48 protein-coding genes and 3 pseudogenes are annotated in these 51,829 nt (G+C 72.8%); 26 read left to right on the top strand and 25 right to left on the bottom strand.

Translation table 11 applies throughout. The annotated features are described in order from the left end of the window. Positions 1-287: pseudogene (locus ACIBBA_RS10790) on the bottom strand (hypothetical protein); the annotation flags it as partial. Between the two features lie 1,172 nt (positions 288-1,459). On the opposite strand from ACIBBA_RS10790, the gene ACIBBA_RS10785 reads away from it, so the two are divergent. Next, the gene (locus ACIBBA_RS10785; protein WP_396695918.1) at positions 1,460-1,801 is read left to right on the top strand and encodes a hypothetical protein; all 342 of its coding nucleotides are present in this window, start codon (positions 1,460-1,462) and stop codon (positions 1,799-1,801) included. Then, the gene (locus tag ACIBBA_RS10780) at positions 1,798-2,457 is read left to right on the top strand and encodes a nucleotidyl transferase AbiEii/AbiGii toxin family protein (protein ID WP_396695916.1); all 660 of its coding nucleotides are present in this window, start codon (positions 1,798-1,800) and stop codon (positions 2,455-2,457) included. The genes ACIBBA_RS10785 and ACIBBA_RS10780 overlap by 4 nt, the downstream gene beginning before the upstream one ends. A gap of 97 nt (positions 2,458-2,554) precedes the next feature. Here the strand turns inward: ACIBBA_RS10780 and ACIBBA_RS10775 are convergent, their stop codons facing one another. Continuing rightward, entirely contained in the window at positions 2,555-3,457 is a 903-nt protein-coding gene (locus tag ACIBBA_RS10775) for an SDR family oxidoreductase (RefSeq protein ID WP_396695914.1), read from the bottom strand. Positions 3,458-3,663: 206 nt separating this feature from the next. On the opposite strand from ACIBBA_RS10775, the gene ACIBBA_RS10770 reads away from it, so the two are divergent. Further along, positions 3,664-5,454, top strand: a complete 1,791-nt coding sequence (locus tag ACIBBA_RS10770; protein ID WP_396695912.1) for a bifunctional metallophosphatase/5'-nucleotidase — start codon at positions 3,664-3,666, stop codon at positions 5,452-5,454. Positions 5,455-5,531: 77 nt separating this feature from the next. Here the strand turns inward: ACIBBA_RS10770 and ACIBBA_RS10765 are convergent, their stop codons facing one another. Further along, positions 5,532-5,720 carry a hypothetical protein gene (locus tag ACIBBA_RS10765; protein WP_350877208.1) on the bottom strand — a complete coding sequence of 63 codons (189 nt, stop codon included), beginning with the start codon at positions 5,718-5,720 and terminating at the stop codon, positions 5,532-5,534. Positions 5,721-6,023: 303 nt separating this feature from the next. Beyond that, positions 6,024-7,184, bottom strand: a complete 1,161-nt coding sequence (locus ACIBBA_RS10760; RefSeq protein WP_396695909.1) for a geranylgeranyl reductase family protein — start codon at positions 7,182-7,184, stop codon at positions 6,024-6,026. A gap of 155 nt (positions 7,185-7,339) precedes the next feature. Here ACIBBA_RS10760 and ACIBBA_RS10755 point away from each other — a divergent pair, with 155 nt between their 5' ends. Further along, positions 7,340-7,576, top strand: a complete 237-nt coding sequence (locus ACIBBA_RS10755; protein WP_350877212.1) for a hypothetical protein — start codon at positions 7,340-7,342, stop codon at positions 7,574-7,576. An 85-nt stretch (positions 7,577-7,661) separates the two neighbouring features. Beyond that, the gene (locus ACIBBA_RS10750; protein ID WP_396695907.1) at positions 7,662-9,107 is read left to right on the top strand and encodes an MFS transporter; all 1,446 of its coding nucleotides are present in this window, start codon (positions 7,662-7,664) and stop codon (positions 9,105-9,107) included. 630 nt (positions 9,108-9,737) lie between these two features. On the opposite strand, the gene ACIBBA_RS10745 is transcribed toward ACIBBA_RS10750, so the two are convergent. From ACIBBA_RS10745 to ACIBBA_RS10735, 3 genes are all read right to left on the bottom strand, one after another. Continuing rightward, positions 9,738-10,340 carry a hypothetical protein gene (locus tag ACIBBA_RS10745; RefSeq protein ID WP_396695906.1) on the bottom strand — a complete coding sequence of 201 codons (603 nt, stop codon included), beginning with the start codon at positions 10,338-10,340 and terminating at the stop codon, positions 9,738-9,740. 1,076 nt (positions 10,341-11,416) lie between these two features. Then, positions 11,417-12,124, bottom strand: a complete 708-nt coding sequence (locus ACIBBA_RS10740) for a hypothetical protein (protein ID WP_396695904.1) — start codon at positions 12,122-12,124, stop codon at positions 11,417-11,419. Between the two features lie 461 nt (positions 12,125-12,585). Further along, positions 12,586-13,065, bottom strand: coding sequence for a VOC family protein (locus tag ACIBBA_RS10735; protein WP_396695902.1), 480 nt, complete (start codon positions 13,063-13,065; stop codon positions 12,586-12,588). A 117-nt stretch (positions 13,066-13,182) separates the two neighbouring features. On the opposite strand from ACIBBA_RS10735, the gene ACIBBA_RS10730 reads away from it, so the two are divergent. The 5 genes and pseudogenes from ACIBBA_RS10730 (at position 13,183) to tsaA (ending at position 17,336) form a co-directional block, all read left to right on the top strand. Next, the gene (locus ACIBBA_RS10730; RefSeq protein WP_396695900.1) at positions 13,183-14,055 is read left to right on the top strand and encodes an MEDS domain-containing protein; all 873 of its coding nucleotides are present in this window, start codon (positions 13,183-13,185) and stop codon (positions 14,053-14,055) included. Then, positions 14,052-15,002: an anti-sigma factor RsbA family regulatory protein gene (locus ACIBBA_RS10725; protein WP_396695898.1), complete on the top strand. Its 951-nt coding sequence runs from the start codon at positions 14,052-14,054 to the stop codon at positions 15,000-15,002. Before ACIBBA_RS10730 ends, ACIBBA_RS10725 begins: the two co-directional genes overlap by 4 nt. Positions 15,003-15,039: 37 nt before the next feature. Then, a pseudogene (locus tag ACIBBA_RS10720) lies at positions 15,040-15,485 on the top strand (recombinase family protein). A 29-nt stretch (positions 15,486-15,514) separates the two neighbouring features. Beyond that, positions 15,515-16,903 (top strand): IS607 family element RNA-guided endonuclease TnpB, encoded by a 1,389-nt coding sequence (gene tnpB / locus ACIBBA_RS10715; protein ID WP_396695896.1) that lies wholly within the window; start codon positions 15,515-15,517, stop codon positions 16,901-16,903. 16 nt (positions 16,904-16,919) lie between these two features. Continuing rightward, on the top strand, positions 16,920-17,336 hold the full coding sequence (gene tsaA, locus ACIBBA_RS10710; RefSeq protein ID WP_396695894.1) for a tRNA (N6-threonylcarbamoyladenosine(37)-N6)-methyltransferase TrmO: 417 nt from the start codon (positions 16,920-16,922) through the stop codon (positions 17,334-17,336). Between the two features lie 112 nt (positions 17,337-17,448). Here the strand turns inward: tsaA and ACIBBA_RS10705 are convergent, their stop codons facing one another. Next, complete coding sequence (locus ACIBBA_RS10705; protein WP_396695892.1) at positions 17,449-18,078, bottom strand: MBL fold metallo-hydrolase; 630 nt, start codon at positions 18,076-18,078, stop codon at positions 17,449-17,451. After that, positions 18,075-19,163: an S-(hydroxymethyl)mycothiol dehydrogenase gene (locus ACIBBA_RS10700; protein WP_396695890.1), complete on the bottom strand. Its 1,089-nt coding sequence runs from the start codon at positions 19,161-19,163 to the stop codon at positions 18,075-18,077. Before ACIBBA_RS10700 ends, ACIBBA_RS10705 begins: the two co-directional genes overlap by 4 nt. A 198-nt stretch (positions 19,164-19,361) precedes the next feature. On the opposite strand from ACIBBA_RS10700, the gene ACIBBA_RS10695 reads away from it, so the two are divergent. Beyond that, on the top strand, positions 19,362-19,802 hold the full coding sequence (locus tag ACIBBA_RS10695) for a hypothetical protein (RefSeq protein WP_396695888.1): 441 nt from the start codon (positions 19,362-19,364) through the stop codon (positions 19,800-19,802). A gap of 360 nt (positions 19,803-20,162) precedes the next feature. Here ACIBBA_RS10695 and ACIBBA_RS10690 read toward each other — a convergent pair. Beyond that, a pseudogene (locus ACIBBA_RS10690) lies at positions 20,163-21,125 on the bottom strand (nitrate/nitrite transporter); the annotation flags it as partial. 74 nt (positions 21,126-21,199) lie between these two features. Further along, the gene (locus tag ACIBBA_RS10685; protein ID WP_396695886.1) at positions 21,200-21,871 is read right to left on the bottom strand and encodes a GntR family transcriptional regulator; all 672 of its coding nucleotides are present in this window, start codon (positions 21,869-21,871) and stop codon (positions 21,200-21,202) included. 181 nt (positions 21,872-22,052) lie between these two features. Here ACIBBA_RS10685 and ACIBBA_RS10680 point away from each other — a divergent pair, with 181 nt between their 5' ends. Both ACIBBA_RS10680 and ACIBBA_RS10675 read left to right on the top strand, forming a co-directional pair. Then, a complete protein-coding gene (locus ACIBBA_RS10680; protein WP_396695884.1) occupies positions 22,053-23,255 on the top strand; it encodes a low temperature requirement protein A in 1,203 nt (400 codons plus the stop codon). 64 nt (positions 23,256-23,319) lie between these two features. After that, entirely contained in the window at positions 23,320-24,765 is a 1,446-nt protein-coding gene (locus tag ACIBBA_RS10675; protein WP_396695882.1) for a cryptochrome/photolyase family protein, read from the top strand. Positions 24,766-24,768: 3 nt separating this feature from the next. Here the strand turns inward: ACIBBA_RS10675 and ACIBBA_RS10670 are convergent, their stop codons facing one another. Genes ACIBBA_RS10670 through ACIBBA_RS10660 form a run of 3 tightly spaced genes read right to left on the bottom strand, consistent with a single transcriptional unit; the run spans position 24,769 to position 28,270 of the window. After that, positions 24,769-25,701, bottom strand: a complete 933-nt coding sequence (locus ACIBBA_RS10670) for an alpha/beta fold hydrolase (protein WP_396695880.1) — start codon at positions 25,699-25,701, stop codon at positions 24,769-24,771. Next, a complete protein-coding gene (locus tag ACIBBA_RS10665; RefSeq protein ID WP_396695878.1) occupies positions 25,698-26,705 on the bottom strand; it encodes an SDR family NAD(P)-dependent oxidoreductase in 1,008 nt (335 codons plus the stop codon). Before ACIBBA_RS10665 ends, ACIBBA_RS10670 begins: the two co-directional genes overlap by 4 nt. 56 nt (positions 26,706-26,761) lie before the next feature. Next, entirely contained in the window at positions 26,762-28,270 is a 1,509-nt protein-coding gene (locus ACIBBA_RS10660; protein ID WP_396695876.1) for a flavin-containing monooxygenase, read from the bottom strand. Between the two features lie 112 nt (positions 28,271-28,382). Here ACIBBA_RS10660 and ACIBBA_RS10655 point away from each other — a divergent pair, with 112 nt between their 5' ends. Next, positions 28,383-29,054 (top strand): TetR/AcrR family transcriptional regulator, encoded by a 672-nt coding sequence (locus ACIBBA_RS10655; RefSeq protein WP_396695874.1) that lies wholly within the window; start codon positions 28,383-28,385, stop codon positions 29,052-29,054. On the opposite strand, the gene ACIBBA_RS10650 is transcribed toward ACIBBA_RS10655, so the two are convergent. Next, positions 29,051-29,512 (bottom strand): hypothetical protein, encoded by a 462-nt coding sequence (locus tag ACIBBA_RS10650; RefSeq protein WP_396695873.1) that lies wholly within the window; start codon positions 29,510-29,512, stop codon positions 29,051-29,053. The genes ACIBBA_RS10655 and ACIBBA_RS10650 overlap by 4 nt on opposite strands. Further along, positions 29,512-29,985, bottom strand: coding sequence for a hypothetical protein (locus ACIBBA_RS10645; RefSeq protein ID WP_396695872.1), 474 nt, complete (start codon positions 29,983-29,985; stop codon positions 29,512-29,514). The genes ACIBBA_RS10650 and ACIBBA_RS10645 overlap by 1 nt, the downstream gene beginning before the upstream one ends. Before the next feature lie 44 nt (positions 29,986-30,029). On the opposite strand from ACIBBA_RS10645, the gene ACIBBA_RS10640 reads away from it, so the two are divergent. From ACIBBA_RS10640 to ACIBBA_RS10620, 5 genes are all read left to right on the top strand, one after another. Continuing rightward, a complete protein-coding gene (locus ACIBBA_RS10640) occupies positions 30,030-31,007 on the top strand; it encodes a helix-turn-helix transcriptional regulator (protein WP_396695871.1) in 978 nt (325 codons plus the stop codon). A gap of 87 nt (positions 31,008-31,094) precedes the next feature. Beyond that, positions 31,095-31,721, top strand: coding sequence for an ATP-binding cassette domain-containing protein (locus tag ACIBBA_RS10635; RefSeq protein WP_396695869.1), 627 nt, complete (start codon positions 31,095-31,097; stop codon positions 31,719-31,721). Next, positions 31,718-32,989 carry an extracellular solute-binding protein gene (locus ACIBBA_RS10630; protein ID WP_396695867.1) on the top strand — a complete coding sequence of 424 codons (1,272 nt, stop codon included), beginning with the start codon at positions 31,718-31,720 and terminating at the stop codon, positions 32,987-32,989. Before ACIBBA_RS10635 ends, ACIBBA_RS10630 begins: the two co-directional genes overlap by 4 nt. Next, a complete protein-coding gene (locus ACIBBA_RS10625) occupies positions 32,986-34,761 on the top strand; it encodes an ABC transporter permease subunit (RefSeq protein WP_396695865.1) in 1,776 nt (591 codons plus the stop codon). The genes ACIBBA_RS10630 and ACIBBA_RS10625 overlap by 4 nt, the downstream gene beginning before the upstream one ends. Beyond that, positions 34,758-37,145 carry a hypothetical protein gene (locus tag ACIBBA_RS10620; protein ID WP_396695863.1) on the top strand — a complete coding sequence of 796 codons (2,388 nt, stop codon included), beginning with the start codon at positions 34,758-34,760 and terminating at the stop codon, positions 37,143-37,145. The genes ACIBBA_RS10625 and ACIBBA_RS10620 overlap by 4 nt, the downstream gene beginning before the upstream one ends. A gap of 44 nt (positions 37,146-37,189) precedes the next feature. Here the strand turns inward: ACIBBA_RS10620 and ACIBBA_RS10615 are convergent, their stop codons facing one another. The 3 genes from ACIBBA_RS10615 to ACIBBA_RS10605 are packed head-to-tail and all read right to left on the bottom strand — an operon-like array spanning position 37,190 to position 38,816. Further along, a complete protein-coding gene (locus ACIBBA_RS10615; RefSeq protein WP_396695861.1) occupies positions 37,190-37,987 on the bottom strand; it encodes an alpha/beta fold hydrolase in 798 nt (265 codons plus the stop codon). A gap of 11 nt (positions 37,988-37,998) precedes the next feature. After that, positions 37,999-38,460, bottom strand: a complete 462-nt coding sequence (locus ACIBBA_RS10610) for an SRPBCC domain-containing protein (RefSeq protein ID WP_396695859.1) — start codon at positions 38,458-38,460, stop codon at positions 37,999-38,001. Further along, the gene (locus ACIBBA_RS10605) at positions 38,457-38,816 is read right to left on the bottom strand and encodes an ArsR/SmtB family transcription factor (RefSeq protein ID WP_396695857.1); all 360 of its coding nucleotides are present in this window, start codon (positions 38,814-38,816) and stop codon (positions 38,457-38,459) included. Before ACIBBA_RS10605 ends, ACIBBA_RS10610 begins: the two co-directional genes overlap by 4 nt. 99 nt (positions 38,817-38,915) lie before the next feature. Here ACIBBA_RS10605 and ACIBBA_RS10600 point away from each other — a divergent pair, with 99 nt between their 5' ends. Together ACIBBA_RS10600 and ACIBBA_RS10595 are read left to right on the top strand one after the other, a co-directional pair. After that, positions 38,916-39,416: a GNAT family N-acetyltransferase gene (locus ACIBBA_RS10600; RefSeq protein WP_396695855.1), complete on the top strand. Its 501-nt coding sequence runs from the start codon at positions 38,916-38,918 to the stop codon at positions 39,414-39,416. 76 nt (positions 39,417-39,492) lie between these two features. Beyond that, positions 39,493-40,914 (top strand): hypothetical protein, encoded by a 1,422-nt coding sequence (locus ACIBBA_RS10595; RefSeq protein WP_396695853.1) that lies wholly within the window; start codon positions 39,493-39,495, stop codon positions 40,912-40,914. Between the two features lie 50 nt (positions 40,915-40,964). Here the strand turns inward: ACIBBA_RS10595 and ACIBBA_RS10590 are convergent, their stop codons facing one another. The 3 genes from ACIBBA_RS10590 to ACIBBA_RS10580 are packed head-to-tail and all read right to left on the bottom strand — an operon-like array spanning position 40,965 to position 43,806. Beyond that, on the bottom strand, positions 40,965-41,717 hold the full coding sequence (locus tag ACIBBA_RS10590; protein WP_396695851.1) for an NADPH-dependent F420 reductase: 753 nt from the start codon (positions 41,715-41,717) through the stop codon (positions 40,965-40,967). A 15-nt stretch (positions 41,718-41,732) separates the two neighbouring features. Continuing rightward, positions 41,733-42,764, bottom strand: a complete 1,032-nt coding sequence (locus tag ACIBBA_RS10585) for an LLM class flavin-dependent oxidoreductase (RefSeq protein WP_396695849.1) — start codon at positions 42,762-42,764, stop codon at positions 41,733-41,735. Further along, positions 42,757-43,806, bottom strand: a complete 1,050-nt coding sequence (locus tag ACIBBA_RS10580) for an LLM class flavin-dependent oxidoreductase (protein ID WP_396695847.1) — start codon at positions 43,804-43,806, stop codon at positions 42,757-42,759. Before ACIBBA_RS10580 ends, ACIBBA_RS10585 begins: the two co-directional genes overlap by 8 nt. A gap of 107 nt (positions 43,807-43,913) precedes the next feature. Between ACIBBA_RS10580 and ACIBBA_RS10575 the strand changes: the two genes are divergently transcribed. Then, entirely contained in the window at positions 43,914-44,405 is a 492-nt protein-coding gene (locus tag ACIBBA_RS10575) for a MarR family winged helix-turn-helix transcriptional regulator (RefSeq protein ID WP_396695845.1), read from the top strand. A gap of 529 nt (positions 44,406-44,934) precedes the next feature. Continuing rightward, entirely contained in the window at positions 44,935-46,782 is a 1,848-nt protein-coding gene (locus ACIBBA_RS10570) for a zinc ribbon domain-containing protein (RefSeq protein ID WP_396695843.1), read from the top strand. Here ACIBBA_RS10570 and ACIBBA_RS10565 read toward each other — a convergent pair. Continuing rightward, positions 46,703-46,867, bottom strand: a complete 165-nt coding sequence (locus ACIBBA_RS10565; RefSeq protein ID WP_396695841.1) for a hypothetical protein — start codon at positions 46,865-46,867, stop codon at positions 46,703-46,705. The two genes, ACIBBA_RS10570 and ACIBBA_RS10565, sit on opposite strands and share 80 nt — an antisense overlap. Before the next feature lie 183 nt (positions 46,868-47,050). Next, on the bottom strand, positions 47,051-48,046 hold the full coding sequence (locus ACIBBA_RS10560) for an aldo/keto reductase (protein ID WP_396695839.1): 996 nt from the start codon (positions 48,044-48,046) through the stop codon (positions 47,051-47,053). A gap of 124 nt (positions 48,047-48,170) precedes the next feature. On the opposite strand from ACIBBA_RS10560, the gene ACIBBA_RS10555 reads away from it, so the two are divergent. Then, on the top strand, positions 48,171-49,016 hold the full coding sequence (locus tag ACIBBA_RS10555) for a helix-turn-helix transcriptional regulator (protein WP_396695837.1): 846 nt from the start codon (positions 48,171-48,173) through the stop codon (positions 49,014-49,016). A 65-nt stretch (positions 49,017-49,081) separates the two neighbouring features. Further along, the gene (locus ACIBBA_RS10550; protein ID WP_396695835.1) at positions 49,082-49,861 is read left to right on the top strand and encodes an SDR family NAD(P)-dependent oxidoreductase; all 780 of its coding nucleotides are present in this window, start codon (positions 49,082-49,084) and stop codon (positions 49,859-49,861) included. Positions 49,862-49,918: 57 nt separating this feature from the next. Here ACIBBA_RS10550 and ACIBBA_RS10545 read toward each other — a convergent pair whose 3' ends face one another. After that, the gene (locus ACIBBA_RS10545; RefSeq protein ID WP_396695833.1) at positions 49,919-50,941 is read right to left on the bottom strand and encodes a zinc-dependent alcohol dehydrogenase family protein; all 1,023 of its coding nucleotides are present in this window, start codon (positions 50,939-50,941) and stop codon (positions 49,919-49,921) included. A gap of 353 nt (positions 50,942-51,294) precedes the next feature. Between ACIBBA_RS10545 and ACIBBA_RS10540 the strand changes: the two genes are divergently transcribed. Further along, entirely contained in the window at positions 51,295-51,618 is a 324-nt protein-coding gene (locus ACIBBA_RS10540; protein WP_396695831.1) for a carboxymuconolactone decarboxylase family protein, read from the top strand. Positions 51,619-51,829 lie beyond the last annotated feature (211 nt).

The following is a 51,829-nucleotide window of genomic DNA, read 5'->3' as shown; positions in this document are numbered from 1 at the left end:
ACCGCGGCCCGCTCGTCCAGACCCGACTTCTTCGTCCCGGCGATGATCGCCTTCACATTCTTGGTCTGCTCGTCGTTCAGGTCGATACGCGACTGGGTGCCCTGCACGCCGTGCGGGATCAGCTTGGCCTTGTCCACACCAGGCTTGTCCGCCTGCACCGCAACGGCGGTGGGCTTGGCGTCCACGGCCGGCGCGGCGGCGTGAGCGGCCACGGGGCCGGCGAAGATGCCACCGGCGAAAGCCAGACCAGCAACACTCAGAACGCTCTTACGCATGATCGTGTTCATGGGAAAGCTCCAATTCGGGGGTAGACACCCACAGCCGATAGGGGTCGGCACAGTGCGCGGGTGTGCAGCACCTCGACAAGGCGCTCAACAAAACAAGGGGGAAAGTCTTCAGGCCGGGCCACACGACAGAGGGCTCATCGACCAAGGGGTCCGACGCGCGGGGGGCTTACGGCGTCGGGTCCATGTGTAACGACCGGGGGTTGGCCGTCATTCCGGGGGCCGGCTCGTCGGCCAGGTCCAGATGTAACGACCGGCTGCCTACCATCATTCCCGGGGCGGGCCCATCGGCCGGGGTCCAGGTATAACGACCGGGGGGGTGGCCGTCATTCCGAGGGTCGGCTCGTCGGCCGGGTCCATGTGTAACGACCGGCTGGCTGCCGTCATTCCGGGGCGGGCCACCGTCGGCGACCGGGTCAACCGGCCGGCGGGCGGGGCTGCTACCTCGGCCGTCGGGGGCATTCAACGACGCCCGGCGGCCCACCATTCCGGCCCCGGGATGCCCCCGGTCACACCCCAAACCACCCAAACCGCCCAGCCGGAACCCAACGCCAAGCCTGCTCAACCGTGAACCGGACAGTCACCCCAGGCCGTCGGGCCAGCAACTCTCCCGGCCCGGGATCGAACCCGGACAGACGGTCCCAGACCACCTCACGGGAACCAAGCCCCGCTGGATCACGCTTGCCTGGGCAAGGTCCTCAACCACCGCCAACGTCAACAAACCGACGGACGGGGCCTACGACGAGTGACCTGCTGGGGCACCGCCAAAGCCACAGTCGCCTGACGGAAGCCATGGTCAGGGGATCGACTCGGAATCACTGAAGTCGGCGGGACCAGGCGAACCGGACACCCCGACATCACAGACCACGGGACGATCAGACCCGAAACGGGCTTGATCCACTCCAGGTCGCCGACATGGCGGTGTGCCGGTAGCGCGGATACCGCCATGTCGGCGAAACGAAGTGGATCACCGTCCGCGCCCGTCAGAAATGCCCGGATGACCACCGGGGCGTGCCCGAGCAGGACCGGGCAAGACCGGCGCAAGACCAGGCGGGACCGGGCGGGACCAGGCAGGACCGGGACAGGACCGGGCGGGACCAGGACAGGACCGGGCCCGTCGCGCGGGCGTGCGGTGGCAATACCCCACAAACCGAAGGTGGGGTTACCCTGACAGCATGCAGGGCGTCTCCCCCACCGCGACCGGCGTGGCCTTCCTGGCCCGCCCGGGTCGCCCTGCCGTGGTCGCGCGGACGCTCACCGAGCTGGCCGGCCCGACGCGCGGGGTGGTGGAGCTGCCGGTGCGGCTGATGTGGAACGCGGACCGCACGTTCGACCTGGGCGACCCGGATCAGCTGCTCTGGCTGTACGAGAACGTGCTGCGCGAGACCACCCGCACCGACGACCTGCGGCTGCTGATCAACGGGCGGACGTTGCGCCGGGTCTGGCGACTGCTCAACCTGCCCCGAGGGGTACGCCAGGCCTGGGAGAGCCGCCACCGCGGTCTGCGTACGGCGTGAGCAGTCCGCATCTGCACGAGTTCTACCGCGAGGTGGCCCGGGTGTCCCTGTCAGCGGCAGGGCCGCACCGGTTCGTGCTGGGTGGCGGGGTGGCCTGGGCGGCGCACGGGCTGGTGGCCCGGCCGACCGAGGACGTGGACCTCTTCGCCGACGTGGAGGGCGCGGCCGCGGCCGCGGCGACCGGCGTGCGGGCGGCGTTGGAACAGGCCGGGTTCCAGGTCACCGACGCGGACCCGGACAGCGACCTGGCGGACCTCTTCGAGGGGTACGGGCGGGACATGAAGGACTTCGTGGTGAGCCGGGACGGCCGGCAGATCCGGCTGAGCCTGGCGCGCCTGGACCGACACCGGAGCCCGGTGGTGATGGATCTCGGCCCGGTGATGGACGTCCGTGACCTGGTGGCCAACAAGATCGCCGCGCTGGTGAACCGGCGAGAGGTTCGCGACTACATCGACGTCTCGGCGGCACTGGAGCACTACGACGTCAGCGAGCTGTTGGAGCTGGCCCGGCAGGTCGACCCCGCCCTGGACCCGGAGGACGTGCGGGCGGCCGGACGCTACCTTGACCGCCTACCCGACCAGCGCTTCACCCGCTACGGCCTGGCGCCCGCCGACGTGGCCCGGGTCCGGGCGCGCCTCTCCACCTGGCCCCGCTGAAACTCCGGGCCCCTGACCGCCTGGCCCCGCCGAGACACCGCGCTCGCCCGCGGCCACCCGGGTGGCCGCGGGCGAGCGCGACCACCCGGGGCGGAACTCACTTGGTGGGGCGACCGCCGGTGACGCCCAGAATCTCCCCGGTGACGTAGCTGGACTCCTGCGAGGCGAAGAAGACATACGCCGGGGCCAGCTCGGCCGGCTGGCCGGGACGACCCAACGGGGTGTCCTTGCCGAACTGCTCCACCTGCTCCTCCGGCATGGTCGCCGGGATCAGCGGCGTCCAGATCGGGCCGGGCGCCACCGCGTTCACCCGGATGCCCTGCTCGGCGAGGTCCGCGGCGAGCGCCTTGGTGAAGTTGGCGATCCCCGCCTTGGTGGTGGCGTAGTCCAGCAGCGGCGGCGACGGGTCGAACGCCTGGATCGACGAGGTGTTGATGATGGCCGACCCCTCGGCCAGGTGCGGGACGGCGGCCTTGCAGAGCCAGAACATCGCGTACAGGTTGGTCTTCATGACCCGGTCGAACTGGTCGGTGCTGATCCCGAGGATCCCCTTGTCCTGGGACATCTGGTACGCCGCGTTGTTGACCAGGATGTCAATGCCGCCCAGGTCGCTCAGCGCCCGCTCGATCAGCTGACGGCAGTGCGCCTCGTCGGTGATGTCGCCGCGCACCGCGACGCCACGCCGGCCGGCCTCCTCGACCAGCCGCACGGTCTCCCGGGCGTCGGCGTCCTCGTCCTCACCGAGGTACGAGATGAGCACGTCGGCGCCCTCCCGGGCGAACGCGATCGCGACGGCTCGGCCGATGCCCGAGTCACCGCCGGTGATGACCGCGCGCTTGCCGTCGAGCTTGCCGCTGCCCCGGTACGACTCCTCGCCGTGGTCCGGCTTCGGCGTCATCTCCTGCGTCGACCCGGGCGGCGACTGCTGCTGGCCGGGCTGGCCGGACTGCTGCCCGTACTGGCTGGTCGGGTCCTGCTGCGTGTACTGGTCTTCACTCACCGCTGTCTCCTCGCACCTTCGGATCCGGTCCTCGCGGATCCGGTCCCCGACGGCCGTACCCTCCGGTCGCCCGGGGAAACGACGCGGCCGCTGACACCGATGGCGTGGGCGGGAACACCTGGGGCTGGCGTGGCACGAGTGAGCACCGGTCGTTATGGTGCGCGAGGCGCCCACGAGGCGCGTCCACCCCCATGGAAGGGCACGTCATGACCTCTCCCTCCAGCCCGTCGCGGCGTCAGGTGCTCGTGGCCGCCGCCGCGGCGGCGACCGCCCCGCTGATCGCCGCCGCCCCGGCCCAGGCGGCCGGCGCGCGGCCGCGCACCTGGGACCTCACTCTGCTGGGTACGTCGGACACCCACGGCAACGTCTACAACTGGGACTACTACCGCGACGCCGAGTACGACGACAGCAAGCAGAACGACGTCGGCGTCGCGAAGCTGGCCACCCTGGTCAACCAGATCCGTGCCGAGCGGCGCGGCAAGGCCACGCTGGTGCTCGACGCCGGCGACACCATCCAGGGCACTCCGCTGGCGACCTACTACGCCAAGCAGGAGCCGATCACCGCGACCGGCGCGAAGCACCCGATGGCCCGGGCCATGAACGTCATCGACTACGACGCCGTGACGCTGGGCAACCACGAGTTCAACTACGGCCTGCCGCTGCTGGACCTGTGGATCCGCCAGCTCGGCTTCCCGGCCCTGGCCGCGAACGCGATCAACGCGAAGACCGGCAAGCCGGCGTTCCTGCCGTACGTCATCAAGAAGGTCTCCCTCGGCTTCGCCGCGCCGACCCTGCGGGTCGGCATCCTCGGCCTGACCAACCCCGGTGTGGCCATCTGGGACAAGGGCAACGTCGAGGGCAAGCTCCGCTTCGACGACATGATCGCCACCGCGGCGAAGTGGGTGCCGATCATGCGCGCCCGGGGCGCGGACATCGTGCTGATCTCGGCGCACGGCGGCGACAGCGGCACCTCCAGCTACGGCCCGGAACTGCCGAACGAGAACCCGGTGGCGCTGATCGCGCAGCAGGTGCCGGGCATCGACGCGATCCTCTTCGGTCACGCCCACAACGAGGTCGTCGAGAAGTTCGTGACCAACGAGCGCACGGGCGAGCAGGTGCTGCTCTCCGAGCCGTCCAAGTGGGGTCAGCGCCTCACCCGGATGGACTTCACGCTCGCCCGCGAGCACGGCCGGTGGGCGATCACCAAGAAGTCCGCCACCATGCTGAACACCAACACCGTGGTGGAGGACCCGAAGGTCCTCGCCGCCGTGCGGGCGCAGCACGAGAAGACCATCGCGTACGTCAACCAGGTCGTGGCGCAGGCCACCGTCGAGATGTCCACCGTCGAGTCGCGGTACAAGGACACCCCGATCCTGGACTTCATCAACCACGTCCAGGCCGAGACGGTCAGCAAGGCGCTCGCCGGCACGCAGTACGCCAGCCTGCCGGTGCTGTCGCAGGCCTCACCGTTCAGCCGCACCGCCGTCTTCCCGGCCGGCGACGTGAAGATCCGCGATGTGGCGGGGCTCTACGTCTTCGACAACACCCTCGAAGCCGTGGTGCTCAACGGCGCCGAGGTGCGCGCGTACCTGGAGTACTCGGCGAAGTACTTCCGGACCCTCGCTCTCGGCGCCCCGGTCGACCCGGAGCAGATCAGCGACTCGCCGGCGGTGCCGGACTACAACTACGACGTCATTTCCGGCCTGGACTACGACATCGACATCTCCAAGCCGGTGGGTCAGCGGATCACCCGGCTGGTGCTGGCCGGCACCGAGACCCCGGTGGCGGACGACGCGCAGTTCGTGATCGCGGTGAACAACTACCGGCGTAGCGGCGGCGGGAACTTCCCCGGCATCGTCAAGACCCAGGTCTACAACGAGCAGCAGGAGATCCGCCAGCTGCTGATCGACTGGGCGCAGGCGAAGGGGACCATCGACCCGGCCGACTTCTACCAGCCGAACTGGAAGCTGGTGCGCGAGGGCGTGCCGGTCTTCTGACCGATCCGGATCGGACGGGCCGCGGGCGGTGACGCCGGCGGCCCGTCCGCGTCAGCGCGCCGGACAGGGTCGTCGGGTCAGGCGCCGTGCCGCAGGTCCCAGCGCGCCGGGTCGTCGTCAGCCGGCCGACCTCGGCCCGGGTCGGTCTCGGTCAACGCGACCAGCTCCTCCGGGCGGACCGCGGCGGGCAGCTCACCGAACCGGACATGCCGCAGGAAGGCATAGTCGTCGTCGGTGAACGGCGGTACGGAGTGCGCGTCAGTCATCTGCGGCCTCCTTCGACGAATCCATTGTCTGCCGCCGAGGTGGGCCGTCGCCATCTCTTGCGTTGAGAGCTTCCCCGGGTGGATCCCCCGCAGCCCGACGACCCACGTCACCGCGCGTAAGGCATCCTAGGATCCTGGGTGGAACGGTGAGGACCTGTCGGGGGCTGCTCGCCCTCGGCGGGATCGGGTCAGGCAATCACCACCGCCCAGGGCGACAGACAGCCGATCATGCACATGTGGTGCCCAGTAACTGGCGCTACGCCCCTTTGGTGAGGCACCACAACTGCATGATCGCCGCGGTGGTCAGGTCGGCAGGTCGGCGGACGAGCCGCGCCGGCGGGGCGCCGGAAGCCGATTGAGCAGTGCCAGGGCCGCCCGCACCGGGGCCCGGGACAGCGTCTCGTCGAAGCTCACGCTCCCCTGGCAGAAGCGCACGAACATCCGCCAGCCCGGCGGGGTCGCCACCAGCGCGTGGAAGAGCTCCGGGCGACGCTCGAAGAGATTCAGCAGCCGGTAACCGGCCCGCATCGACGGCAGCAACCGCGCCGCGACCGCCCGCTCATAGCCGGCCAGGTCGCCGTCGGCGACCGCCGCGCCGGCCAACGCGCCGGAACGCAGGGCGAAGCTGATCCCCTCCCGGCTCCACGGCTCGAGCAGTCCCGCGGCGTCGCCGGCGACCAGCACCCGGCCGCGGCGCAGCGGCGAATCGTCGGCCCGGCACCGGGTGAGGTGGCCCGAGTCGTGCGCGGCCGGCGCGTCGGCCAGGCCGAGCCGGTCGACGAACCGGCGCAGGTACTCCCGGGTGCGCTCCCCCGAACCCCGGGCGGCGATCACGCCCACGGTGAGCCGGTCACCCTTCGGAAACACCCAGGCGTACGACCCGGGCAGCGGACCCCAGTCCAGCAGCAGCCGGCCCCGCCACAGCTCCTGCTGCTCCGGCGGCACCTCCAACTCCAACTCCAGGCCCAGGTCGACCTGCCGGTACTGGACACCCACGTGCCGGGCGGTCACCCCGGACGAGCCGTCCGCCCCGATCACCGTACGAGCCCGCACGGTCGTACCGTCGGCCAGCCGCAGGCGTACGCCGTCCGCATCCTGCTCGATCGCGCGCACAGTGGCCTGCTCGCGGACCTCGACCCCGGCGGCGACCGCGGCGGCGCGCAGCCGGTCGTCGAACTCCTCCCGGCGGACCATGGTCACCAGCGGCTCGGAGTGCCGGCGGGTGAACCCACGTCGCCCGTCCCAGGTGAACGTGACCCGGTCGACCCGGTCGTGCGCGGGTACCTCGATCCGATCGTGCACCTCGGCCAGCGACGTGCCGATCAGCCCGCCCCCGCAGGTCTTGTAACGCGGGTGAGCGGCCCGCTCGACGACCAGCGTGCGTACGCCCGCGCGGGCCGCGGCGTACGCGGCGGAGAGCCCGGCGGGGCCGCCGCCCACCACGGCGAGGTCCCAGACGATCACGGGTGAAGCCTAGGGCACCGGCGCGCCACCGGGCCCGGTGGCGCGCTCCGGGCAGCGGTCGCCACCGCCCGATCGGGTGGGCATCTTCGGTGACGCAGGGGGTAACCGGCGCAGCGCAACCGCCTGCTCAGGGCGGACAGGCAGAGGAGGGAACCATGCAGCAGGAGCAACTGTCGGACGTCGAGCAACGGGTCTACCAGGCGGTCACGACGCTCGAGGCCCGCGGTCAGGTGCCCTACCCCGACCTGATCGCCGAGGAGTCCGGTCTCACCAGTGATCAGGTACACGCGCCACTGCACCTGCTCACCGAGAAGAACCTGCTGCACCGGGAGGACTCGCCGATGGCCGGGCTCGACTTCGGGCCCCGATTCTGCGCCCGCCAGATGGCGTGACCCGCGGGACCACCCGCGACGATTCGCCCCCCGGTGACCGGGGTAGCGGTCAGAAATGCATGATCGACGGTCAACGGGGGGCGCGATGAGCGCGGCGGACACGCCGCAGCAGGCCGACATCGACCCGGCCGAGAACCGGCGGCGCTGGCAGGCCCTCGGGGTCGGCCTGGTCGCCGCGTTCATGACGCTGCTGGACGTCAGCATCGTCAACGTGGCCGTGCCGTCCCTGGACCGGGCGCTGCACGCCTCCCCCAGCGACCTGCAGTGGGTCCTCTCCGGGTACGCGCTGACCTTCGGTCTCGCCCTGGTGCCGGCCGGCCGCTTCGGCGACGCCCGCGGCCGGCGCAACGCGTTCGTCTTCGGCATCGCGCTCTTCACCGTGACCAGCGCGCTGGCCGGTCTCGCCCCCTCCCCCACCTGGCTGGTGGCCGCGCGGCTGCTGCAGGGCGCCGCCGCGGGCATCGTCAATCCGCAGGTCACCGGCGTCATCCAGCAGCTGTTCCGGGGACCGGAGCGGGCCCGCCCGTTCGCGCTGCTCGGCGCCACCATCGGCATCTCCACCGCGGTCGGTCCGCTGCTCGGCGGGCTGCTGATCGCGCTCGGCGGTGAGGAACACGGCTGGCGGTACGTCTTCTTCGTCAACGTGCCCGTCGGCATCATCGCGGTGATCCTCGGCTGGCGACTGCTCCCCGGCAAGCAGAAGGAGCAGGCGGATCGACACCGGCTCGACCCGGTCGGCGTGCTGCTGCTCGGCCTCGGCGTGGTGCTGGTGCTGCTGCCGCTGGTCCAGCAGCAGCAGTGGCACACCCCGTGGAAGTGGGTGCTGATCCCGGCCGGCCTGTTGGTGCTGCTGGCCTTCGCCCTCTGGGAACGCCGGTACGCCCGGCAGCAACAGCCCCTCTTCGACCTGCGGCTGTTCGGGTTCCGGTCGTACGCCCTGGGCTCGCTGATCGCGCTGATCTACTTCGGCGGGTTCACCGCGATCTTCTTCATCTTCACGCTGTTCCTGCAGAACGGGCACGGATACAGCCCGCTCATCGCCGGCCTGGCCATCACGCCGTTCGCGCTCGGTTCGGCCGCGTCCTCGGCGATCGGTGGCCGGTTCATCAACCGGCTGGGCCGTCCGCTGGTCGCCGCCGGACTGCTCGCGGTGGTCATCGGCCTCGCCGGAACGGCGCTGGCCCTGCGGCAGTTCCCGGACGCGCCCGCGCCCTGGGTGGCCGCCGGTCCCCTGCTGCTCGCCGGGCTCGGCAGCGGCCTGGTGATCGCGCCGAACCAGACGCTCACCCTCTCCCAGGTGCCCGTCGGGCAGGCGGGCAGTGGTGCGGGCATGCTCCAGACCGGCCAGCGGATCGGCGCCGCCGCCGGCATCGCCGCCGTCGGCTCGGTCTTCTTCACCAGGCTCGCGAGCAGTCACGGCAACTGGACGACCGCGTTCGAGTACTCCCTGGTGGTGGCCACCGTGATCATCGCGATGGCGCTGGTCGCCGCGGTGGTCGACATCGCTCTGGGCCGGAGGCACCACCACTGAGCGGCCGGCGCCCGGCCACCGATGCCGTGCCGGTGGCTCCACCGCCGGTGGCGCACCGTCCGTGGCGCACCGCCGTGGGCCACTCGTGTTGGGGTGACGCCCACCTTGATGACCGCGATGCCCCGGAAAGCTTCACCAGCCGCTGACTCCGCCGCCGCGTGTCACCTGGCTGGGGTGACGGCGCGCTCGCCGAGGCCGCGCCCACGGTGAATCTTGGACACTTACTGTCAGCTGCGGACGGCAACTGTCCAAGATCCGGTATCTGCGGGATGCTCGCCGTTCGTGGCGCAGGGTTTGCCGGCGGCGGCAGACGTCAACGGCCGGCACCCAGGTGGAGTACCGGCCATCGTGGTCACAACGCGCCGCTGGCCGGCACTCGGTTGGGTGCCGGCCGAAGTGCGCCGCTGGGGGCAAGCGCTTGGGGGGCCGGCCGAACTGCGTCGCTGGGGGCAACCGCTTGGGGTATGGGCCGAAAGTGCGTCGCTGGCCGGCAACCGCTTGGGGTGTCGGCCGGTAAGTGCGCCGCTGGCCGGCGCCCTCGGGTGGGTGCCGGCCAAAGGGGATCGGGATATGCCGCTGGCCGGCACCCGTGTCAGGGTGCCGGCCAGCGGTCAGATCGCGCTGTGGTTGTCAGCTGTTCCAGTGCTGGGCGACGAGGTCAGCGGCCTGCTGCTCCCACTGGGCGTAGGCGTCCGGGTAAGCCGACACCTGCACCGTCTGCGCGGCCTCGGTCAGCGGCATGTCCTGCCAACCATCAACCTGCTTCAGACCCTTCTGGAACGCCATCGTCGAGTACACGGGATCGGTGATCTGCTCCGGCGTACCCCAACCCGAGGAGGGGCGCTGCTGGAACAGACCCAGCGAATCATGGTCGTTCATGTCGCCGAGGTGGCCCAGGTTCTCCAGCTTCGACTCCTGCAGCGACGTGGCGATCGAGATGACCGCGGCCCGCTCGTCCAGACCCGACTTCTTCGTCGCCGCGATGATCGCCTTCACATTCGCGGTCTGCTCGTCGTTCAGGTCGATACGCGACTGGGTGCCCTGCACACCGTGCGGGATCAGCTTCGCCTTGTCCACACCCGGCTTGTCCGCCTGCACCGCCACCGCCACGGCGGTGGGCTTGGCGTCCACGACCGGCGCAGCGGCGTGAGCGGCCACGGGGCCGGCGAAGATGCCACCGGCGAAAGCCAGACCAGCAACACTCAGAACGCTCTTACGCATGATCGTATTCATCAGGAAAGCTCCAATTCGGGGGTAGACACCCACAGCCGATAGGGGGTCGGCAACATGCGCGGGTGTGCAGCACCTCGACAAGGCGCCCAAATACAAGGGGGAAAGTCTTCAGGCCGGGCCACACTCGGGGCTCATCGACCAGGGGGTCCGACGCGCGGGGGGGCTTACGGCGTCGGGTCCAGGTGTAACGACCGGCGGCCTGCCATCATTCCGGGGGCGGGCCCATCGGCCGGGGTCCAGGTGTAACGACCGGGGGTCGGCCGTCATTCCGGGGGCCGGCTCGTCGGCGGGTCCACGTGTAACGACCGGCTGCCCGCCGTCATTCCGGGGGCCGAGCCACCTTCAGCGACCGGGTCAACCGGCCGGCGGGCGGGGCTGCTACCTCGGCCGTCGGGGGTATTCAACGACGCCCGGCCGCCCACCATTCCGGCCCCGGGATGCCCCCGGTCACACCCCAAACCACCCACAACCGCGCACCGCCCCGGCAACACCGCACCTACGACTCGGGAGCGACCCGGACAATCACCCCAGATCGCGTGGCCGGAGAGCTCCGAGCCGTCGCCCTGACCAGCACAGGCCCGTCGGTGCGCTACCGGACAACCGGCGAACCAAGCGATCGGCCGCCCACGACGACCGGAAACCATCAACAGTCGAACGATCGACTCGAGATCCGTGAAGTTGGGCAGTTGGTGCCGAGGGACACTCCGACTTCACAGAACTCGAGTCGACCAACCCGACAACCCGCCTGATCCACTCCAGGTCGCCGACACGGCGGTATCCGCGCGGTGAGAACACCGCCATGTCGGTGAAATGGTGGAGGCCGCACCGGGCCCACTTCGCGTGGAGGCCGCGCCGGGCCCACTTCGCGCGGAGGCCGCGCCGGGCCCAGCGCACGGAGGCCGCGGCCTGGCCCAACGCGCCGACGTGCGCGGACGTGGTGCGGTCGCGCGGACGTCCGTGCGGTCGCGCGCGCCGACGTCCGCAAACGTGGTGCGGCCGCGCAAAAGTGGACCAACCCGCACAGACGGAACCGGCCGGCCCCATAACGGGGCCGGCCGGTGTCGAGGTTCAGTACGTCACCAGAGCTGCTGGACGACGTCCGCCGCCTGCTCTTCCCACTGCGCGTAGGCGTACGGGAACGCCGAGACCTGGACGGTCTGCGCGGCGGCGGTCAACGGCAGGTCCTGCCAGCCGCCCACGTTCTTCAGCGCGTTGAAGAACGCGGTGGCGCTGTAGTCGGGGTCGGTGATCTGGTCGGGCGTGCCCCAACCGGACGACGGGCGCTGCTGGAACAGGCCCTGCGAGTCGTGGTCGTTGTACGCGCCGAGGTGGCCGAGGTTGTACAGCTTCGACTCCTGCAGCGACGTGGCGACACCGACCACCGCGCCCCGCTCCCCCACGCCGGACTTCTTGGCCGCCTCGACGATGGCCTTGGCGTTGGCGAGCTGTGCGTCGTCCAGCGGGATGCGCGACTGGGCGCCCTCGACACCGTGCGGGATCAGCTTGTCCCGGCTCGGCTTGCCGGCTTGCGGCTTGCCGCTGCTGGAACCGGTGGTCAGGCCGGACTCGACCGGGGTACCCTGCTTCTCCGCGTTGGCCTTGCCGGTGGCGAGGTCGATGGCGGCGACGGCACCCTCGTGGGGTCCGGAGGTGATCGGGGCGGCGACCGCGGTCGGCCCGAATGCCAGGCCGCCGAGGGCGGCCACGCCCACCACGCTCAGTGCGGTCTTGCGGTAAGAGTCCTTCGCGATGGCCGGGAGCCATCGAGTGAAGTCGACCTTCACGATGGTTGCCTCTCGATCGTGCGAAGCGCTCCGGGATGAGCACTCCTCGGGGGATGTCCGCACCGGTAATGGGTTTGGGGTCGGGCGGTACGGGGGACACAACCAGCCAGGCGTGTCGGTCATTCCGGAAATGCCAGGGCCCGGCCGAGTTGCGGTCCCGGTCACCGCCCCGAACGGGACGATCGGGCTGGACGGCGGGTAAGCGGGCACGCCGAACCGGCCGTACGCCCCGGACCAGCGGTAACCGGGCAGGCCGTGGCCAGGCCGCGTTGCGCGGACGACAGCGGCACGCACCGCCCACGCCCCGGCGGACATGCCGAAGCCGGCATCATGGCCCCAGGAGGGATCGGAGAGCGGCGGAGGTGCGGGTGACCGGCATCGGCGAGCCGGCCGGAGACCGACGAGCGTCGCCGCCGCCGAGAGCGGGCCAACGCGGAGAAGAAGGTCGGCCGGCCAAGATCTCAGCCGCTCGCGCCGGGCCCCTCGGTGCCGAAGCCGTCGAGGGCGGCCCGCTCGTCCTGGCTGCGCAGTTCCTGGAAGACCGTGATGTGCAGGTCCGCCGGGGCGTCGAGGCGGGCGTTGAGCGACTGCCAGGGGGTGACGGTCGGCGGCGCGACCTGCTCCGCGCCTGCGGCGACCAGCCGTTCGGTGGCCGCCCGGGCGTCGTCCACCTCGAACGCCACCCTGATCCGGGGCGCCACCTGCCGGCCCACCTCGACCTCGTCGATCATCCGCTTCTGCGCCGGGTTGGCGATCTCCAAGGTGGCCCGGCCGGCGTCCAGGATCATCACCCGGGCGTCGCCGTCGCCGGTGAACGCTGCCTCCTCGGGCAGGCCCAGCGCGTCGCGGAAGAAGGCGACGGCCGCGTGGTAATCCTCGGCCTCCACCACCAGTCGGAGCTGGCGGACGGCAGGCGGCCGGTCGGGCGCGTCACTGGTCATGCCGACGGAGCCTACCGCCCATGTGCAGCCTGCCCGGCCGGCAACGGGCATACCAGGGCATCGGGCCCGGTAGGGGCGAGAGCTAGAGTGAGGCGGCGTCGACCGGAAGGCGATGAGGTGACTGCTGTGGATGTGGTTGACCAGGTGCGCCTCGGCGATCACGTCTGCTGGACGTACGACGAGCGGACCGAGGGCCTCGACGCCGTCGGCCGGTTCGTCACCGGCGGCCTGCGCCTCGGCCATCGGATCCTCTGCTTCCTCGACGCGCTGACTCCCGACGCCGTGCTCGCCGACCTCGCCGCCCGCGGCGTGCCGACCGGCAGCGCGCTCGCCGACGGCCGACTGCGGCTGGTCCCGGCCGGCGGCAGCCACCGCCCGCAGGGTGGGTGGGACCGGCCCCGGATGATCGCGGCCCTCGCGGCGGAGACGGCCCGGGCCGGGCACCCGGGGTACGCCGGGCTGCGGCTGGTCGGCGATATGGCCTGGGCGGTCCGCGCCAGCACCCCCGTGGCGGAGCTGCAACGGTACGAGTCCCAGGTGGACGCCCTCGTCCCGGACGGGCGGGTTGCCGCGCTCTGCCTCTACGACCGGCGGCTCTGCACCGACGCGCAGATCCGCGCGGTCGCGGCGGCGCACACCGTGACGGCGGGCCCGGACGCCGGCCGACGCCCGACGCCCCTGCTGCGGGCGTACCGGACGACGGATCCGTGTGGGCTGCGCCTGGTCGGCGAGGTCGACCGCAGCAACGGTGACGCATTCAGCGCCATGCTCAGCGACGTCGCCGGCTGGGCGCCCGCGGGGCGACCGGCGGTGCTGGACGTCTCGGAGTTGGCCTTCGCCGACGTACGCGCCGCGTACGCCCTGCTGGGCGTCGGTGCGGTGCCGCCGAGCGACCGGGTGCGGCTGGTCGGATGTCGACCGGCGTTGCGGCGGCTGCTCGACCTGGTCGGGCAGGGCTCGGGCATGGAAACCGTGGGCGACCCGGCATGACGATGCTGGACACGACCGGATGGCCGACGGACGGTCTCGCCCACGAAGGGTTCTTCTACGGAGATCAGCGACACCTGCTCGACGGGGTGGCGCCGTTCATCGCGGAGGGCCTCGCCGGCGGGGAACCGGTGCTGGTCGCCCTGCCCACGGTCAACCTGGCGCTGGTCCGCGACGCGGTGGGCGAGGCCCCCGGTCTGCACTGGACCGACATGGGCGAGGCCGGGCGCAACCCCGGCGCGATCCTGCCGTGGGTGCTCCAGGCGTTCGTCGACCGGCACCCGGGCCGGCGGACCCGCATCGTCGGCGAGTCGGTGTGGTCCGGGCGCAGCGACGCCGAGTACGGGGCGTGCGCGCAGCACGAGGCGCTGGTCAACGCCGCCCTCGCCGAACGCGGCGTGAGCCTGCTCTGCCCGTACGACGCCGGCCGGTTGGCCGAGGCGGTGCTCGCCGACGCCTGCGCGACGCATCCGGTGATCGTGGGCCCCCAGGGGCGTCGGCCGAGCGCCGGCTTCGCACCGTCCGATGTGCTCGTCCGCTACAACCAGCCGCTGCCCGCGCCGGCGCACCCGGTGGCGGCGTTGGACTACGCCCTCGACACGCTGCCGGAGGTACGCCGGTTCGTGACCGGGTACGCGGAGACCGCCGGCCTCGACGCCGGCCGGGTGGCCGACCTGCAGATCGCGGTGACCGAGTTGGCCGCCAACAGCATCACGCACGCCGCTGGCGGCGGCACCCTGCTCGTGTGGTGCACCGACGACGACCTGGTCTGCGAGGTGCGCGACGATGGTTGGTTCACCGATCCGCTGGCCGGCCGGTTGGCGCCCGCCCCGGACGGCGTGGGCGGGCGCGGGCTGGTGATCGTGCACGCGCTCTGCGACCTGGTCCTGCTGCGCAGCACGGCGGCCGGCACGATGGTCCGGCTGCACATGCGCCGCTGGAGGGGTTGATAGCTGCCGAGGGTCGATATTGCGGCATGATGCATTGGTGAACTTGAAGCAGTGGGCGGAGCGGGAGGGCGTGCATCACGTCACCGCGTACCGGTGGTTCCGGGAAGGCCGGCTACCGGTGCCCGCCCGCAAGGTCGGGCGGCTGATCCTGGTCGACGTGGCGGCCACCGGGAAGCCTGCGGCCGAGTCGGTCGTGGTGTACGCGCGGGTGTCCTCGGCAGACCAGCGCGCTGACCTGGATCGTCAGGTCGCCCGGGTGACCGAATGGGCTACGAGCCAGGGACTGGTTGTGTCGCGTGTGGTGACCGAGGTCGGGTCCGCGCTTAACGGCCACTGCAAGACCCGGCTGAGGTCGACGATGACCTGGTTAGAGACGTGACTGAGGTCCTCACGTCGCTGTGCGCCCGGCTGTACGGCCGGCGCGCGGCGGCGAACCCAGCCAGGCGCGCCGTGGCCGCGGCGACCGGGCCGGCCGTCGAATGAGAGGCTACGAGCCGCCGGCGGGCTGGACGGTGCAGGCGTACAAGTTCGCACTGGACGCGACGCCGGCGCAGGTGCAGGACCTGCGTCGTCACGCCGGCGCGGCCCGGTTTGCCTACAACCACATGCTGAGGCGTTTGTCCGCGGTCAAGGCGCAGCGCAAGGCCGAGGCCTCGTACGGGGTCGTCGAGACTGACCTGACCCCCTGGCAGGGCTGGTCGCTGCCGAGCCTGCGGCGCACCTGGAATGACACCAAGCCGTGGGTTGCGCCGTGGTGGCAGGAGTGCTCCAAGGAGGCGTTCAACACCGGCCTGGACAACCTGTCCCGGGCGTTGACCAGCTGGTCGGACTCGCGCAGCGGCAAGCGCAAGGGCCGCACGATGGGCTGGCCCAAACTCAAGCGCAAGCACGCCGCCCGGTCGGTCCGGTTCACCACCGGAGCGATCCGGGTGGAGCCCGATCGACGCCACGTGGTGCTGCCTCGGCTGGGGCGCATCCGCACCCACGAATCGACGCGAAAGCTGGCCAGGCGACTGGAAGCTGGCACCGCGAAGATCTTGTCCGCGACGGTCACCGAGACCGCCGGTCGGTGGTTCTGCGCGTTTCAGGTGGCCGTGCGACGTGCCGCCGGTCGACCCGCGCACGCACCCCTGACGGGTCGCGTCGTCGGGGTCGATGCCGGCGTCAAGCATCTCGCGGTGCTGTCCACCGGCGAAATGGTGGCCAACCCGGCCCCGTTCAAGGCGGCGCTCACGCGGCTCGGTAAGGCTCAGCGTCGCGCCTCCCGGCGCGTCGGTCCGTATGATCCGGTGACCGGTAAACGCCGAGACCCGTCGAATCGCTGGCGGCGGGCACAGCACCGGGTTGCCCGGATCCAGGCGACAGCGGCAGCGGTGCGGGAAGACTCGTGGCACCAGCTGACCACCCGACTGGCTCAGCGCTACGACCTCATTGCGGTGGAAGACCTGCACGTGGCCGGGATGAAGCGCAACCGCAGGCTGGCCCGCGCCTTGTCCGACGCCGCGCCGGGCACCCTGCGCCGACATCTGGCGTACAAGACCAACTGGTACGGCAGCGTCCTGCACGTCACCGACCGGTGGTATCCCAGCTCCAAGACCTGCTCTGGCTGCAAGACAGTGAAACCCAAGCTGTCTCTGGCGCAGCGCACATTCACCTGCGCCGCGTGTGGCCTGTCCCTGGACCGCGACATCAACGCCGCTTGTAACCTTGCCGACCTGGCTCGGCACGTCGACCTGGAGTTGCCGGGCGACGAAAAAACAGGACGTGGAGCCTACGTAAGACCCGCAAGACCCGCACCTGTGCGGGCTGGGCAGTCGGGCGCAGAAGCGTCAAGACCGCTTGCGGTCAACGCCGTCCGGCAACGGACGGCTACCGATCATGTGCTAACCAACGCTTCATGAAAGGTAACGGGCGACGATGAGTGAGATCGACTACCTGCTGCGGCCGGTCGGCCGGGTCGAGTCGCCGCTGACCGACGCGGCGAGGGCACCGAAGCAGGGCGACGAGGGCGCTCCGGACGCGTGGCTGGTCTTCGAGCCGGAGTTCGCGCCGGCCGTACGGGATCTGCGACCGGGCACCGACGTGCTGGTGCTGACCTGGTTCGACCGGGCCAGCCGCGACGTCCTGACGGTGCACCCGCGTGGTGACGCGTCGCGCCCGGAGACCGGGGTGTTCGCCACCCGGTCGCCGCACCGGCCTAACCCGATCGGCCTGCACCGGGTACGGCTGCTGTCGGTCGACGGCCTGCGGATCAGGGTGGCCGACCTGGAGGCGCTGGACGGGACGCCGGTGCTGGACGTCAAGCCGGTGCTCGGCGGCCCGCACGAACGCTGACCGGCGAACCGCGCGAGCCGGCGAACCGCACGCCGGCGAACCGCACGAGCCGGCGGCCCGCACGAACGTCGACCGACGGCCCGGCCGGCCCGTGGGCCGGCCGGGAACAGGGTCAGTGACCGCGGGCGATCCACTCGTCGAGGTGCGGCGCCTCGGCGCCGATGGTGGTGTCGTCGCCGTGCCCGGTGTGTACCACCGTCTCCGGCGGCAGGGTGAGCAGCCGGGTGCGGATCGACTCGACGATGGTGTCGAAGTCGCTGTAGGAGCGGCCGGTGGCGCCCGGGCCGCCGGCGAAGAGCGTGTCACCGGTGAACACCGCGCCCAGCGCCGGCACGTGGAAGCTGCACGCGCCGGGGCTGTGCCCCGGGGTGTGCAGCACCCGCAGCGCCGCGCCGGCCACCTCGACGGTCGTCCCGTCGCGCAGTTCCCCGTCCGGCGACACGTCCGGGTGCACCAGGTCCCAGAGCACCTGGTCGTCCGGATGCAGCAGGACGGGCGCGCCGGTGGCCCGTGCCAGCGCCGGGGCGACCCGGACGTGGTCGTCGTGGGCGTGGGTGGCGAGGATCGCCGAGACCCGCCGCTGCCCCACCACCCGCAGGATCGCGTCCACGTCGTGCGGCGCGTCCAGGACGACGCACTCGGCGTCGTCGCCGACCACCCAGACGTTGTTGTCCACCTCGAAGGTCTGCCCGTCGAGGGAGAAGGTACCGGAGGTGACGGCGTGGTCGATCCGGACCGTCACGGGAAGACCACCACCGAACGGAGCACGTCGCCGTGGTGCATCCGCGTGAACGCCTGCTCGACCTGGTCGAGCGCGATCTCCTCGGTGACGAACGCGTCGAGGTCGAGGCGGCCCTGCAGGTAGAGCTCGGTCAGCATCGGGAAGTCGCGGCTGGGCAGACAGTCGCCGTACCAGCTGGACTTGAGCGCGCCACCGCGGCCGAACACATCGAGCAGCGGCACCTCGAGGGTCATCTCCGGCGTGGGCACCCCGACCAGCACGACGGTGCCGGCCAGGTCGCGGGCGTAGAACGCCTGCTTCCAGGTCTCCGGGCGGCCCACCGCGTCGATCACCACGTCGGCGCCGAAGCCGCCGGTGGCCGCGCGGATCGCCTCGACTGGGTCGTCCTCCGAGGCGTTGACGGTGTGCGTGGCGCCGAATTTGCGGGCCCAGTCCAGCTTGCGGGAGTCGGTGTCCACCGCGACGATCGTCGTCGCGCCGGCCAGCGCCGCGCCGGCGACCGCGGCGTCACCGACGCCGCCGCAGCCGATCACCGCGACCGAGTCGCCCCGGGTCACCCCGCCGGTGTTCATCGCCGCGCCGAGCCCGGCCATGACCCCGCAGCCGAGCAGCCCCACCGCCGCGGGCCGGGCGGCCGGGTCCACCTTGGTGCACTGGCCCGCGTGCACCAGCGTCTTCTCGGCGAAGGCGCCGATGCCCAGCGCCGGCGCCAGCTCGGTGCCGTCGGTGAGGGTCATCTTCTGCGCGGCGTTGTGGGTGGCGAAGCAGTACCAGGGGCGACCGCGCCGGCAGGCCCGGCAGACGCCGCAGACCGCGCGCCAGTTGAGGATGACGAAGTCGCCGGGCACGACGCCGGTGACACCGTCGCCGACCTCTTCGACGATGCCGGCGGCCTCGTGCCCCAGCAGGAACGGGTAGTCGTCGTTGATGCCGCCTTCGCGGTAGTGCAGGTCGGTGTGGCAGACCCCGCACGACTGGATCCGGACGATCGCCTCACCCGGCCCCGGGTCGGGCACGACGATCGTGGTGACCTCGACCGGTGCGCCCTTGCTGCGGGAGATGACTCCCCGGACCTCCTGGCTCACGGTTGCCCTCCTGTCTCTGGGGTGGTGGCCGGATGCTCGCGCGGCCCGGTGCGCCGAGCGCGCCCGGCCGCGTCGGCGGTCGACCTTCCGGCGAACCTACCGTGATCGACCGGAGCGGCACAGTCGGCGCGGCGGCGGGTTATCCCGCCCGCCGGCGGGTAGGCGGGGGCACGATCTGGCCGCACAGCAGGAGTGATCATGAATCTGGCGCACGTACCGCTGCGGGTGACCGTCGGCGCCTTCTTCCTCAACTCGGGGCTGAGCAAGCGGAACCTGGAGGGCGAGGCCGCGCAGGGGATGCACGGCATGGCTACCGGGGCCATCCCGCAGCTGCGACAGCTCGACCCGAACCGCTTCGCCAAGCTGCTCTCGTACAGCGAGGTCGCGCTGGGCGCCGCACTGGTCGTCCCGTTCGTCCCGTCAGCGCTGGTGGGGCTCGGGCTGACCGCCTTCGGCGCCGGGCTGATGCAGCTCTACCTCAAGACACCCGGCCTGCGTGAGCCGGGCAGCCTGCGGCCGACCCAGCAGGGCGTGCCGATCGCCAAGGACGTCTGGCTGGTCGGTGCCGGGCTCACGTTGGTGCTGGACAGCCTCACCCACCGCCGGCACCACCTCCGGCACCACCGCCGCCACCACTGACACGCCCGCCGTCGGCACCGCTGACGTGTCCGCCGTCGCCACCGCTGACGTGTCCGTCGACGCCACCACCGGCGTGCCCGCCGCGGCCGCTCGGGCCAGGTCGGCCGGGTGGGTGGAGCGGCTCGGGGTGCCGGCGGCGAGCTGCCGACGGGCCGCGTTGCGGTAGCGGAGCACCTGGATCGCGCCGAGCGTCCAGAGCGCGTACTGCACGGCGAAGGCCCAGCGGAACGCGTTCAGATCGGGTGCGCCGTGCCCGGCCGGGGTCGACAGGTCGAGCACCACGCCCACGGCGAGCACCAACGCGATCGAGGCGACGAAGCCACCGACGTTGACGATGCCGGTGGCGCTGCCGATCCGGCTCGCCGGGTTGAACGTACGGGCGTAGTCGAAGCCGATGATCGACGCCGGGCCGTTGACGGCGAGCACCAGTACCAGCAGCACCAGCAGCCACCGCGGGGCCGGGCCGGGCCAGGCGAGCACCATGGCCCAGACCGCGGCGGTGGCCGCGACCACGGCAAAGACCAGCACCGAGCGGCGGAACGGGTGCCGGGCGCAGAGGTGCGCGAGGACCGGGCCGACCAGCAGCCCGGCCACGGTCATCAGGGTGAGCAGGTACGCCGCCGAGGTCGGTCGCAGCCCCTGGCCCTGGACCAGGAACGGGAAGCCCCAGAGCAGCGCGAAGACCGCACCGGAGAACTGGGTGACGAAGTGCGTCCAGAGCCCCAGCCGGGTGCCCGGCTGCGTCCAGGCGGTGGCCAGCTCCCGGCGCACGTCGGCGAATCGGGGCGGCGGCCCGGCCAGGGTCTCCCGGTGCGGGGTGTCGCGCACGGCGACGAGCACCAGGAGCACGACCGTCGCGCCGAGCGCCGCGGCGACCAGAAACGCCGGTGTCCAGCCGACGTGATGCAGCAGGGCCACCAGCGGTACGGTGCCGAGGACCGCGCCGAGCTGGCCGAGCGTGCCGGTGAGCTGCACGATGAGCGGGTTGATCCGGCCGGGGAACCAGAACGCCACGATCCGCAGCACGCTGATGAAGGTCATCGCGTCGCCGAGCCCGACCAGGATCCGCGCCGCCACGGCCAGCCGCACGTCGGTGGCGAGGGCGAAGCAGAGCTGGCCGGCGACCATGAGCAGGCCGCCGGCGACCAGCAGTCGGCGCGAGCCGAAGCGGTCGATCAGCACCCCGACCGGTATCTGCATCGCCGCGTACACGGCCAGCTGGGCGACGGAGAAGGTGGCGAGCGCGGCGGCGTTGATGTCGAACCGGTGCGCGGCGTCGACCCCGGTGACCCCGAGCGAGCTGCGGTGGAAGACCGCGGCCACGTACGCGCTCAGCGCGACGCCCCAGACGAGCGCGGCGGAGCGGCGGGCGGTGACGGGCGGGGTGGTGCGCACGCTCACCGCAGCGTCCGCAGCACGGTCGCCGAGTTGTCGATGTGCGCGACCACGGCCTCGATCCAGCGCCCGGGATCGTCCTCGTCGAGCGCGGCGAGCTGTGCGGCGTGCTCGGTCAGCGCCACGTCGGCCCAGCCGGGAGAGAGGCGGACGCTGGTCTCACCCATGCGCAGCTGCCGGTCGCGCAGCCGCTGGTACAGCTCGGCGAGGATCTCGTTGCCGGCGGCGTCCACCACGGTGGCGTGGAAGGCCCGGTCAGCGGCCATCAGTGCGGTCACGTCACCGGCGGCGTGCGCCGCGCGCATCTCGGCCAGCCAGCGACCGAGGTCGGCTTTCAGCTCGGCCCGGCGCGGCCAGACCCGCTCGGCGGCGTGCCGCTCGACCAGCCGGCGAGCCTCGATCACGTCGGTGATCTCCCGGGCGGAGACCGGCCGGATCAGGGCGCCCCGCTTCGGGTAGAGCTTGACCAGCCCTTCGGTCTCCAGCCGGAGCAGCGCCTCGCGCACCGGCGTACGGGAGACTCCGGTCGCCTCGGCGATCTCCCCCTCGCTGACCAGCAGCCCGCCCGGGTAGACCTGCTCCAGGATCGACCGCTTGAGGTGGCGGTAGGCGCGCTCGGCAGCCGATGGCGCGGCGGCGGCGGTCGACCTGGCCGGCGCGGAGGGATGCGTCATGTATCTATGATGCGACCGCGGTGCCGGCCACCGTGGCCGTGGTCGCCGGAACGTGGCGTCGGCCACCGGAGCGCCGCGTCGCAGAACACGTCGGACCGGCTCGACCGGTGATCGGAGTCGGGGCCGCCGAGCCGGCTGGCTATCGTGTGGGCGACCCGGCTGTCCGCCCGAGGAGCACCTGTTGACCCAGACCCGAGCCGTGCGCCCGTGGTATCGCCGGATGACCGCGCGGCAGCGGGACGAGCCGCACCGCGCCGCCACCCCGTTGGAGCTCTTCTTCGACCTCTGCTTCGTGGTGGCCGTGGCGCAGGCGGCCGGAAGCCTGCACCACGACGTGTCGGAGAATCACGTCGGCCACGCGGTGACGAGCTATCTGATGGTGTTCTTCGCGATCTGGTGGTCGTGGATGAACTTCACCTGGTTCGCCTCCGCGTACGACACCGACGACGACGTCTACCGGCTGACCACCCTCGTGCAGATCGTCGGCGCCCTGATCATCGCGGCGGGGGTGCCACGCGCCTTCACCGAGGGCGACTTCACCACCATCACCTACGGGTACGTGGTGATGCGGCTGGCCGCGGTGGTGCACTGGACCCGCGCGGCGGCCAGCGACCCGATGCACCGCGGGGCCGCGATCCGGTACGCGGTCGGGGTCAGCGTGGTGCAGGTCGGTTGGCTGCTGCGGCTCGCCCTGCCCGAGGACTGGCGGCTGGCGTCCTTCGTGCTGCTGGCCCTGGCCGACCTGCTGGTCCCGGTCTTCGCCGAGCGGCCCGGGATGACCCCCTGGCATCCGCGGCACATCGTCGAACGGTACGGCCTGTTCACCCTGATCGTGCTCGGCGAGACAGTGCTGGCCGTCTCGATCGCGATCCAGGACGGGTTGGACGCCGGATCGCACCGCCTCTGGGCCCTGGCCGCGGCCGGTGTGGTGATCGTGTTCGCGCTCTGGTGGGTCTACTTCGACCGGCCGGTCGAGTTGTCGACCCGGCTGCGCGACTCGCTCACCTGGGGTTACGGCCACTACCTGATCTTCGCGTCGGTCGCCGCGGCCGGGGCGGGCCTGGCGGTGGCGGTCGACCACGAGCGGCAGATGTCGCACGTCTCGCAGACCACCGTCGGGTACGCCGTCGCCGTGCCGGTCGCGGTGTACCTGGTCGTCGTCTGGGCGTTGCACGTACGCCGGCAGCAGCGCGGGCCGGTCGTCGCGGTGTTCCCGGTGACCGCCGCGTTGGTGCTGGTCGCGCCGCTCGGTCCGGCGCCGGTGCAGGTGGTGGCGGCGCTGTTGTTCGCCCTGGTGACGGTCACCGTGCTGGTTCGGCGGTTGGGCAACACACCGGCGGCGGACGACGCGAGCCGGGACGCGGCGGACCCGGACGAGGCCTGACCTCGACGCTCCGGGCTCGGCCGCCTACCGCGCGCGACCGCCCCGCAGTGGGCAGAATTGGACCATGTCTCCCCGCCGATGGCTGTTGGCCGATCAACTCGGCCCGCACTTCCTCGACGATTCCGACCAGCCGGTGCTGCTCATCGAGGCGCGGGAGCTGTTCCGCCGGCGGCCCATGCACCGGCAGAAGGCCCACCTGATCCTCTCCGCACTGCGCCACCGCGCGGCCGAGCTGGGTGACCGGGCCGTGCTGCTGCGCACCGGCACTTTCCGGGAGGCGCTCGACCAGCTCACCGGGCCGGTGGAGGTCTGCCATCCGCACTCCCGGGCCGGCCTGCGCTTCGCCCGTTCGGTGCCCGGCCTGGCGGTCCTGCCGCCACGCGGGTTCGTCACCAGCCAGGCGGACTTCGCGGCCTGGGCCGACCAGCGCCGGCGCGTCCCCCTGCGGATGGTCGACTTCTACCGGCACGCGCTGCGCCGACACGGGGTGCTCGCCACTTCCGCCGGCGGCGCCCCGGCGCGGCGGCGGCCCCGCTCCGCCGCCGCGCAGCCGCTGCCACCGCCCCCGCCGGTCGTCGAGGACGAGATCGACGCCCAGGTGCGCCGCGACCTGGACCGCTGGGCGGCCGACGGGGTCCGGTTCGTGGGCCGCGACGGCCCCCGGCGGCATCCGGCCACGCACGCGGAGGCCGAGGCCCGGCTAACCCACTTCCTGGCGCACCGCCTGCCGGAGTACGACCGGTACGCCGACGTGATGAGCGTCCACGACCCGCTGCTGGCGCACAGCGCGCTCTCCTCGTCGTTCAACCTCGGTCTGCTCGACCCGGCGCCGGCGGTGCGGGCGGCCGAGCAGGCCTGGCGCGACGGCGCGGCCCCGCGCGCGGCGGTGGAGCCGTTCATCCGGGGACTGCTCGGCTGGCGCGAGTTCCTGTGGCAGCTCTACTGGTACCTCGGACCGCGGGGGGCCGGCGGGCCGGCCGCGACCGAGGCGCTACCGGAGTGGTTCGCCGAACTGGACGCGGACGCGGTCGAGGCGCGCTGCCTCGCCGACGTGCTGGCCGCGGTCCGCGACGGCGCGTGGACCCACCACGTTCCCCGGCTGCTGGTGCTCGGCAACTACGCGCTGCAACGCGGCTGGTGCCCCACCGAGCTGGCCGACTGGTTCCGGCGCTCGTTCCTCGACGGCACCGACTGGGTGATGAACGCGACCGTGGTCGGCATGAGCCAGTACGCCGACCTGCCCCGGGTGGAAACCCGTCCGTACGCGGTGGACGGCAGTGACATCGACGAGATCAGCGACTACTGCACCGGCTGCCGGTACGTCCCCGAGCGGGCGCTCGGGGATCTCGCCTGCCCGTACACCGGCGGCTTCGAGACCTTCCTCTACCGCAACCGGGAGCGGCTGGTCGGCGATCCGCGGCTCGCCGCCGAGCTGACCCGCCGCGACGACCCGGAGCACCGCGAGGCGGTGCTGGCGCAGGAGGAGAAGCGGGGCAGCACCCCGCCCTGACGCTCAGCCGGCCTCCGGCGCCGGGCGGCGGCGCTCGGCGGCGCGGGGGTCCTCGATCGTCGCGGTGACGACTGCCGCGCCGGCGTCGGAGCTGGCGGGCGTCGCCCAGAAGTCGAGCAGCAGCTTGTGCAGCTCCTCGGCCCGCTCGATCTGCGGCATGTGCCCGCAGTCGCGGAACAGGTGGGTCTGGGCCCGGGGCAGCCGGGTCCGGGCGGCCTCGAGGTGGGCCGCCGGCAGGATCAGGTCCCGGTCGCCCCAGACCACCAGCGTCGGCACCGCCAGGGCGGCCAGCTGGGTCAGCAGCTCCTTTCGCCACTGCGGGCGGACGCCGCGGAAGCCACCCAGGCTCCGGACGGTCTCGAGCATCACCCGCGCGGTGTACGGCTGGCGGGCCACCTCCAGGGCGTACGCGACGCGCTCGGCGGTGGCGAACGCCGGGTCGTGGAAGAGCGCTCGTTCGACCCGGCGGGCGGCGGCCCGGCTGGGGCGCAGCATCATCCGGCCCAACGGGCGCAGCGCGAGCAGCCGCAGCGCGAGGGTCACCTCCTGACCGAAGCCGGCGCTGTTGACCAGCGCGAGGCTGGCCACCCGGGCCGGCTCGGTGACGGCGAGGCGCATGGCGACCGCACCGCCGAGGGAGTTGCCGACCAGGTGTGCGGGGCGGTCGACGCCGACCACGTCGAGGTAGCGGCCGACGAAGCGGGCCAGCGCCGGCAGGGTGTGCGGCTCGGCCATCGGCAGCGACCCGCCGTAGCCGGGCAGGTCGACGCTGTGCACCCGGAACCGCTCGGCGAGGCGCTCGTGCTGGTCGGTGAAGTCCCGCAGGGTGCGGCCGACACCGTGCAGCAGCAGGACTGGCGGGCCGTCGCCGTCGATGCGGTGGCGCACCCGGCGTCCGTCGACGGTGACGTGCCGGGGGCCCTGCGCCGCGCTCATGCCGGCTCCCCGGCGGTCTCGGTCGCCGACACCTCGGCGGCCCGTGGTGCGGGCACGGCGCCCACCGGCCGGTGCGCGACCGGCGGTGGCGAGGCGGGCGGGACGAGCGCAGGTGGCGACGTCGCGGCGGGCCGCTCGCGCTCGAACGGCGTCGGCGTCGCGGCACGCGAGGCCGGCTCGCCCCGGTGCAGTCCGAGGGCCAGGACCCGGTGGTACGAGGCGGGCGCCACCCGGGCGAGCAGATCCGGCAGCTTCGCCGACCAGCCGATCAGCACCCGGCCGCGGCGGCGGGCCACCCCTCGCAGGATCACCTCGGCGGCTCTGGCGGGCGCGATGGTCAGCAGCTTCTCGAACTGCCGCCGGCCCTGCTCGTACTCGTCGCGGTCGACGCCGCTGCCGACCCGGGCGTTGGCCGCGATCCGGGTGTTGATCCCGCCGGGGTGCACCGAGGTGACCCCGATCCCGTGCTCGGCCAGCTCGGGGCGGAGCGCCTCGGTGAGGCCCCGGACGGCGAACTTGCTCGCCGAGTAGGCGCTCTGCCCGGCGGGCGCGATCAGGCCGAAGAGGCTGGAGATGTTGACCAGGTGCGCGCCGGTCTCCTCCTTGAGCGCGGGCAGCAGCGCGTGGGTCAGCTGTGCGACCGCCCGGAAGTTGATCTCGACCACCCAGCTGAACTCCTCGAAGGTGACCTGGTCGAACCGGCCACCGAGGGCCACCCCGGCGTTGTTGATCAGCAGCCGGATCCGCGGGTGCCGCTGCCGGATCTCCGCCGCCACCCGCGCGGTCGCGGCCGGGTCGGCCAGGTCGACCAGGTAGGTGCTGAGCTGTCGGTCGGGGTGGCCGGCGCGCAGCGCGGCGACCACCGCGTCGAGCCGCTCGGCGTCCCGGTCGAGCAGGACCAGGTGGCTGCCGCGGCGGGCCAGCGCGTGTGCCAGCGCCTCGCCGATCCCGCTGGCGGCGCCGGTGACCACGGCCGTGCCGTCGGCGAAGTCGAAGGTACGCACGGGTTGCTCCTCTGCTGCTCGGTTCAGGCAACGGCCGCATCGTCCACGAAGGACGGTCAGCCTACCGGGGTGCCGGTGGGCCGCTCCGGCGTGGCAGGCCGGCCGACGACGCCGGCCCGGGAGAACCGCACGCCGGCGTCGGCAAGCCGGCCGTGCCGCATCAGCAGCACGTCGCGGGGGTAGTTCTGGTGGAGCCGCCATGGCGCCGCGGCTCCCTGCTTGGGCAACGCGTCCAGGCTACGCAGGACGTAGCCCGCGCGGAGGTCGATCAGCGGCACCCGGTCGTCGCCGGGCGGCGGCAACGGGGTGACGATCTGCTGCCCGGTGCGGTCGAGGTGGCGCAGCAGCCGGCAGACGTAGGTGGCGACCAGGTCGGCCTTCAACGTCCAGGAGGCGTTGGTGTAGCCGATGGTCATGGCCAGGTTCGGCACACCGGAGAGCATCATCCCCTTGTAGGCCACCGTGCCGGCCAGGTCGACCTCGGCGCCGTCCACGGTGAGCGTCATCCCGCCGAGGGCGAGCAGGTTGAGGCCGGTCGCGGTCACCACGACGTCGGCGGGCAGCTCCTCGCCGGAGGCCAGTCGGACGCCGTGCTCGGTGAACGTGTCGATGGTGTCGGTGACCACCGAGGCCCGGCCGTCCTGCACGGCGGCGAAGAGGTCGCCGTCGGGCACGATGCAGAGCCGCTGGTCCCACGGGTCGTAGCGGGGCGAGAAGTGTCGGTCGAGGTCGTAGCCGACCGGCAGCCGGCCCCGAGCGGCTCGGCGCAGCAGCCGCTTCATCAGCCCGGGCGCGCGCCGGCTGAGCTGGAAGTTGGCGGTGGCGAGCAGGACGTTCTTCCACCGCACCACCGGGTACGCGGCCTTCGCCGGCAGCCAGCGGCGCAGCGCGTCGGCGAGCGCGTCGCGCGCGGGCAGCGGCAGGATGTACGTGGGTGAGCGCTGCAGCATCGTCACGTGGGCGGCCCGCTCGGCCATGGCGGGCACCAGGGTGACGGCGGTGGCGCCACTGCCGATGACCACCACCCGCTTGCCGGTGTGGTCGAGGTCGGCCGGCCAGTGCTGCGGGTGCACCAGCCGCCCGGCGTACCGCTCGACGCCCGGGAAGTCCGGGGTGTAGCCGGCGTCGTAGCGGTAGTAGCCGGCGCAGACATAGAGGAAGGCGCAGGTCAGCTCGACGGTTTCGGCGGTGTCGTCGCGGTGGGCGTGCACCGTCCAGCGGGCCGTGGCGCTGTCCCACTCGGCGCGCAGCACCCGGTGCCGGAAGCGGATGTGGCGCTGCACGTCGTACTCGCGGGCGGTCTGCTGGACGTAGGCGCGGATCGCGTCGCCGTCGGCGATCGCCTTCGGGTCGGTCCAGGGCTTGAAGGAGTAGCCGAGGGTGAACATGTCCGAGTCGGACCGCACGCCGGGATAGCGAAACAGGTCCCAGGTGCCGCCGATGGCGTCCCGGGCCTCCAGCACGGCGTACGTCTTGGCGGGGCAGCTGCGCCGCAGGTGGCACGCGGCGCCGACGCCGGACAGCCCGGCGCCGACGATGATCACGTCGACGTGGTCGGAGGCCATGGCACCTCCCGGTGGGTGGCGGTGGACCGGACCTTATCCACCGCCGTCGAGGCCAGTCAACACCCTGTCGAGTTTCTCGACAGGGTGTTGAGGCCCGGTAGGATCGGTGGTCATGACGAGCGTGCGTGCCGCCGCCGCAGCCGCGACTCCGCGCGGGCGGCGGGCCGCCCGGTCCGCCGGTGACCACCGCGAGCTGGCGATTCTGGCCACCGCGGAGCGGTTGCTGGAACGGCGGGCGTTCGCGGACATCTCCATCGACGACCTGGCCCGCGGCGCCGGCATCTCGCGCCCCACCTTCTACTTCTACTTCGCCTCCAAGGACGCGGTGCTGCTCACCCTGCTGGACCGGGTCACCGAGGAGGCTGACGCCGCCGCCGGCGACGTGCTGGACCGGCTCGCCGAGGACCCCCGGGCCCGCTGGCGGGAGCTGATCAGCCGGTTCCACGACACGTTCCGCGCACACAAGGCGGTCACCCTGGCCTGCGCCCAGGTGCGGGGCACCAACGCCGAGGTACGCCAACTCTGGGCGGCGGTGCTGGAGCGCTGGGTGCGCAGCGCCGAGACGGCCATCGAGGCCGAGCGGCGGCGCGGCGCAGCCCCGGGCGGATCACCCGCCCGGGACCTGGCGATCGCGCTGACCTCGATGAACGAGCGGGTCATGTACGCGACGTTCGCCGCCGACTCACCCGCCGTGGCCGAGCCCGACGTGGTGGACGTGCTGCTCGACGTCTGGCTGTCCACGATCTACCGCACCACCACTCCCCCGGGCTCCACCGGCGGCTAGTCGGCGGAGGCGCGGGTGAACTCCATGATCCAGTTGGTCTCCCAGGTGTCTCCGCCGTCGGTGGAGAACGCCTGCTCCCAGCGGGCCGAGGTCGCGGTGATCCCCGACCAGATGAACCGGCAGCGGATCGGGCGGCCCTCGTCGACGTCGTCGGCGTAGAAGGTGCCGACCCCGTCGACGAAACGGCCGACCAGCGGCGGCATCTCCACCACCCCGTTGGCGCTGTTCATCCAGTAGATGGACCACTCGCCGCGGGCCGCGTTGAAGGTCCGCACGGTCGCGCCGGAGAAGTCCTTGGTCGGGAAGGTGATCTCGTCGAAGCTGCCCGCGCCGTCGAAGAAGCTACGAGCCACCTTCACGCTCGGGAACTCGTCCCACTCGTCGCTGCCGACGTGCCGCTTCTTCAGCCGCCGGTTGGCGATGTTCCAGGTACCGACGAGGAAGTCGAAGTCGCCCATCAGCGGCCCACCGGCCCTTCGGCGTGGGCGTCGACGAGGTACGCCTCGACGTCCGGCCGCTCCGGCGCGAGCACGTGCCGGACCCAGGCGGCCCGCTCGTGCTCCAGCACGCTCAGCTCCCAGACGCAGCCCACCCCCGGCCTGTTCAGCGGGACGAAGTGGGTCGGGTCCTCGTCGGGGCAGTCCAGCGCCGGCTGGCCGGCCACCGCGACGCCCACCTCGACCGCGTTGTCCCAGGTCCAGCTGTACGCCAGCAGGTAGGCGCCGGTGTCCGCGCCCCGGTGCAACACCACCCAGCCGGCCGGCGGGGTGCCGTCGGGCTCCGGGAGCAGGCTCGGCAGCACGTCGTACGCCGCCTTCTCCACCTCCGGCTCGATCGGGCGCTCCGGCTGGTCGATGTGGTAGCGCTTGAGCTGTCGCCCGGCGACCGTGGTCGGCCCCGGCGTCCGCAGGTGCTTGTCGCGAAATGCCATGCCGAGACGGTAGCGGCACTTCCCTGACAACTACTGTCAGCAGAATGCGGGCCAGTCGACTCCTCTCCGTCCTGCTGCTGCTCCAGGCGCACGGCCGGATGACGGCCACCCAGCTCGCCGAGCGGCTGGAGGTGTCCACCCGGACCATCTACCGGGACGTGGAGTCGCTGCACGCCAGCGGCATCCCGCTCTACGGCGAGGCCGGGCACGCCGGCGGCTACCAGCTGCTCGACGGGTGGCGGACCCGGCTGACCGGGCTGACCACCGAGGAGGCGGACCGGCTCTTCCTGGCCGGCCTGCCCGGCCCGGCCGACGAGTTGGGCGACGGCGCGGTGGTGGCCGCGCTCCAGCTCAAGCTGCACGCCGCGCTGCCACCGCCGCTGCGCGAGCGGGCCGCGCTGCTCCAACAGCGGTTCCATCTGGACACCGCCGGCTGGTTCGCCGACGGCGACGCCTCGGCGCACCTGTCGCCCGCGGCCGACGCGGTGTGGCGGCAGCGCCGGATCGAGGTCCGCTACCGCAGCTGGGCCGGGGAGGTCACCCGCGTGCTCGACCCGTACGGACTGGTGCTCAAGGGCGGCCGTTGGTACGTGGTGGCGGGCCGACCGGGGCGGGACGAGCCGGCCACCTACCGGGTCAACCAGATCCTCGCGCTGACCACCCTGGACGAGGGGTTCGACCGGCCGGCCGACTTCGACCTGTCGAGCTGGTGGCGGGGGCATGTGCAGCAGTTCCGGGCCCGGCTGCACCGCGACGAGGCGACCGTACGGCTCTCCCCGGCCGGCCGGGCCCGGCTGCGGGAGGTGGCCAGCGACGTGGTGGTGGCAGCCGTGGAGAGCAGCGCCGGGCCACCGGACGAGGCCGGCTGGGTCACCGCCGCGCTGCCGATCGAGTCACTCACTCACGCGCACGGCGACCTGCTGCGCCTCGGCGCCGAGGTGCAGGTGCTCGCACCGACGGCGCTGCGGGACCGGCTGGCGGCCACGGCGGCGGCGCTGGCCCGCCTCTACCACGCCGACTGAGCCGCTTCTCCATTGTGGAGCCGTGCCGGGGACATCGATTGTCGGCGTGATGTGCCACCCTGGGACGGGTCGACGAGGTCACCGGAGGTGAGGGTCACGTTACGGCTGCGCGCACTGGTCGCCGTCCCCGGCACCGGGCCGGTCACCGTCGAGATACCCGCCGGGCGCACGGCGGCCCTGGTGGCGCCGCCCCGGGTCGGCACCGCGGTCGCCCGGGTGCTGGCCGGGCTCGCCGCACCCCTCGCCGGGCGGATCCTGGTCGGCGAACGGGACGTGACCGCCCTGCCGCCGCCGCGCCGCCAGATCGGCTACGTCCCGGCCGGCGGCGCGCTGCTGCCGCAGCTGACCGTGCGCCGCAACATCGAGTACGGCCAGCGCAAGCGGGAACGGGTACGCGAGGTGGCCGACGACTGGGCGGCGACCGTCATCGAGCGGTTGGAGCTGGCGCCGACCCTCGCCCTGCTGCCGCACCTGCTCTCCGACGCCCAGCGGTTCCGGGTCGCGCTGGCCCGCGCCGCCGCCTGTCTGCCCGAGGTGCTGGTGGTCGACCTGCCCGCCGGGATGGCCGGTGGTGGCCGGCTGAGCGATCTCGTACCCCGGCTCTCACCTCCGGACGCACCCGGGGTCGCCGTGCTGGTCTGCACCGCCGACCCGGCCACCCTCGAGGAGGTCCCCGATCGGGTCGAGCTGGTCACCGAGGCGGTGGGGCGATGAGGGGCGGGCTGCGCCGCCGCACGCTGCTGCGCGCTGCGGTCGCCGGCACCGCCACGGCCGCCACCGGCTGCTCCGGCGGGGAGCGGGCGGTGCAGGTGGCAGTGGTCTGGAGCGGCACCGAGCTGGAGCGGTTCCGCGAGGTGGTGGCCGGCTATCCCGCGCCGGTGCAGGTGGTCAGCGCCGGCAACGACATCGACGCGTTCCTGCGCGCCCGGCACCTCGCCGGCACCAGTCCCGACGTGGCGATCCTGCCCCGGCCCGGCCTGGTCACCGAGTACGCCGAGCGGGGCTGGTTGAGCCCGCTGACCCCGGCCGCGGGCTACGCCGTCCCCGGCGACCTGGGCGACCTGCTCACCGTCGGCGGCCAGCGGGTCGGCGTCTGGGTGAAGGCGGCACACAAGTCCCTCTTCTGGCACCTGCCCTCGGTGCTGGCCCAACCACCGACCAGTTGGGACGAGCTGGTGGCGCTGACCCGCCGCCTCGGTGCGCGGGCCCGGCGCGGCCTCGGCCCGGCGCCGCTGGCGATCGGCGCGGCCGACGGCTGGGTGCTCACCGACTGGTTCGAGAACGTGCTGGCGGACGTGGCGCCCGACGGCTACGACGCCCTCGCCGGCCCGGACGCCGACTGGCAGGGCGCGCCGGTGCGCGACACCCTCGACCGGCTCGCCGAGATCTGGAGCGTCGACGGCGCCTTTCCCGGTGGCGCCCGCCGCGCCCTGCTCACCCAGTACGAGGAGTCCGTGATCCAGGTGGTGCGCGCGCGCCGGGCGGCGATGGTCTTCGAGGGTGACTTCGTCGACGACGTGGTCCACCGGTTCCAGCGCGACTCGGCCGGGCCGTCGACGTTCCGGTTCCCCGGCGCCCAGCCCGGCGGCGGCCCGCTCATCGTGGGCGGCGACGTCGCGGTGGCCTTCGCCGGCGCCGACGCCGGGGTGGAACTGGTGCGCTGGCTGACCGACGCCGCCGCGTTCCGGCCCTGGCTGCGCGCCGGCGGCTACCTGTCACCGAACATCACCGTCCCGCTGGACGGCTACGCCGATCCGGTCCGCCGCCGGCTGGCCGCCGAGATGCGCACCGCCGACACCCCACGGTTCGACCTCTCCGACCGGCTTCCCGGGCCGTTCACCGGCTCCGACGGCGTCGGCATCTGGCGGATGATGCAGGATTTCTTCGCCGACGTGACCAGCGGGGTGCCGGCCGCCGAGGCGGTCCGCCGGGCCACCGGCCAGCTCGCCGCCGCGGCCCGCAGCGCGGGCGGTGGCCGGTGACCAGGGCACCGGTCCTCGGCGAGCTGGCCGTCCTCGACGACGTCGGGCCGCCGCGGCGCGGTCGTGCCTACCCGGCGGCGGGCGCCACGTCGGCGCTGCTGCTGCCCGCCGCGCTGCTCCTCGGTGGGCTGGTGCTCTGGCCGGTGCTGCGCACCGTGCACGCCAGCGTCACCACCGACGGCCGGTGGGTGGGCGCGGCGCACTTCCGGGCCGCGCTGGACGCGCCGGACACCGCCGCGGTGGTCGGTCGCACGGTGCTCTGGGCGCTGCTGGTGCCCGCCGTGGTGACCGGGCTGGGCTACCTGCTCGCCGCCGCGTCCCGCCGCTCCCAGGAGGGCGGCCTGGTCCGGCTGATCCTGGTCGTGCCGATCGCGCTGCCCCTGGTGGTCACCGGGGTCACCTTCCGCCTGATGTACGACCCGGACCCGACCCGTGGGCTGGCCACCCTGCTCGCCGCGCGGTTGACCGGGCGCTCCGCCGAGGACGCCCCGCAGCTGCTCGGCCCGGGCCTGGTCACCGTGGCGCTGATGTCGGCCTTCATCTGGGCCTGGGTGGGGCTGGCCGTGCTGGTGTTCCGCGCCGCGCTGGACCGGGTGCCGCCGAGCCTCGCCGACGCGGTACGCGCCTACGGCGGCAGCCGCCGGCACGTGCTCTGGGACGCCCAGTGGCGACCGCTGCTGCTGCGTACCTTCGCGGTGGTCTTCGCCCTGGTGGCGGTCGGCACCAGCCGGACCTTCGACCTGATCCTGGTGATGGCGCCCGGCTCGGTACGCGACGAGGCGGCGGTGCTGGCCCTGCGGGTCTGGCAGACCTCCGGCGGCACCACCACCGGCGAGGGGGCGGCACTCGGCGTGGTCTGGCTGGTGGCGGTGGCCGCGGGCATGCTGGTGGCGGCGCTCTTCGTCCGGCAGGCGTGGCCGCCGCCGCGACCCGCCGAGCCGGAGCCGGAGGAGGCGGAGCCGGCGACCGCCCCGCCGCCGCGGCTGTTCCGGCTGATCGCCGCGGGCGCGGCGGTGGCCTGGCTGATCCCGCTCGGGGTGCTGGTCGCGACGTCGCTGCACAGCCCGGTCGACGCGGCGGCCGAGGGCTGGTGGTCGGCACCGCTCAGCCTGGACTCCTACCGCGACGTGCTCGGCGGCTCGGAGCTGTGGCGGGCGCTGACGTTCACGCTGCTGCTGGCCACCGTGGTCACCGCCGCCGTGCTGGTCGTCGCGCTGCTCGCCGCATACCCGCTGGCCTGGCTGACCGGGCCGGCGGCGCAGGCGACCGGCCTGCTGCTGATGGCCGCCAGCATCGTCCCGGTGCAGGTGATCGCGGGGCCGGTCAACGAGGTGCTCGGGGTGGTGCTCTCCTCCGGCACCGCCCGCGGGCTGGCGCTGGTGCACCTGGCGCTCGGCGTGCCGTTCGCGGTGCTGGTGCTGCGCAACGCCTTCGCCGACCTGCCGGCGGAGCAGGTCCGTGGCGCGCGGCTGGGCGGGCGGCACTGGTGGGGCACGCTGCGCCGGCTGGCCCGCCACAACCGGCCGGCGATCGTCGCTGTCTCCGTGCTGGAGTTCGTGCAGGTCTGGAACGACCTGGTGGTCGGGCTGCTGTTCAGCGGCCCCGACGCGGCGCCGCTGGGGCTCTTCCTGGCCGGGCAGACCCGCGGCTTCGTGGCCAACAGCGGCGCGCTCGCCACCGGCTCGGTGATCGCCTCGGTGCTGCCGGTGCTGCTGGTGGTGCTCGCCCGCCGGCATCTCGTCGCCGGCCTGGTCGCGGGGGGCGTCCGGTGACCGGCCCGACCGGCGCCGGCCGTCCGCCCCGTTGGCCGGTGCTGGTCGCGGTCGGCACGCTGGTCAGCGGGGTGGCCGCGAACCTGGCCAGCAACCTGCTCTCCGAGCTGGCCAGCAGCGTGCTCGGGCCGGCGAGCATCGCGGTGGCGGTCAGCGGCGCGATCGGCTGGTTGGTGTTCGAGATGCGCCGGCGGCGGGCCGGCCGGCAGGTCGCCGCCGAGCCGACGGAGATCGTCGCCGAGCCGACCACCGGCGCCCCGACGCTGCCCTACCCGGCCGGCTTCACGGGTCGGGGTGAGCACGTGGAGTCGATCGTCGCGCTGCTGGCCCGGGAGCACGCGGTGGCCGTGCTGGGCCGGCGTGGGGTGGGCACCTCGGCCTGCGCGGTGCAGGCGGCCAACCTGTGCCGGGAGAACTTCCCGGACGGGCAGTACTACCTCGACCTGCGCCGCGCCGGCCGGCCCCGTTCGGCGCGGCAGGTGCTCACCGCGCTGGCCCGGATCCTGGGCACCCCGCCGCCGACGTCCGGCCGGGCGGACGCGCTCGCCGAGGCCGCCGACGCGCTGCGCCGGCAGCTCGACGGTCGCAAGATCCTGCTGGTGCTGGACAACGTGGACACACCCGCGCAGGTGCGGCCGCTGCTGCCGCCGACCGCGCGCACCTGCCGGCTGCTGCTCGCCGGCGGCCCCGCGTTGACCGGTCTCGAGGGCGTGGTGGCGCACTGGATCGCCGAGCCCGGCCCGACCGAGGCGGTCGAACTCTTCGCCGCCGCCGGGCAGGCCGCGCCGGCCGCCCGGGTCCGCCGGGCCGATCCGCGCGCCGACCCGGCGGTACGGTCCATCGTGGACCTCTGCGGGCGGCAGCCGCGGACGGTCCGCGCGCTGGGCTACCGCACCGCCCAGCACGGCTGGCGCCCCGCCGACGTGCTCGACGCGCTGCGCCGAGCGGTCGAGACACCCCCGCACCAGCGGGTCAGCGTCTCCCCCGCGGCCCGGTTGGTCACCGAGCGCGACACCGCCTACCGGGCGCTGTCGGTCGAGGCGCGGCGGCTGCACCGGTTGATGTCGCTCAGCCCGGCCCCGGTGGACCGGCCGACCATCGCGGCGCTGGCCCGTCGGCGGCCCGACCGGGTGGCGGCGCTCCTCGACGAGCTTGCCGCGGCGGCGTTCGTGGTCGGCGCGCCCGGCGACCGCTACGAGATCCGGCCGCTGCTCGCCGGCTACGCCCGGCTGCATCTGCGCGACGCCGAGCCGGCCCGCCGGCGGGTCGCCGCCCAGGCCCGGCTCACCCGGCACCTGGCCCGCCAGGCCGAGCGGCACGCGGCCAACCTCGCCGCGATCGGGTCACCGCCTGACCGGGAGTGGTCGCTGCCGCTGGACGACGACCCCTACGGCTGGTTCGACCTGCACCAGGAGCTGCTGCTGGCGGTGGTGCGGGTGCCGGCCGGCGCCGCGGAGACCCTGCCCCGGCGGGTACGTCGCTGGTGGTTCCGGCTGGCCGTGGCGCTGTGCGGGTGGCTGGCGCACGCCGAACGGCTGCAGGAGTGGGAGCAGGTGTGCCGCACGGTGCTCGCCACCCCGACCGCCGACGACCGGCCGGAGATCGCCGGCTGGGCGCACAACGAGCTGGGCGTGCTGCGCCGGCGCCGGCACGACCCGCAGGGCGCCGCCGCCGCGCTGACCCTGGCGGTGGCCGAACGCGGCCGGCGCGGCACCGCGCAGGCGCGGATGAACCTCGGCCTGGCCCTGCTCGACCTCGGCCAACTCGACGACGCGGTGGAGCACCTGGAGCTGTCCCGGCGGCACCGCTCCGGCGCCGACCGGGCCGGGCACGCGCTGACCGACCTGGGGTTGGGCGCGGCCCGGCTGGCCCGGGGCGAGCTGGACAGCGCCCACCACCACCTGGTGCGGGCGGCGAACACGTTCCGCTCGCTCGGCGACGCCCGGGGCTACGCCGCGGCGCTGACCAATCTGGTGCTGGTGCACGCCAGCGTCGGCGAACACCTCGACGCGGCGCAGGCGTGGCGGGCCGCGCTACGCGAGTACGAGTCGGTGAGCGATCCGACGAGCAGGGCGGCCGCCCTGCTCAACGCCGGCGCCACCCTGCTGGCCACCAGCCCGACGCAGGCGCGGCAGGCCTACGAGATGCTCGCCGAGAGCCGCCGGCTGCGCGAGGGCGGCCGGCCGAGCGCGGGGCTGGGCCGGACCCTGCTCTACCTGGGCGACGCGGCGGCCGCCCTGGACGATCCGGACGAGGCGCATCGCCACTGGGTGGACGCGGCGGCCATCTGTGAGGAGGTTGGCGACGCCGAGGGGCAGGCGGCGGCCGACACCCGGCTGGCACCCGACGAGCCGGCGACCGCGCAGACCGCAGTAGAGGCCTGAGCAGGCCCGCACGTCACGGAAGGCCCGTGAGGATCTGTCGGCCGCTACGGCCTGTCAGCGGTGAAGAAGGCGGTCAGCGCCGGGGCGAGGGCGTCGGGTGAGACGTCGTGCGTCTGCCCGTCGAGGGTGCGGTACGCGGCGGTGGGCAGCGCCCCGGCGGTGGCCTCGGCGGCCCGCTGGAGGAGCTGTGGGCTCGCGTCGCCGGCGAGGACCAGGGTGGGGACGGTGATCCTCGCCGCGAGGTCGCGCGGCACGTGGCCGTCGCCGAGGACGGCGTCGTCGTAGCCGAGCGTCGGGGCGATCGCCTCGAACGCGGCCCAGTGCGGCTGGGCCCGCATGCCGGCGATCACCTGCGGCGGGACCCCGACGTGCGTCATGAACAGGGCGACCGCGTCGCCGTTGCGACCCGCGGCGAGCAGCTCGTGCAGGTGCTGGGCGTACTCCTTCAGCCGGCTGGCGTTCTCGCCGTCGGCCTCGGCGAGGAACGGCGGCTCGTAGAGCGCGAGCCGGGTGATCCCGGGTCCGGCGGCGGCGGTGGCCAGGGCGAGCGCGGCGCCGGAGGAGATGCCGCAGAGGTACGCCTGGCCGCCGGCCGCCGCGATGACGGCCTGGAGGTCCTCGACCTCCCGGAGCACCGCGTAGGGCGGGGTGTCCCCGCTCTCGCCGCGGCCGCGCCGGTCGTAGGTGTGCACGGTGAACCGGGTGGCCAGCGCGGCGGCGAGCGGCCGCATCGGGCCGCCCGCGCGGGAACACAGGGCGCCGTCGACGAGGACGACGGCTGGACCGTCGCCGGTGCGTTCGTAGCCGATGGCGGTGCCGTCGGCGGAGGTGACCACGGGCATCGAGCTGCTCCTCACTCGGGTTGGGTGGGCTCGACGTCGAGGCTGGCCAGGTAGGCGGCGAACCGGTCGAGGCTGGTGCTGAAGCCGGCCTGCGCCTCGGCGCTCAGGTAGGCGGCGGGCACGTTGGTCTGGTGGGTGATCACTTCGGTCCGCCCGTCGCCCAGGGCGACGAAGGTGACCTCGGTGCGCATGCCACCCTCGACGTCGGACTCGATCCAGACCAGCCGCTCCGGTCGCTGGATCTCGGCGTAGACGGCCCGCATCCGGTAGGTGCTGCCGTCGGCGTCGTTGACCATCGTGGTCTCGAAGGCCCCGCCGGGGCGCAGCTCGACGAGGATGCCGTCGAGCGGGGTGCTGGTGCCGGCCGGGCCCCAGAAGTGGGTCAGGTGCTCCGGCCGGGTCATGCAGTCGAAGAGCAGCTCCGGGGAGCCGTGGTGCACCCGCCGGTAGGTCACTTCGCCGGTCTCGTTCATGGTGTCGTCTCCTCGTGGTGGCGCGGGTCGGCGCGCAGCGCGGCCAGGTGCTCCGCGAGGCGGTCGTGCCGGTCGGCCCACATCTGGCGGTGCCGGGCCATCCAGTCGGCGGCGACCTCCAGGTGTTCCGGCTCCAGCACACACGGGCGGGACTGCGCGGCCCGCCCGCGCGAGATCAGACCGGCCCGCTCCAGCACCTTCAGGTGCTTGGAGACCGCCTGCTGGCTCATCGCGAACGGCTCCGCGAGCTGGTTGACCGAGGCCGCTCCGCCGGCCAGGCGCTCCAGGATCGCCCGCCGGGTGGGGTCGGCGAGCGCGGCGAAGACCAGGCTCAGTTCGTCCTCGACAACAGGCATGCCCCGACCCTATCCACAACCTTTCGTTTGCACAACCGTTAGGTTGTGGTCGGAGCCCGTCTGTCGTCCGCCGGTCCGCCGGCCGGAATGATGATCGGCGTGGACACGGTGACGATCCGGGACCGAACCCCAGCCGACCTGCGACGATGCGCCGACCTGCTCGCCGAGGTGCACCGCCTCGACGGCTACCCGCTGAACTGGCCCACCGATCCGCAGCGATGGTTGAGCCCGCCCGACCTCCAGCACGCGTGGGTCGCCGAGGTCGGCGGGGGTCCGGTGGGCCACATCGCCGTACACGGTGCCGCCGCGCCTCCGCGGCCGCAGTCGGCCCCCGCCGAGGTCGGCCGGCTGTTCGTCGCGCCCGCCGTGCGCGGGCACGGCGTCGCCGGCGCGCTGCTGCGACGGGCCCGGCGCTGGGCCACCGACCGCGACCGCGAGCTGCTGCTGGAGGTCGTCGACCGCCCGGGCTCGACCGCCGTCGCGCTCTACGAACGCACCGGTTGGCGCCACACCCGCACCAGCACCGCCGACTGGACCGCCCCGGACGGCAGCCCGGTGACCCTGCGGCACTACGCACTCCCCCGACCGCACCGGGCCTGAGAGAGCGCGATGACGCGCGTGCCCCCGCACCGTCAGCGACCGAAACGACGTTGCGGCGCGCGGTCACCATGGCGGGATGGACTTCGAGCTGAGCGCCGCGGAGCAGGCGGTGTGGCAGGCCTTCCCCCGACGGGCCCTGGTGGATCTGACCAGCGCCGAGGACCGGGTGGTTCGAGCGTCCGTCATCCGCGCGCTGCTGCTCGGCGCGATGCCACCGGAGGCGGGACAGTTGGCTGCCCTGACCCTGGTCGGCGCCGAGATCTCCGGCACGCTGGACCTGTCGTACGCCGAGATCCCTTACGCCGTCCGCCTGAGTCGGTGCACGTTCGGAGAACGCGTCGAACTGGTCGGTGCCCGGACGCGGGAACTGGACCTGGCCGGCTCCAGACTCCGCGGCCTCTGGGCTGAGAAGGCGTCCATCGAGGGCAACCTCCGGTTGGCCGGGGTCCGGTCTGTGGGCGGTGTCCGCCTCGTGGCCGCCCGGATCGACGGCGCGCTCGTACTGGACGGGGCACAGATCGCCGGAGCGCCGGCGGTGGAGGGCAGCCTCCTCTCCGTCGGCCACGACATCCGGGGCCTGCGCCTGCGCTGCGAGGGCGAGGTCCAGCTCAACAGCGCCGACATCCGCGGTTCGGTGCGGCTGCACGGCGCCACGATCACCAACCCCGACGGCCGAGCCGTGGCGGCGGTCGGCATGGTGGTCGGCGGCACCCTCAGCTGCTGCGACGGGTTCAGCGCCCAGGGGCGCATCAACATCTCCTTCGCCCGCGTCGACAAGCAGGTCTGCTTCGAACACGCCCGGCTGCACGCCAGCACAGGCGTCGGGCTCAACTGCCGGCAACTGCAGACCACCGAACTGGTGCTCGCCACCGGCGAACCGATCGAGCGTCCGGTCGACCTACGGCACGCGCGGGTCGGTGTGCTCCGCGACGACGAACCGCTCGGCTGGCCGACGAAGCTGCGCCTCGACGGATTCAGCTACGACACGATCGTGTCGACGGCTGACGTGCGGCAGCGACTGGGCTGGCTCGACCGCGACGACGACGGGTACGCGCCCCAGGCCTACGAACAGTTGGCGGCGATGTACCGGCGTCGGGGCGAGGAAGACAGCGCCCGGACGGTGCTGTTGCGTGGGCAGCGGCGCCGACGGGCCCTGCAGTCGCGACCGATCCAGCTCTGGGGTTACCTGCAGGACGTCACGGTCGGCTACGGCTACCGACCCGCCCTGGCCGCCATGTGGCTGCTGGCGCTCTTCCTCGTGGGCACCGTGGCGTTCACCACCCAGCAGCCGGTGCCGTTGGACCCGGCGAGCCCGCTGCACTTCCGCGCTCCCGTCTACACACTGGACCTTCTGTTGCCGCTCGTCGACCTGCACCAGGAGACAGCCTTCGAACCGGTCGGGACGACCGTGTGGCTCGCGTACGGGCTTATCGCCTGCGGTTGGATCCTGGTCACCACCATCGCCGCCGGCACCACCCGCGTCCTGCGCCGCGGCTAGTCCGGCCGGTCGGGTCAGGGCTGGCGACGACCCGCCGGACTCGGCGTCACTCAGGACGGGCTTGCCACCGTCTCGGTGTCCGAGCCGTCCGTCGTCGGCCCCGGCGTGCCGGCCCGCGCCCGGGCGACGATGCGCCCACGCTCCGATTCCGGAAAGCGGTCGAGTCTGGCCCGGACCTCGTCGGCGTTCTCGTCGGCGCCGAAGAGTTCGGTGCCCGGCTCGAAGCGGACGCCTTCGGCGAGGGCGCCGGCGATGACCGGGTCGAAGCCGAGCGCGTCCACGAGGGAGGCGACGGCGGTGAGGTCGGCGGGGTCGTCGCCGGCGATCGCGACCGCGGTGCGTGCGCCATCGCCGGCGGGCCGGGCCTTGTCCTCGATGTCGTGGTAGCCCACGTGGTTGAACGCCTTGACGACCCGGGCGCCGGAAAGGAACGCCTGGACGGTCTCGCTCGAGGAGGTGCGCGGATCGGTGAGGTCGTCCCGGATGCCGTCGACCTCCCACCAGTAGTTCATGGCGTCGACGACCAGCTTGCCGCGTAGCGCGTCGGCCGGGATGGTGCGGTACCTGCCCAGCGGCAGGGCGAGGATGACGATGTCGGCGCGGGCCGCGGCGTCGGCGGCGGTGGTGGCGACCGCACCGGGAGTGAGCACCTCGACGGTGAGCGCGATCTTGGCAGTGTCTCCGGAGCCGGCGATGAGCACCCGGTATCCGGCGGCCAGCGCGAGCCTGGCGAGAACGGTGCCCAGCTTGCCGGCACCGAGGATGCCGATGGTCTGGCCGCCGCTCTGGGTGGTGTCGTTCATGTCTGTTCCGATCGTTCAGTTGGCGAGGATGTCGCGAACCATGGGGATCACCTTCGTGCCGTAGAGCTCGACGGCCCGCAGTCGGGCGGATACCGGCTGGGCGCCCGCGGTGTAGATGAGGTCGAACCGGCCGACACCGAGGGCGCTGACGGTGCGGGCGATCTTGCGGGCGACGGTCTCCGGCGAGCCGATGTAGAGGGAGCCGTGCTCGATGTCGGCGTCGAACTCGGCTCGGCGGATCGGCGGCCAGCCGCGCAGGGCGCCGATCCGGTCCCGGATGACCCGGTAGTGCGGCCAGAACACCTCCTTGGCCTCCTCGTCGGTGTCGGCGATGAAGCCCGGCGAGTGCATCCCGACCGGATACGCCGTCGTGCCGAACTGCTCCGCGGCACGCCGGTACAGGTCGATGTAGGGCGCGAAACGCGTGGGCGCGCCGCCGATGATGGCGAGCATGAGCGGCAGGCCGTGGCGCGCGGTGCGGACCACCGACTGCGGCGAACCGCCGACGCCCACCCAGGTGGTCAGGCGGCCCGACTCGGTCTTCGGGAAGACGTCGGCGTCGACCAGCGGGGCGCGCAGGGTGCCGCTCCAGGTGACCGGCTGCTCGTCGAGCAGCTTGACGAAGAGGTCGAGCTTCTCCTCGAACAGCGTGCCGTAGTCGCTGAGGTCGTATCCGAAGAGGGGGAAGGACTCGGTGAACGAGCCACGGCCGAGGATGACTTCGGCCCGGCCGTTCGACAACGCGTCGACCGTGGCGAAGCGCTGGAACACCCGGACCGGGTCGTCCGAGCTCAGCACGGTCACCCCGGAGCCGAGCCGGATGCGCGAGGTACGCGTGGCGATGCCGGCAAGAACTGTCTCCGGGGTCGACACCGAGTACTCCGGCCGATGGTGCTCGCCGACGGCGAGGGCGTCGACGCCGAGCTCGTCGGCCAACACCGCCTCGTCGACGACCTGCCGGATCGCGGCGGCGTAGGAGACCGGCGTACCGGAGTCGTCCTGCGGCACGTCGCCGAAGGTGTCGAGGCCGAACAGGAGGTCAGACATGGGTGGGCTCCTTGCTGAGTAGTTCCCGCACCCGCGGGGCGACCTCTCGGCCGAGCAGCTCGATGGAGCGGGCCCGGGCCTGGCGGGGCAGGTGCATGACGTCGTACTTGAGGTCGAAGCGGCTGAGCCGCAGGTCGCGGGCCATCGTGGCGATCTTCTGGGCCACCGTCTCGGGCGACCCGACGAAGAGTGCCCCGGAGTCGACTTCGGCCGCGTAACGTTCCCGGGTCGGCCGGTAGAAGCCGCGTTCCCGGGCGAGCTGCGTGACGACCGGCTGCCAGTAGCGCCACCAGGTCTCGACGGCCTCCTCGTCGGTGTCGGCGACCAGGCCGAGTGAGTGCTGTCCGACGGACTTCGGGGCGTGCCCGTGCTGTTCGAGCGCGCGGTGGTAGAGGTCGACGTGTCCGGCGAACCGTTGCGGACGGCCGCCGATGATCGCGAGCATGAGCGGAAGTCCGTAGCGGGCGGCGCGGATCACCGAGTTCGGGCTGCCGCCCACGCCGATCCAGGTCGGGATGCCACCCGGGCGCATCCGTGGGTGCGGACGCTGCTCGGTCAGCGGGCTGCGGAAGGTGCCCGACCAGGTCACCGACTCCTCTCGCTGCAGCCGCAGAAACAGGTCGAGCTTCTCCTCGAACAGCTGCTCGTAGTCGGCCAGGTCGTAGCCGAACAGCGGAAACGACTCGGTCGCCGAGGCCCGCCCGAGGATGAGCTGCGCGCGACCGTTCGACACCGCGTCGAGGGTCGAGAACTCGTGGTAGAGCCGGACCGGGTCGTTCGTGCTGAGCACCGTGACCGAGGTGCCGAGCCGGATCCGCTCGGTGGCCGTCGCGATCGCCGAGAGCAGCACGGGCGTCGCCGAGTCGTTGAAGCCCTCGCGGTAGTGCTCGCCGACGCTGAACACGTCGAGCCCGACCGACTCGGCCAACCGGGCCTCCTCGACGATCAGCCGTACCGTCTCGGCATCGCCCATGACGCGGTCGCCGTCGGTGGCCACTTCCCCGAATGTGTTGAGGCCCAGCTCGAAGCCTTCGGTCGTCATGGTCTCCTCCTGCTCCGGTCCCCGGCGGACCGCCACTCGGGGATCGCAACGTTGATTGACTCGTCAATTATTTCCACGATATGATTGACACGTCAATTGGAGGACGGATGACGGAGAACACACCCCAGCGGCGCAGCGGACGCCAGCTGCCGACCGCGGAGCAGCTGCGGATCTGGCGCGACTTCATCGAGACGGCGGACGCACTCAGGTCCCAGCTCAGCTCACGGCTGCAGACCGAGTCGGCGCTGTCTCCCGGTGACTACGCGGTCCTGCTCGCCCTCAGCGAGGCCGAGGGGTCGGGGATGCGCTCCTCCGAGCTCGCGGCCGGCATCGGCTGGCAACGCAGCCGGCTCTCCCATCACCTCGGCCGGATGGAGCGGCGCGGACTCATCCGCCGGGAGGAGTGCGCCGCCGACAACCGGGGCGCCGAGGTCGTGCTCACCCCGACCGGCGCCGAGGCGTTCCGAGGCGCCACCTACCCGCATCTGCGCGCCATCCGCGAACTCTTCGTCGACGCGCTCACGCCGGACCAACTCGCCGCCGCAGGCGAGGTCGCCGTGGCGCTGCGCGCGCACCTCGGCCCGTCCGGCAAAGTGTGACGACCCCCGGATGAGGCACGCCTCGCAACGGGCTGGACGCGGAGGCCGACGTCCCACGCGGTCAGGTCCCGGGGCGCACGTGCTACAGAAAGTGGCTGCTCAAGACGGCAGGAGCGGACGCATGAAGGTGCGCTCGTACCGCACGACGCAGCCCGAGTCGTCGCGGATGCTGTCAGCCGCGACGAACTCCGGGTCATTGCCGAAACGTGCGCGGTAACGCTCGTAGGCTGCCAGGGTGTGCCACTGCTGACTGTTTGGCTAAGCGATCCTACGTGGGCTGTCCGGTCGTTGGCGGTCGTGTTCGCTGGCCGGGTCTGGGGGGTTCGGTCCCGTATGGTGAGGCGTCGATTGTTGGTGGGTGTGGGTGGGGCGTGGGGTTGTGGCGGGTTCGGTGTTGACGTCGACTGCGACGTGCACCGCGTATCGGGCGGTGTGCGGCGGTAAGCCCGACGCGCCCGGAGTTCAATCGCCGGTGGCGGGCCGGGTGCTGGCCGGCCGGGTGGGGTGGCTGGCGGACCTGGTGCGGTGCATGGCCGATCGGGTGATCGCCGCACATTGGTCAGATGCCGATCTTGCGGTGCTTGCTGGCGGGGTCGGGCCTGATGGGAGGCGTCTGCCGGCCAGTGGGTGGATGGCGTTGCGGCGGCTCGGCTGGGGTGCGGTGGCGCCGGCGGGTGTGGTGGTGTCCGACCGGGTTCGCCGCATCGCCGAGGAGGAAGCGGCCCGGGCTCTGCGTCTGGGATGTCACCGTCGCGCGGTGGTTGCCGCGCTGCTGGCCACCTGGCCGGCAGACCCGTCGGCTCGCACCAGTGAGGAGTGGTCGGCGTTGCGGGCGGCGCTGCCCGAAGGCGCCGATAGCGCGACGATCCGTAACCGCACCCGGCAGATCCGCGCATACCTCGATGGGTGTGGGCGGTTGCCGGCGGGGTTGTGTGAGGTGGAGGGTCCGCCGGTTGTGGCGCGGCAGGTGAGCCTGGCCGCGGCGGACCGGCAACAGGTCGTCGTCGACCGCATCGACGACCGCAGGGTGCGGGTGTGGTCGCAGCTTCCGGTGTGCGCGTCGCCGGCCTCCTACCGTGACTGGGTGTGGCATGCCGTCGAGGTGGTCCTGCCGCCCACTGTGCCCGCGGGGGTGAAGGTGTGCAGCCCGACGCTGCGGCCCCGCGACGGCGAAGTCCGGGTCGACCTGCCCTGGCAGACCCCCCACACCCCGCCACCGTTGCACGGCCACAGGCGTGCGCTGGGTGTCGACTGGGGTGTGAACACCCTGCTGACCGCCACCGTGGCCGACCTCGACCAGGACGGCGTCGTGGTGGACGGGCGGCCGTTGCGGTTCGACGCGACCGGCGTGTCGGCGAAACTGGTGCGACTACGCCGCCACCGCGAACACCTCCGCACCAAGGTCGAGCACCTGACCCGGCTGGCCGACGGCCGCCCCGCCCACGCCGATCCGGCTTTGACGGGCAAGCTCGCCCGGCTGGAGGTCGAGCATGAGGCGGTGTGTGCCCGGATCCGGCATCTCAACAAGGCGCTTGCGTGGTCGGCGGCGCGGTGGCTGCTCGACCACGCCACCGCGCACCAGGCCAGCGTGATCTATGTCGAGGACCTCGCCACCCTCGAGACCCGTGGCCGCTCCCGCAGCCTCAACCGGCGCCTGTCCGGCGCGGTCCGCGGCACCGTGTTCACCGCCATCGCCCACCTCGCCGCGAAACGAGGTATCACCGTCGTGACCGTTCCCGCGCGCGGCACCTCGTCGGGCTGCCCCCGCTGCGGTGCCGCGCTCAGGCACGTCAACGCGCCGGACCGGAACGTGGCCGGATATCGGTGGGCCACCTGCACGTGCGGCCTGACACTCGACCGCGACCACGCCGCCTCGCAACGCATCACCGCCCGAGGCCTGACCAACCAGACCAAAACCCGCCGCGACCGCAACGGCCGCGCCGCGATCCGCACAGCCACCGACACACCCGTGCGACGCCCGGCGCGTCGACCCGCCCCCGCCGCGACCGGGCCGGCGCGGGAGCGACGCAAAACGGCACCCACCCCCAAGCAGACCCGACCTACAGGTGCCAAGACTTCACCCCTGCTGCCCTTGCGACGGCAGGTTCCCGCCCCGACACACCCCCCACCGGGGTCTGCCGGCAAGCGTCCGGCGGGACGGACACCCCAGGCAACCAACCCCTCAGGGCCGGTCCGCCAGGTGCCGCACACGGTTTCCACCACCCCGCGACACCCCCACCAGGTCCGCGGGGCAGTCCTCGGCCGCGGCTTCCACCGCCACGTGCACGCCACCCCCATCACCCACGGGACAACGGCACAGGCGAGATGCCCGGATCATGAGGATCAAACAGGAAACCAGAGACGCTCTCGAAGCTGAACAGCGCTTCGGCCTGGTCGCTGGCTCCCTCGGCAGGCAGGAAGTAGCCGTGGTGCACACCACCGTGCTTGGCCACCAGCCGCATCCACTCGTGGGCGAAGCGCTCGAACGCCTCGATCTCCGCGGGGTCGATGGTGTAATGAACGACGCAGGTGATTATGGCCCGACGATACGGGTCGGTGGTCGCACAAGGCGGTGTCGCCGCTGGTGGGCAGCCGGCACGTGGCCGCCCACCACGCGTGAGCAGGGCGGATATGAGCGCCCGGCGTCAGTTGCCGGCGCCCAGAGAGCCCATCATCACCGTCGGATAGCGGTCCCCGCGAGCGGCACCGACCGGAACGGCCCGCTCGATGACGGCCAGGTCGTCGGCGGTCAGGGTGACGTCCGCCGCGCCCAGGGCCTCGGCGAGGCGTTCCCGGGTACGCGCGCCGACCAGCGGCACGATGTCCTCGCCCCGAGCGGCCACCCAGGCGATGGCCAACTGCGCGACCGAGCAGCCCTTCTCGGCGGCGATCCCGCCCAGGGTCTGCACCAGGCCGAGATTGTGCTCGAGGTTGTCGCCGTGGAAGCGAGGGCTGTGCGAGCGGAAATCGCCGGGGCCGGTGCCCCGGCCCGGGGCCCAGTGCCCGGAGATCAGGCCGCGGGAGAGCACACCGTAAGCGGTCAGCCCGATGCCGAGCTCCCGCAGGACCGGCAGGATCTCCCCTTCGACGGCCCGGGAGATCAACGAGTACTCGATCTGCAGGTCGGCGATCGGGTGCACGGCGTGCGCCCGGCGGATCGTGTCCGGGCCGACCTCGGACAGGCCGATGTGCCGGACGTACCCGGCCTTGACCAGCTCGGCGATCGCGCCCACGGTCTCCTCGATCGGCACGTCCGGGTCGAGGCGGGCCGGGCGGTAGATGTCGATGTAGTCGGTGCCGAGCCGGGTCAGCGAGTACGCCAGGAAGTTGCGCACCGCCACCGGCCGGCTGTCGTGGCCGCCCCACGACATATCCGGCCCGCGCAGCCCGCCGAACTTGACGCTGAGCTGGTAGCTGTCGCGGGGGCGGCCGCGCAGCGCCTCGCCGAGCAGCAGCTCGTTGTGGCCCATGCCGTAGAAGTCGCCTGTGTCGATCAGCGTTATCCCCGCGTCGAGCGCGGCGTGGACCGTCGCGATGCTCTCCGTGCGGTCGGACGGCCCGTAAAGGTCCGACATGCCCATGGCGCCGAGGCCGAGGGCGGAGGTGGTCGGTCCGGTGCGGCCGAGGGTTCGGGTCTGCATGTCCGTTCTCCTTCGTTCGATCTCCTCCACCATCCGTCGCCGGACGCCGCCACGGAAACGGAGCGCTTGTCGTAGGAGCGGCGATCTCTGGATGGCGGCCCCGCCCCGGAGAGACGATGGGGTCATGCAGCGCGCCGAACTCGCCGACTTCCTGCGCCGCCGGCGGCAGGCCATCCGTCCCGGGGACGTCGGGGTGGCCGCCGGCCCCCGCCGCCGCACCGCGGGCCTTCGGCGGGAAGAAGTCGCCCTGCTCGCCGGCATGTCGACGGACTATGTCGTCCGCCTGGAGCAGGGACGCAGCGCACAGCCGTCGCCGCAGCTGCTCGGCGCGCTCGCCCGCGCGCTGCGGCTCACCGACGACGAGCGGGCGCACCTCTTCCACCTGGCCGGGCACCAGCCGCCGCCGGGCGACGGGCCGGCGCGCTTCGCCCGTGCCGGCCTGGTACGCATGCTGGACCTGCTCGGCACGACGCCGGCCAGCGTCCTCTCCGACCTCGGCGAGACGCTCGCGCAGAACCGGGCGGGCATGCTGATCTTCGGCGATCCGAGCGGCTTCCGAGGGGACCGGCGATATCACGTGTACCGGTGGTTCACCGACCCCGAAGCGCGCCGGATCCACCCGCCGGAGGAGCACGAGCACCACTCCCGCGTCATCGTCGCCGACCTGCGCGCCGCTGCCGGCCGGCGCCAGGGTGACCCCGAGGTGACCGGGCTGGTTTCCCGGCTGCGAGCGGCCAGCGCGGAGTTCCGGCGGCGGTGGGACGAGCACGAGGTCAGCGTGCGGCGCGCGGACCGGAAGACCGTCGTGCACCCGCGGGTGGGACAGCTACTTATGGACTGCGAAACGCTGACGACGCCGGACCAGGGGCAGGTGCTGCTGGTGTTGACGCCCGCGAACACGGACGCGGCGGAGAAGCTCGCGCTGCTGTCGGTGGTCGGGCTGGAGGAGTTCCCGGCCAGCACGCCCTGAGGCGCCACCGGGGCTCAGACCGGTGCCCGGCGTGATACGCCCACGAACTGGAAGGAACAAGCACCATGACCAAGCTCGCACTCGTCACCGGCGCCACCTCCGGCATCGGCCAGGCCTTCGCCGAGCGGCTGGCCGCTGACGGCTACGACCTGGTGATCGCGGGCCGGCGAAAGGACCGCCTGGACGAGTTCGTCGCCTCCCACCGCGGGGCCAACGTGCGGACGGTGGCTGCCGACCTGTCCACCGATGCCGGGGTGGACGCGATCGCCGAGGTCTGCGCGTCGCAGCCGCTGACGATGCTGGTGAACAACGCCGGCGTGTCGCACTACATGCCGCTCGCGGAGCTTCCCGCCGACAAGGCCAGGGAACTCGTACACGTCAAGGTCGTCGCCCCGACGATGCTCACCCGCGCCGCCGTCGCCGGCATGCAGCAGCGAGGCGACGGCGCCATCATCAACGTGGCCGGCATGATCGCCTTCAGCGGTCCGGCACCGAGTTCGATGATGCCCCGCCGGGCCGTCTACGCCGGCACCCTGGCCCACCTCGTCGCGATGTCCCAGACGTTGAGCGCCGAACTGGCCGGCACGGGCGTCAAGGTCCAGGTCGTGTGCCCCGGCGTGGTGGCCACCGAGTTCCACGAGCGGCAGGGTCTCGACATGAGCGTGGTCCCGCGGATGAGCGCCGACGACGTGGTCACGGCCAGCCTGCGCGGTCTCGAACTGGGCGAGGTCGTCGTCGCCCCGGGCGTGGAGGACGCCGGGCTCCTGGACGCGGTCTTCCAGGCCGACCTCGCCGCATTCGGCGGACAGAGCCCCGAACTCGCCACCCGCTACCGGGCCGGCTGAGGCGTAGTCAGCGGGTGGCTGCTGGATCGGCCACACCCTCAGGGGCGGCGCCGTGCGTCAGGGCTTGAGGAGAGTCTTGACGGCGCGACGCTCGTCCATCGCCCGGTAGCCGTCGGCGGCCTGCTCAAGCGGCAGCGTGAGGTCGAAGACCCGGCCCGGGTCGATCTGCCGGTTCCAGATCAGGTTGATCAGCTCGGGCAGGAAACGGCGCACCGGGGCGGGGCCACCGTGCAGATGCACGTGGGAGAAGAACAACTCCTCGCCGGGTAGCTGGACCCCGTGGGCGACACCGACGTAGCCGACGTGACCCCCGGCACGGGTCGAGCGGATCGCCTGCATCATCGACTCCTGGGTGCCGACCGCCTCGATGACCGAGTGCGCGCCGAGCCCCTCGGTGAGGTCCTTGATCCGGGCCACGCCCTCGTCGCCGCGCTCGGTGACGATGTCGGTCGCACCGTAGTGGATCGCGAGTTTCTGGCGGGACTCGTGTCGGCTGACCGCGATGACGCGCTCCGCGCCGAACTGCTTCGCCGCCAGCACTGCGAGGAGGCCGACGGCGCCGTCACCGACGACAGCGACGGTCCTGCCCGGTGCGACCTCGGCCGCCACCGCACCGAACCAGCCGGTGCCGAGCACGTCGGAGGCCGCCAGCAGGTCCGGAATCAGATCATCCGAGGGGATGTCCGGGGTGGCGACCAGCGTGCCGTCAGCCAGGGGAATGCGAAGGTACTCGGCCTGGGCGCCGAGTCCGCCGATGGGCTCGCGGTGCACGCAGGAGCTCTGGTAGCCCGCGCGGCAGATGGCGCAGGTGTTGTCGGAGGCGAAGAAGGATCCGACGACGAACTGGCCCGGTTTGATGTTCCTGACCTCGCCGCCGACCTCCTCGACGACGCCGACGTACTCGTGGCCCATCGGCGACGGCCCGTTCACCGCCTCGACGCCCCGGTAGGGCCACAGGTCGGAACCGCAGACGCAGGCGGCGGAGACGCGGATGATCGCGTCGGTCGACAGGAGGATCCGCGGATCCTCGCGCTCCTCCACCCGGACGTCGCCGGGGGCGTGCAGAACAGCACCACGCATCAGGTTCTTCCTCTCACCTTGACGGGCGGCCGGGACACCGCCGGTCACCCTCCCGGGCGTACCCGGACAGGGCGTGGGAAATACCACCATCCGGCGAGTAACCGTCGAAACCGACAGCGGTCCCCATCCTGGGTCCGTTGACCGGGTCCCGTTGTTCCTTACCCAGCAGAGCCCGACACACCCCGCGCAGGGCGTTTCTGCTGAAAGGTGGAGTGATGGAGCACCCACCGCTCGCGGCCTGGGACGGCCTCGCCGAGAGCCGGGACGGCCGGAGACCGAGTGGGGCCAGCACGGCACCGACGAGGACGACGGCCAGCAGCGGGCCCTGAGCCCAGGCAAGGAGGCACACCACCATGTCCGAACCCGCGCAACCATCAACCGCCCGGCAGAATCTCGGCAGCTTCGCGCCGAAGCTGGTGTCGCTCACCGACGACGTCCTCTTCGGCGACGTCTGGGAACGCGCCGAGCTCGCTCCCCGCGACCGCAGTCTGATCACGATCGCCGCCCTGGTCGCCGGCGGCAACAGCGAGCAGTTGCCGTACCACCTCAACCTCGGCAGACAGAACGGCCTCACCGAGACCGAGATCGTCGAGGCCATCACCCATCTGGCCTTCTACACCGGATGGCCGAGGGCCGTGTCCGCCATGGGAGTCGCCAAGCAGACCTTCAAAGCCTGACGCCGACAGCAGCGAACCACTCCGCCGACGCGTCAGGTGCACCGGACCTTGCTGGGCTGTCGGTCGCGCCCACCGCAATCGGACGAATTCCGTCCGCTTTGTGGTACGTTCTGGCGATGCCTGACCTGGACCCGGCGTCGGGGGGGGGGGGGGGGGGCCCCCCGGCCCCCCCCCCCCCCCCCCGTCCCGCGCGGGGGGGGGGGGCGCCCCC

It is taken from the genome of Micromonospora sp. NPDC051006, assembly GCF_044456245.1.
Lineage (GTDB): Bacteria > Actinomycetota > Actinomycetes > Mycobacteriales > Micromonosporaceae > Micromonospora.
Note: the sequence above shows the minus strand (reverse complement) of the source record. Positions and strands in the feature narration are given on the sequence as shown.

Excerpts from the sequence above, each read along its gene's own strand:
- ACIBBA_RS10785 (WP_396695918.1), top strand. The coding sequence starts at position 1,460 with ATGCAGGGCGTCTCCCCCACCGCGACCGGCGTGGCCTTCCTGGCCCGC.
- ACIBBA_RS10770 (WP_396695912.1), top strand. The coding sequence starts at position 3,664 with ATGACCTCTCCCTCCAGCCCGTCGCGGCGTCAGGTGCTCGTGGCCGCC.
- ACIBBA_RS10765 (WP_350877208.1), bottom strand. The coding sequence starts at position 5,720 with ATGACTGACGCGCACTCCGTACCGCCGTTCACCGACGACGACTATGCC.
- ACIBBA_RS10755 (WP_350877212.1), top strand. The coding sequence starts at position 7,340 with ATGCAGCAGGAGCAACTGTCGGACGTCGAGCAACGGGTCTACCAGGCG.
- ACIBBA_RS10750 (WP_396695907.1), top strand. The coding sequence starts at position 7,662 with ATGAGCGCGGCGGACACGCCGCAGCAGGCCGACATCGACCCGGCCGAG.
- ACIBBA_RS10745 (WP_396695906.1), bottom strand. The coding sequence starts at position 10,340 with ATGAATACGATCATGCGTAAGAGCGTTCTGAGTGTTGCTGGTCTGGCT.
- ACIBBA_RS10735 (WP_396695902.1), bottom strand. The coding sequence starts at position 13,065 with ATGACCAGTGACGCGCCCGACCGGCCGCCTGCCGTCCGCCAGCTCCGA.
- ACIBBA_RS10725 (WP_396695898.1), top strand. The coding sequence starts at position 14,052 with ATGACGATGCTGGACACGACCGGATGGCCGACGGACGGTCTCGCCCAC.
- tsaA (WP_396695894.1), top strand. The coding sequence starts at position 16,920 with ATGAGTGAGATCGACTACCTGCTGCGGCCGGTCGGCCGGGTCGAGTCG.
- ACIBBA_RS10695 (WP_396695888.1), top strand. The coding sequence starts at position 19,362 with ATGAATCTGGCGCACGTACCGCTGCGGGTGACCGTCGGCGCCTTCTTC.
- ACIBBA_RS10685 (WP_396695886.1), bottom strand. The coding sequence starts at position 21,871 with ATGACGCATCCCTCCGCGCCGGCCAGGTCGACCGCCGCCGCCGCGCCA.
- ACIBBA_RS10675 (WP_396695882.1), top strand. The coding sequence starts at position 23,320 with ATGTCTCCCCGCCGATGGCTGTTGGCCGATCAACTCGGCCCGCACTTC.
- ACIBBA_RS10670 (WP_396695880.1), bottom strand. The coding sequence starts at position 25,701 with ATGAGCGCGGCGCAGGGCCCCCGGCACGTCACCGTCGACGGACGCCGG.
- ACIBBA_RS10660 (WP_396695876.1), bottom strand. The coding sequence starts at position 28,270 with ATGGCCTCCGACCACGTCGACGTGATCATCGTCGGCGCCGGGCTGTCC.
- ACIBBA_RS10655 (WP_396695874.1), top strand. The coding sequence starts at position 28,383 with ATGACGAGCGTGCGTGCCGCCGCCGCAGCCGCGACTCCGCGCGGGCGG.
- ACIBBA_RS10650 (WP_396695873.1), bottom strand. The coding sequence starts at position 29,512 with ATGGGCGACTTCGACTTCCTCGTCGGTACCTGGAACATCGCCAACCGG.
- ACIBBA_RS10645 (WP_396695872.1), bottom strand. The coding sequence starts at position 29,985 with ATGGCATTTCGCGACAAGCACCTGCGGACGCCGGGGCCGACCACGGTC.
- ACIBBA_RS10640 (WP_396695871.1), top strand. The coding sequence starts at position 30,030 with ATGCGGGCCAGTCGACTCCTCTCCGTCCTGCTGCTGCTCCAGGCGCAC.
- ACIBBA_RS10630 (WP_396695867.1), top strand. The coding sequence starts at position 31,718 with ATGAGGGGCGGGCTGCGCCGCCGCACGCTGCTGCGCGCTGCGGTCGCC.
- ACIBBA_RS10615 (WP_396695861.1), bottom strand. The coding sequence starts at position 37,987 with ATGCCCGTGGTCACCTCCGCCGACGGCACCGCCATCGGCTACGAACGC.
- ACIBBA_RS10610 (WP_396695859.1), bottom strand. The coding sequence starts at position 38,460 with ATGAACGAGACCGGCGAAGTGACCTACCGGCGGGTGCACCACGGCTCC.
- ACIBBA_RS10605 (WP_396695857.1), bottom strand. The coding sequence starts at position 38,816 with ATGCCTGTTGTCGAGGACGAACTGAGCCTGGTCTTCGCCGCGCTCGCC.
- ACIBBA_RS10595 (WP_396695853.1), top strand. The coding sequence starts at position 39,493 with ATGGACTTCGAGCTGAGCGCCGCGGAGCAGGCGGTGTGGCAGGCCTTC.
- ACIBBA_RS10590 (WP_396695851.1), bottom strand. The coding sequence starts at position 41,717 with ATGAACGACACCACCCAGAGCGGCGGCCAGACCATCGGCATCCTCGGT.
- ACIBBA_RS10585 (WP_396695849.1), bottom strand. The coding sequence starts at position 42,764 with ATGTCTGACCTCCTGTTCGGCCTCGACACCTTCGGCGACGTGCCGCAG.
- ACIBBA_RS10580 (WP_396695847.1), bottom strand. The coding sequence starts at position 43,806 with ATGACGACCGAAGGCTTCGAGCTGGGCCTCAACACATTCGGGGAAGTG.
- ACIBBA_RS10575 (WP_396695845.1), top strand. The coding sequence starts at position 43,914 with ATGACGGAGAACACACCCCAGCGGCGCAGCGGACGCCAGCTGCCGACC.
- ACIBBA_RS10570 (WP_396695843.1), top strand. The coding sequence starts at position 44,935 with ATGGCCGATCGGGTGATCGCCGCACATTGGTCAGATGCCGATCTTGCG.
- ACIBBA_RS10565 (WP_396695841.1), bottom strand. The coding sequence starts at position 46,867 with ATGCGGCTGGTGGCCAAGCACGGTGGTGTGCACCACGGCTACTTCCTG.
- ACIBBA_RS10560 (WP_396695839.1), bottom strand. The coding sequence starts at position 48,046 with ATGCAGACCCGAACCCTCGGCCGCACCGGACCGACCACCTCCGCCCTC.
- ACIBBA_RS10555 (WP_396695837.1), top strand. The coding sequence starts at position 48,171 with ATGCAGCGCGCCGAACTCGCCGACTTCCTGCGCCGCCGGCGGCAGGCC.
- ACIBBA_RS10550 (WP_396695835.1), top strand. The coding sequence starts at position 49,082 with ATGACCAAGCTCGCACTCGTCACCGGCGCCACCTCCGGCATCGGCCAG.
- ACIBBA_RS10545 (WP_396695833.1), bottom strand. The coding sequence starts at position 50,941 with ATGCGTGGTGCTGTTCTGCACGCCCCCGGCGACGTCCGGGTGGAGGAG.
- ACIBBA_RS10540 (WP_396695831.1), top strand. The coding sequence starts at position 51,295 with ATGTCCGAACCCGCGCAACCATCAACCGCCCGGCAGAATCTCGGCAGC.